Raw genomic sequence first — 50,538 nt, 5'->3', positions numbered from 1 at the left:
TGGTGATTTCTCCAATTGATTTTCCGGTGTAGCGGTTTCCGACGTCTCGGAAAACCAAGTAGTTCTCTCAAAGTTACCTCTATTAACGACACCAAATTCAGAAGCTTTAGAAAAAAGTTTAAAAAAATAACATTGCGAGATTTAGCTAATAAAATTGAAGAAAAGTAAGAAAAAGTGCTCAAGTTTCCACAAATCGAGCCGAGAGGGCTAAATTGTATAGAAAATCAGCAAAAGGAAACAATTAAAGGTAAGTTCGCAGACGATAGACGTGAAGATTAGAAAAGAAAAAGCCCCTTTTCCTTTGAGAGAACTGGGGCTAGGTTGGTCGCCAGAGCCTATGTGGAGATCAAGAGAAATGAACACATTTCCGGCATACCGAGTGCAACTTTACATTGAAAATGATTGGCAGGTGAGAGATGAGAGAGCCGCTCATTCTATTGTAAAGCTGCTTGCCAAAAGCCTGCATTCCCATCCACGTCTGAATGTATTGAGTACAGGCTAAGTAAACTACTGCAATAGTGACATTGCAGAGTTTGGCAACTGTTTCGCTTGAGCAAGAATCGATGTACCTGCTTGTTGCAAAATTTGTGCTTTGGTCATTTGCGTGGTTTCTTTCGCAAAATCTGTATCTTTAATTCGGCTGTTCGATGCGTCAACGTTTTCTTGGATGTTTGCCAAGTTGTTGATGCTGTGACTCAGACGGTTTTGCTTCGCACCTAAGTCTGCACGTTGCGAGTCTACGTATTTCAGTGCCGAATCCAGCACAGAAATCGCGTTTTGAGAACCTTGTACCGTGGTCATATCAATATCTTGTACTGACGTTCTGATAGGTTCATCACTCAGGCCAAGCTCAGATGCTAATCCACCAGAAATAGAAATCTCACCCTGAACGTTTGGATGCGCGACAAAAACTTGCAACTTGCCATCTTCACTTACAGACGCATTAATCATATCAGACTGACCATTAATGTAAGTGGCAAGCTCTTCGATGTCGTCGCCCGCTTTGGCATTAATGTTGATTTCTAGATCATCAACATTGCCGTCTTCGTCTTCACCCATACCTGGTAGCGTGATCTTCAAGTCAGATTTAGCTGGGTCAACGCTCCAGTTTTTATCTTTACCGTTCTCAGATAAGAAGGTCACACCGCCCATGCGAGTATCGTCCGCACGAATGCTGGTGAGTCCCATGATCATGGCTTCACCTGAGCTCGCACCAATCTGGAATGCTGCTTCACCGAATGAGCCGTTCAATAGACGACGACCACCAAATGAAGTGGTTTCTGCAATACGGTTTAGCTCGTCAATCAATGCCATTGACTCTTCGTTGATCGCCTGACGCTCAGCTGGAGAGTTAGTACCATTCGATGATTGAATCGCAAGGTCACGCATTCGTTGCATGACAGAGGTTGCCTCATTCATCGCACCTTCAGCGGTTTGTGCAATCGAGATACCATCGTTCGCGTTACGCATTGCGACATCTAGGCCACGAGACTGTGCAGTTAAGCGGTTAGAGATCTGTAGACCTGCCGCATCATCTTTTGCACTGTTAATCTTATGTCCTGAAGATAAGCGCTCCATCGACGTGTTTAATTCATCAGTCGCTTTGTTTAGGTAACGCTGCGCGGTCATCGCGGAGACGTTAGTACTAACTGTTACAGCCATTTTGCTCTCCTGTTGAGTTCGCAAGCTTTTGCGAAGCGGCCAGCTTTACTCTCATTTGGATAAGCACTGACCGTAAAAGTTACTTGCTAAATCTGCCTTAAACGCAGGGTTTAGAATCTCTAAATCTGTTCTGATATTTTCAATACAATTTGTGTGCCAACTTGAGTAAATTATTTAACTACTTTTAAAAGAATCAAATAAACAATAAGTTAGCTTTATCATTAAGCTATTTCCGGTTTGTCAGACTCATCTTAGCCCATGGGTATTGAACGCTGCCCTGTTGCCGCCCGACTTGCCTCCCGCATCATTGCCGCTTTGGGTAAAATCGTGCCGCATAACATCTCAGACTCTCAGGTTACGTCGACTTATCGCGCTTAAGGCTTTGCACATAAGGCATCAAAATCAGACAATGTGTATGAGTGTCATACTAGATGTAGTTAAACAACGTTAGATCTTTGGTCTTACCGAATGCTTGTTGCGATGCCTGTAACGCTCGCGAGTTTTCACTGAACTCGATCACGGCTTTAGAGTAATCCAAGTCCTCAAAGTTGCTCTTCGCTTTTGCCAGAGACAAATTAAAGTCTTCATGATTTTGCTCTTGGATATCCAGCGTACTCAATCGAGCACCGGCATCTGTACGCGCTTTATTCAAATGGATAAAAGCAGCGTGGAATTCTTCTGTCATTTGGTGCAATTTGGCGGTCGCCGACGTATCCGAAACCGATTTGTCTGACCATGCCATTGCATCCTTGAAGGTATCGAAAATGCTGAACTCTGCCCGCTTTTCGATCTCAATGCTGTCACCAGGCGTAATTTGGCCTTTTACGTGCACTTTCAGGCCTTTGTATTCAATCCCTTTCTCTGGTGAAAACTCATCGGCATCCACTACTTTGCCGTTACGCTCTAATTGGTAACCAAATTTGCCGTTATTCATATCGACAAATGTCACGCGATACGCCGCATCATCCTTAGCGTCAACGTTAGTAGCTTTGTTTAGCAACAGCTCAGAGCCGTTTTGTAGATCGTAATTCGGCTGATAGTCGCCAAATGGGTTTGGTATCTCCATAAACAGCTTGCTGCCGGGATCGTTCATTGGCATCTCAAGCATGCTGGAGACTTTCATTTTGCGCTGATAATCGTCCCCAGCGTATTGCACGCTACCATCTTTATCGCGATAAAATGGTTGGCTTTTTGGCTTAGTGCCAGCAAACACGTAGTTACCAGATTCATCTTGCGAGTTCACCAAGTTAAGGAAGTTGTTCGCAATCTCTTCTAGCTCACGCTTCTTTGCTTGTCGGTCTTCCGCAGAAAACGCACCGTTAATCATCTCCATCGTTAAGCGCTTCGACTCGTCGGCAAAATTCTCCGCATTGGCGATATTAACTTCGTGGTTTTCTAGACGATTACGCACCAACACTATCGAGCTAAGATATTGTTGTAGCTGTTCTTGTTGCTGACTAATGTTTTGGATGTAATGCGCAGCGAGGGGGTCGTCACTAGGTTTCAGTAACTTTTTCCCTGAAGCAAGTTGCTCTTGGTTGTGGTGAACCTTATTCTCTTGACGACGCAGATCATTTTGTACGGACTGATAGTTATGGAAACTAGAAATTCGGGTTAGCACTTATCTCTTCTCCTTACCTCAGTTGTAAAATGGTATTGAAGGTATCATTCGCCGCTTGCATCACACGTGATGAAGCCATGTACGCTTGTTGAAACTTCATCATGTTGGCCGCTTCTTCATCGAGGTTAACACCAGAAATAGAAGCAACGCGCTCTTGCGCCGCTTCATGCTCTAAACGAGCGACGGAGGCTAAACGGTTTGCTGTAGAAGACTTCAGTCCAACTTCGGTATTGAGGTTATGATAAACATCGATCAAGGTACTGGATTTTCCATCCATCATCTTGTCTGTTTGGATCTTCTGCATTTTTCTCAAGTTGCCGTTACCACCTTCAGAAGGCACCAAGTTTGCGGTGAATTTATCATTCATCAGTGCGCCTTCGCTCAACTCAAACACGGTTGCATCGCCGTTTTTATACAGCGGATGACTTTTCGGCACTGAGATTTCAATCATCGGGTTATCTTTATCTAACGGGTATGAGTATTTGTCCGATAGTAAATTACCCTTGTTATCCGTGATCTTTAACCACGGCTTATCATGCTTCTCGTCGGCTGGTTGTACGGTAACCTCAAACTCTTTAACATCCCCCGCCTCACGAATTTTAAACTTGGCGTTACCTTGTGCAAAAGTGGTTGAGGCTTCATAACTTTGTGCGGCAATAGCTTTTGCATCATTGGTTTCCATCTTTATGATGGCTGCACCAGTTCTCGTTGGGCGGAGCAATACGCGCTCACCGGCGGCAAGGCCTTCACCAATTTGCACTTTCATACCATCCAGAACAAACGACGAATCCGAACGGTCGATGTTCAACGACATTTGCTCACCTTTCGGTGTTGTCACGCTGTATTGGTCGCCATCATAACGCAGCGAATATTCACCACCTTTGATCGCGGAAATGTCCTCGATGTAAACCGCAACATCAGCTTGAGAGTCAGACGCAGCAAAAACTCGAGATTTTGCCACCAGCTCAGAGTTCACATCGGTAAATACGTCTTTACCTATCTTACCGTTGAGATCCAGACCTTGAGATTGCAGCTGATTAATTTTGTAGGAGAAACCCGTCGCTAAACGGCCCATTTCATCTTGCAGTTGTGGGATGTGTTTGTCGCGCATTTCAAGTAAAGCGCCGATTTTGCCATCCATATCATCAGACTTGATCGCTTTAATGCCATTCCCTTCCACCATTGCTAATCGTCTTTGATGAACATCCGGATAGCCATCGATCATTTTGAGCTGGCTTGCTTCCGTACCAGAAACAAGTGTGTGTCCATTGCCGATATGAACATTAAACCCTTCCGCATTTTTGCGTGGGGTTACAGTAACTTTGGTGTACTCTGACAGCTCAGTAACCAGCTTTTCATGCTGATCCATTAGGTCATTATGTGGGCCGGGGGTGCGCATCATCAGTCGATGAATATCGCGAATTTCCAACGCAAGTTGGTTAACGCGCTCAATGCCCATATCCAATTTTTTATTGGTGACATCAGATTGCAGTCGAACGGTTTCGTGGAAATCATTTAATGTATCAGAGAAGATTTTCGCCTTTTCCAATACCACTTTTCGTGCCCCTAAATCGTTCGGGGTATCTGCCATGGTTTTTACCGCATCGAACCACTCATTCAGGTTCTCGGGAATTTTCTTCGATGCTACGGAGCTCAACATGCTAGAGAGCATATCAAGATTGTCTTGGGTATCCGTTTTGTTGGCATTGTTGGTCGACGACAGGTTCAGTTCATTCACGGCAAACTGATCCCACGAGCGGCGAACATTTTCCACATGCACACCCATGCCGTAGGTAGAACCACCAAACATGCGCGGATCATTCGTGCCTTGGATAACAGACTGACGGCTATAACCCTCTGTATTAACATTAGAAATGTTATGACCAGTGGTGTTTAATTGTCTCTGAGCAGTAAGCACACTTTGAGTACCTACATTCAGAAGATCTGACGCCATACATGCCCCCGAAAACGAAATATAAATCGGCAAAACCGATCACCTAGACACATTAAAAGCAAAAGATGTGCCAAGTGATAGAAAGGCGTAAATGTTCAGATAAAGTGAAGGCTTGCACTATGGCAAGCCTTCGAGAACGTCATAAATTGTCGCAGAGACATTACATACTTTCGATTTTATCCTTCACCTGCAGGACTTTATCTGCGTAATTCGGATCGGTCGCGTAACCCGCACTGTGGATACCGCGAATAAACAACTCTGAATTCCCGCGTTTCTGCAATGCTGTATCGTAACGTGGGTTGTCATTCAAAAATCGTACAAAGTCATTAAAGCTGTCTTCGTAACTTGAGTAGGAGCGAAACGCTGCCGTCTCTTTCACTGGCGTGTTATCGTGGAACTCTAAAGTTTGAGTCGTCACTTTGTCACCCTGCCAGCTTCGATCTGCTTTGATATTAAATAGGTTGTTGCTGCTGCCACGCGCGTTCTTCACGACCTTTTGTCCCCACCCCGTTTCCAAAGCGGCTTGCGCAAGTAGCAAAGATGGCTCGACACCTAGGGCTTTCGCAGCTTTCTCCGCGTATGGCTTCATCGAGTTAACAAAGGATTCTGGTGAATCGAATCGAGTGGGTTCATTACTTGGTCGAGATAGTTGACCAGATTCAATCAAGCGCTGTTCAATCTCGCGCGCTTTTTTCGGGTCAACACGACGATATTCCGCAGCATTGTTTGCCGCATCACGCATAGCCGTTTCTTTTTTGTCGTTCCCTTGCCCAGCCGTTAATTGCTTAACAATCATATCGGCCAGTCCCATTGAACCAGACGAACTCAATTCACTCGCCATCTGTTCATCCAACATTTGTCGGTAGAACTTCTCGTTTTGGCTGTTCATCATGTTGGACTCAAAGCCCTCATTGGCTTCACGCATGGATTTCAACATCATGGAGGTGAAGATCGATTCGAACTGACGAGCAGCCGCATGCAATGCTTCTTGCTCGCCATCTTTTCCCTCTTTCACTGCTTTTTGACGCAGAGTATCCAGAGAACTGATGTCATGGATAAAACCAATGTCGTTAGGATTGTTCATTATACCTACCTCCTAACCATTAAATGATGATCAACTGGCCTTCAATGGCACCAGCTTGCTTCAATGCTTGTAAAATTGCCATCAAGTCCGAAGGCGCAGCCCCGACTTGGTTCACGGCACGGACCAAATCATCCAACGTTAAGCCTGGTTCGAACTTAAACATTTTGCCTTGCTCTTCGCTGACTTCGATATCCGAGTCTGGTACGACTACGGTTTGCCCACCAGAAAAGCCGTTAGGCTGGCTAACATTCAGGTTTTCTTTGATCGCAACCGTCATGCCGCCGTGCGTTACTGCTGCTGGTTTAAGACGCACATGCTTACCAACTACGATGGTGCCCGTGCGAGAGTTAACGATGATTTTGGCTGCACCATCTGCTGGGTCAAACTCTAGGTTTTCGATTGCCGATAAGAACGCAACACGCTGGCTGACGTCACGAGGAGCACGCACGCGCACTGATGTCGCGTCAACAGCGCTCGCCATTTGTGGGCCAAGGAAGTTGTTTACAGCATCCGCCATACGTTGAGCCGTTGTGAAGTCTGACTCAAGCAAGTTGAACGTGATGTAATCACCACGACCAAATGGGTTTGGAATTTCTCGCTCTACTGTCGCACCACTAGAGATAAGACCAACGGTTGGATTGTTACCTACGATTTTAGAACCGTCAGCGCCTTCAGCACTGAAGCCGCTCACTACTAAGTTACCTTGAGCAACCGCGTAAACTTGACCGTCGAGACCTTTGAGGAACGTTTGCAGCAAGGTGCCACCACGCAAACTTTTAGCACTTCCGATGGAAGAGACAGTCACGTCCACTTGCTGACCCGGTTTAGAGAAAGGCGGCAATTCTGCCGTAACCATGACTGCGGCAACGTTTTTAATTTTTGGCTTTGTGCCCGGCGGCATCTGAATGCCGAAGTTTTGCAGCATGGCGGCGAAACTTTGCTCTGTAAACGGGTTCGCTTCACCCGTACCAGGTAAGCCTGAAACCAAACCATAACCCACGAGTTGGTTGCTTCGTACACCTGCCACTTGCGCGACGTCTTTGATACGTGCGGCTTGGGCTACGGTAGAAAACAGAGCAACGCTCATCAGTACTAAAAGGAGTTTTTTCATGCTTACTTATCTCTTGCAGTCAAATTGCCGTCAGCAGGGCGTGTTATAGCGCTACATTAAAGAATCGTGCCAAGAAGCCTGGCTCTTGCATATCTTGTTGCAAACCAGTGCCAGAGTACTGAATTCTTGCGTTAGAAACGCGATTTGATGCAATGGTGTTGTCGAAATTAATATCATCCGGACGAATAGTGCCACTTAAACGTATGTACTCATCACCCGTATTTAGCGTCATCCACTTCTCACCGCGGATCACGAGGTTGCCGTTTGCCAGTACTTCGATCACCTCAACAGTGATGTAACCACTGATGCTGTTGCTCTGCTTTGCAGAAGAGTCACCTGCAAATGAGTTGGAGTTGTTTAGGTCATAAGAGAAATTATATTTTCCGCCAATTTGCAGCTCTTCTCCGCCCACTTGAAGCGGGTCCATTTGCGCTTCATTGGTTTTCGATAAATCGGCATTTGCGCTTTTCGTCGCACTGGTTGTCTCATCCAGTGTTACGGTAATAATGTCGCCAATACCACGTGGTTTAGAATCGTCGTAGAGATCGGTAATGTGCTCGGCGCTAAACAACGAACCTGTTGCAGCAGCATAATGCTCAGGTTTGTTTTTCGGATGAATTGGAGCCCAAGCAGGATCGCCAGCAACCGGATCGCTTCTACCACGTAAAGTATCTACAATACCGCTGCTCTCTTCTTTCGATTTATCGCCTTCTACTGCGTCGACCACAGTGGTTGCTTGTGTCACTTCATCCGTTTCAATCGGCTCCAACATGGCACAGCCCGACATCGTAGCAATCAAAGCGAGTAGGCAAATACGTTTCATCGTGAGCTCCTCAAATCTTGCTCTTAATCGTTACAATTGCTGGTTAACGAAGCTCATCATCTTATCGACTGACGAGATCACTTTTGAGTTCATTTCGTAAACGCGCTGGGCTTCGATCATGTTGACCAACTCTTCCGTTACATTCACATTGGACGCTTCCAGCATGGATTGACGAATTTCCCCCAAACCGTCCAAACCGGGAACACCCTCTTGTGGATCGCCACTGGCCCCCGTTGGTAAGTAAAGGTTCTGACCAATTGGCTCTAGGCCACCTGGGTTAACAAAGTCTGTAATGGTTAGCTGACCAACGACTTGGTTGTCTTGCTGACCACGGACGCGAACCGATACTTCACCATCCGTACCGACAGTGATAGAAATCGCATCTTCTGGAATCACAATTTCAGGTTCTACAGGGTAGCCAGAACCCGACGTGACTAACGTGCCTTCACCATTTAGCGTGAACTGACCGTTACGGGTATAACCGATGTTGCCGTCCGGCAATGTCACTTGGAAAAAACCGTCGCCTTCCACCATCATGTCCAGTGCGTTGGTCGTTGTCTGTGCATTGCCGTGCGTGTGCACTTTTTGCGTCGCAACCACTTTAGAACCCGCACCTAACATCAAGCCACTTGGCAGTTCCGTGTTCTGAGATGACTGGCCGCCAGGCTGGTTGATGTTCTGATAGAACAAATCTTCGAATACTGCACGGCTCTTTTTGTAGCCGACAGTAGAGGCGTTCGCCAAGTTGTTCGAAATCGTGGCAATGTTGGTTTGTTGGGCGTCTAGACCTGTTTTACTTACCCATAGTGCTGGATGCATAGTGAACCTCTAACTCTGTTAACTCATACGAAGCAGTGAATCTGAAGATTTATCCATTTCTTCAGCTGTGCTCATCATCTTGACTTGCATTTCAAACTGACGTTGTAAGTCAATCAATGCGGTCATTTCACCTACGGCATTCACGTTACTGCCTTCTATCGCTCCCGTCTGGAGACTAACAGTCGCGTCTGCTTCGTAAGGTTGGTTTGGAGTTTTATGGCGAAATAAGCCATTGGTGTCTTTAAACAAGCTTTGATCATTAGGCTTAACGAGCTTAATGCGATCAACCGCTTGGAATTCTTCTGCCGGGGCACCTTGAGGAAGTACAGAGATGGTGCCATCCCGACCGATTTCAATTTTGGAGAGAGGGATAGGCAAAGTAATCGGCGCATCGTTTTCACCCAGCACCAAATGACCACTTGCGTTGGTAAGCATGCCATTTTGATCGACTTTTAGGTTGCCGTTACGGGTCAACCCTTCTTTCCCTGTGTGATCGAGTACCGATATCCAGCCGCTGCCTTCAATCGTCACATCCAGATCACGCCCTGTTGTAATCACGCTACCTTGAGCAAAGTTATGCCCTGGACGCTCTGTCATGCTGAACACACGTGAAGGATGGCCTTCACCATAAGCCTGCATTGAGCGAGCCTGTGCTAAATCAGCCCGAAATCCGGTCGTGCTTACGTTAGCCAAGTTATTAGCGCGCAATTGTAGTGCCTGCATATTTTGCTTGGCACCACTCATTGCGAGAAACAGTGCGCGATCCATAAATTACTCCAAAAAATCTCTCTGTACACGGAGTAAAAGCAATAGTTATGCCAAAACAAAAATAGGCTTATCAATCAATACTTTGAATTAACAATCAACAATTAAAAGAGGTCAATAGGGGCAGAAAACTGTAACGAGAGGCAAGGTTTTGATCCATACGGCGGCAACAGCGGCAAATCGTAGATCAAAGCATGCTTAGCCTGAGTGAGGTGTATTCAGGCTAAGCATCAGATGAATGTCATGATGAAAGTGAACAAAGCGGTAATTACTAAGAAGCAACCACACGCCATTGCTTACTCAAGCAGAGTATCGAATGACCCAGCTAGTACTCTAGCGGATCTGTAAGATATTCTGTTGTAGTTGGTTGTGTACTTCTAGCGAACGTGAGTTTGCTTGGAAGTTACGCTGAGCAGAGATCAGGTCCACCAACTCCTGCGTCATATCAATGTTTGACTGTTCCAGCATACCGTTATTGATGGTGCCGAAAGAGCCTTTATTTGATTCACCCCAGATCTTGTCACCAGAGAACTGCGTTGAATCCCATTGAGTGCCGCCTTTCTTATCCAGACCTTGCTCGTTTGGAACACGTACGAGAGCAACACGACCCAATGTAACGTTTTCACCGTTTGAGTAAGTCCCCAATACGCTGCCGTTTTCATCGAAGTCAACTTTGGTTAGGAAGCCCGTTGTTGCACCGTCTTCGTCAAACTTAGTCAGTTCGAACGGAGCCGCAAACTGTGTTGCTGAGCCTAAGCCGAAGTTAAGCGTCTGCGCAGGATCGGCACCATTCATATCGACTGGTGTCGTGTTCGTCGCCGGATCGCCCAGAGCCACAGAAGTGATTGGCTGACCATTGTTCAAGCTCGCCAACGTACCATCGTTGTTGAACTTCATGGTATGCCCCACATGACCTGTTGGCGTTTGCGCATCACCAGCCGCAACATTTAAAGGCTTTTCACCTTCTTTATCTGTCACGGTGTAGTAAGTGTTCCATGTATTTGGCTGAGTCTGATCTTTCAAGTAATACGTCGTTAGCTTGTAAGACTGACCCATCGAGTCATAAATTGTCGAAGAGGTTGAACGGTTGTATGTATCTGGGTCTGAAAAATCAAACTGCGTTGGATCTTTCAAATCGCCGTTCGCTGGCAAGTTCACACCCACTTCAATGTTTGCTGTTTGTTTTGGCTTACCAAATTCAGCAGGAATATTGATGGGTTGTGGCTCGTATGAAGAAACCTCACCAGAGCTTGGGTCCACTTGGTAACCTAATAAGAACTCGTCGTTCGCGGTCACCATGTAGTTTTCTTTATTTAAGTGAAATGCACCATTACGTGTCAGTTCATTCTGTTGTGGAGTTAGACGCTCTTTCGCTACAGCGAAAAAACCTGTCCCCGAAACACGCAAATCCATTGGGTTGTTGGTGTAAATGCTAGAGCCTTCATGGAACTGCTGTGCCACTTGGCTTGCTTGCGCACCACCACCCGGTGTGGTTTTTGCGTTAGTAAATAAAGAGTTAGAGTAGACATCAGCAAACTCAGCACGGGACTCTTTAAAGCCGTAAGTGTTGGCGTTCGCAATGTTGTTACTGGTGGTGTTCAAATCCAGTTGGGCGGCGGACAAACCGCTTAAAGATACATATGACATTCCAAAATCTCCTAATCTAGCGAGCTATGACTACGCTTTGCCGACTTCCAATACTTCTGCAAGTCGAACTGGCGACTCAAAACCAGCCAGATTGAGTAATACGTTTCCGTCACCTTTGCCAAGCAATACGCTGTTTACGTTGGCATACGTCGATACTGGGAACTCTTGCGACTCCCCTTCAACTAAGCCAGACGCTTTCACTTTGTATTTGCCAGCTGGCAGTGGATTTCCGCTTTCATCTTTACCGTCCCAAAGCACACGCGTGTCGCCGGCTGGTTTCGCCCCTACCTCAAAGGTACGAACCAGTTGGCCAGCTTCATCCTCTACACGAACAAACAGATTATCGATAGATTGTGAAAGCTTAACCATTGCCGCCATTGGTGCGTCGTCCTGCTTCACACCTGCTGCTCCTGGGACCAATACGTCACGCCCTACCAAAGAGGAAGCTTGTAACGCTTGATTTGATGTCATTGACGAATTCAAACTCTCAAACTGAGTGTTCATCTTGCCAATGCCATCAACGGTCGCAAATGAAGCCATTTGCGCAATCATCTGGTCATTACTCACCGGCTTAAAAGGGTCTTGCTGAGACAGTTGCTTCGTGAGCAATGATAAGAAGTCTTCCTGTTTTAGATCCTGCTTACCCGTGCTCTCTTCCGCTTTCTTGTTACTCTCTTGTAGACTTTTAAGCTGGTCGATATAGGACAAGCCGCTTTGACCAACGTTGTTAATTCCGGCCATACGCTACCCCCTTATCCTTATTGACCCATCTGCAGCGTACGCAGCAGCATTTGTTTACTAGAATCAGCGACCTGTACATTAGTTTGGTATGCACGAGAAGCTGAAATCATGTTTGCCATTTCTTCCATTACATTGACGTTAGGCTTGTAAATGTAGCCTTCTTCGTTTGCAAGGGGATGATCTGGGTTGTACTCCGCACTCAGCGGTTTATCACTTTCTACAATACCCATCACTTTCACTGGCACCGTATCACCGCCACGCATGGCGTTACTTAACTCTGCACCAAACACTGCATGACGCGCTTTGTAAGTGTCTTTCGCAGAGCTGCTGACACTGTCGGCGTTCGCCAAGTTGCTTGAGGTAGTATTCAGACGAACGGATTCAGCGCTCATTGCGGAACCTGTCACATTGAAAACGTTAAATAAGCTCATCTAAATTATTCCCCTTTGATTGCTTTGGTTAAGTTCTTGAATTTGCTGCCTAGAAAGTCGAGTGATGCTTGGTGTCTGATTTGGTTTTGCATAAACAAGTTACGCTCTAAATCCAAGTCTACCGTGTTGCCATCTCCCGTATCTGGTTGCGTAGGAAGGCGATATAACTTGTCCCCAACCAACGTCGTAGTGGCAGGAATATGCCGACCATCTGTGCGACTAAGACCAATGCTTGCCCCAGATGTTGCCGCTTGCAATTCCTTCGCAAAGTCTAAACCTCTTGCTTTGTAACCAGGCGTGTTTGCTTGTGCGATATTGGTGGAAATCACCTCTGCATTGCGCTCACGTACGCCCACCGTGTGCTGGTGGATGCCTAGTGCATTGTCAAAAGATATAGCCATGTTTGCCTCTACAATTAAGAACTGACCGTGATTGATAACCAAAAAGCAATTAGCATGCCAAAACCTAAAGCATTACACCAACCTAGTGGTTACCGTGAATTGAAATAGCAATAAGTGAGCCAAAGTAACTGGAATGTCATGTCGTATCACTTTGTTCACTTAATAAAGATACACCGTGTTGAGGGCACAAGGCAAAAACGCGCTTCAACTAATTGAGTGATACATGAAACGCTCGGCGCAGAAAGGTAACAAACAAAAAAGCCTGACACGAAGTCAGGCTTTTCTATCAATGAAGAGATACCGCTATTTAAGCTTGTAAATGATGCCCGGATTACAGCGCACCATTTCAAATTTATCAGTCAGACCAGTTAGCGACTCTGATGCCCCTAACAGCAAGTAGCCACCAGGGTTTAAACTGCTCGCCATTTGGTTAAGCACTTTAGACTTCATTTCTGGAGAAAAGTAAATCAATACGTTACGACAGAAAATGATGTCGAACTTACCCATCAGTGCGTAACTGTCCATCAAGTTTTGTGGACGAAAGTTCACCAAACGCTTGACGTTATCTTTGACTTTCATGCGACCACCGTCCGCATTTTCAAAGAAGGTGCGACGACGTTCTGGTGAAAGCCCGCGACCCAAAGCCAAGTTGTCGTACACCCCTGCACGACACATCTCGAGCATACTTGCCGAAATATCTGTGGCTGTAATGGACACGTTTGGTAACAAGCCCGGCTTGCGCTGTTGCGTTTCCAGGATCGTCATTGCAATAGAATACGGTTCTTGGCCCGATGAACTGGCAGCAGACCAGATCTTAATTGGGCGCTTGCTTGCCGCTACTTCTGGCAATAATTTGTCAGCTAAAACCGTGAACGGATAAGTATCTCGAAACCACAAGGTTTCGTTAGTCGTCATCGCATCCACAGCGGCGACTCGTAATTCTCGATTACGCCCTGTAACAACATCACGTAGCAAATCTGATAACGATGCGAGCTTAAACTTCGTCACTAAAGGACTCAGTCGGCTACGCACGAGGTATTGCTTGCTATCACCTAACACGATGCCACATTGCGATTCTAGAAAACGGCTAAAGTCACGATACTCTTGATCACTGATTGTAATAGCAGTCATTAATGTCTCTTTTATTGTGTTAATGCAGATTTAACCGCGTTACCCAACTCATCTGGGTTAAATTTCGCAATGAAGGTGTTGGCACCTACACGCTCAACCATAGCTTGGTTGAATACACCACTTAATGAAGAATGGAGGATAACATAAAGGTCTTTCAAATCGGCATGTCTGCGAATTTCAGCCGTTAAGGTATAGCCGTCCATTTCTGGCATTTCAATATCGGAAATAACCAACGAAATTTGATCGTAGATATTGCCTTCTTGAGCCATTTCAATCAACTTATTGTACGCTTCTTTGCCGTCTTTGACAGATACGACCTCAAAACCGATGGATGTAATCGCACGCTCTACCTGTTTACGCGCGACCGTCGAGTCATCAGCAATCAGTATGCGGCGTACAATAGGCTTTTCTTGTTCTGCTTGTGCGATTTCTTCGCCAATAGCGGAATCCATCGTTTCATCAACTGGCGCAATTTCTGCCAGGATTTTTTCAACGTCAAGGATTTCAACCAGCTCATTGTCAATGTTTGTCACGGCAGTCAAGTAGTGCGCTTTACCTGCGCCGTCTGGCGGTGGCAAAATCGCTTCCCAATGCATATTGATAATACGCTCAACCGATGATACCAAAAATGCTTGGATCGTACGGTTAAATTCTGCAATAACAACAAAACATTTATCTAAATCAGTGGTTGGGCGGCCACCAATTGCCAGGCTCAAATCAATAACGGACACGGTATGGCCGCGGATATGAGCGATACCTTTAACCAGAGGGTGTAGATTTGGCATTGAAGTCAGCTTAGGGCACTGTAGTACTTCTTTCACTTTGAATACGTTAATGCCGTAGCGCTGTCGGCCCATCAGTCGAAAGGTCAATAATTCCAATCGGTTCTGACCGACGAGTTGCGTACGCTGATTCACCGAGTCAAGAATCCCCGTCATATGCTCATCTCCATCTCAAACTTTTTGTTTTTAAATGATACTCTACCACTGGCAAGCACGATACCAGGGAGACAGTATGGCGTATTTCACTTTCACTTCGACACCATTGACTATGACAATATGTAGAGCGCTAATTACAAAGTACGCTAAGTCTATCGGCATTTTGCTCAGTATGTTTAGCTTTTTTGTTCATTCAGCTTCAGATAATCAGATCGAGCAAATAAAAACAGCAGCAGAACAACATATTCTTGCTACGGTTGATCAGCCTGATGGTGGCGAGCTATCTGTTAATGCGGCAGAGATCGACTCGAGAATAAAAGCAACGGATTGCCCTGTTCCGTTAGATACATCTGCCTCTTCCACCAGCAGCACGAGAAGTAACATCAATGTGTTAGTGGAATGCCAACCGGATGACTGGAAAGTCTATGTCCCTGTGAGGATCTCGGTATCAGTACCAATGATCGTCGCTACACGAACACTAGGGAGAGGAGAAATCGTCAGCGCATCGGATGTTACCACTTCCATGATCGAGCTACAGCGCTTTCGTAAAGATGGATTTTCTAGCTACGATCAAGTGGTTGGGGCAAAGCTAAAGCGTAATGTTCGTTTAGGCGATGTCGTAGAGAGAAATGATGTTTGTGTGGTATGCCGAAATGAAAAGGTCATTATCAAAGCGGTGAATTCTGGCATGACGATCACAACGCAAGGCACAGCATTGCAGGATGGTTCAGCTGGCGATCAAGTAAGAGTGAAAAATGATAAGTCACAACGTATAATAGAAGGCATAGTGACTGACATTGCGGAAATCACTGTTAATTTTTAATACCCACTGGTAGCGTGTTTAAACTGATCAATAAAAATGCAAAAAATGACTAAAGTTATTTTTGCGCTGGTCGATAGTCTGGATACCAGTATTACGATACAAGGCAAAGGTTAAACATGGCAGGTATAGATAATATACGTTCAGGGCAAATGATGACGACAACAAGTCGCGCACCTGCACGTAACGATTCCAATGCTACCAGCACGACAGAATCAAAAAAGGCGCCAGCGCAACAAGACGCAGTATCACTCAGCCAGCAAAGTAAAGCCGTCAGTAAACTCCAGAAGGATATGGCAGCTTCTCCGGCATATGACAGCGCCAAAGTTGCAGCAATCAAAGAAGCTATCACAAACGGTTCATACAAAGTCGATCCTGAAAAATTGGCTGACAACATGATTAAGTTTGAAAACGAATTGCAAGGCAAAAGCTAACTGACTTAGGCCGAAGGTAAGTATTTTATGGCAGCATTAGTCGATCTCGTTAATTTCCAGCTAGAAAATGCTAAGGCACTTTCCGCTGTTTTACGCCAAGAAACACAAGCAATCACGGCGCGTGTCTCTACCGAGATTGAGAACATTGCCAAACAGAAGATGACGCTCATTGATCAGCTCAGAACAACTGATCAGCGAATCGCCTCTCACCCGCACGTCAATCAACTTACTGAAGATGAGCACCTAAGTCAGGTTGTTGCTCAAATCCAATCGATCGTCCTAGACTGTCAACAAGTTAACCAAGTAAATGGCGAATCGCTTAGTCGCGCACAGCTGAGCTTCAATAAACTCAACAACATGCTTCAGCGAACTCATGGCAAAGTTGGCATGACCTACAATGCGGGCGGAAAAACCCACACCATCTCGACGCTTGGCACCAATATAAAAGCTTAAACGTCACTCCTACCCTCAATTCCCGCGCTCACGTAGATATAAAAAAGCGACTCATTGTTACCAATAAGCCGCTCAAAAAGATTATCTGTCTAGTGAAATGGTTTAAAACAAGGTTTGCTGACGCTTCTCAGGCACCTGCTGAACTTCTCCATAATCACGTAGCTTATCCATCTTACGGATATCCAGACGCAGCTCAGTCACATAACTGTCTTCAACAAGATAACTACGCACAACTTCTGCACCACGAATTACACCATCGACGGCACCAGTGGTGCTCTCAATACCCAAACGCTGGTCTTGCAGCTCTGCACGTCCACTAACACGCATGCCATAAACTTGCTCTGCTAGCTCACGATAAGCATCAATTTTTGATGCGCGCATTGCTCGTACACGCTTTTCTTCAACTGTGCGACCTGTTTGCTCACTGACGCTGGCGTAACCCACCGCCACTAAGATTTCATCTTGACGCATCTGTTGTAATGGCTGACACCCCACCAATATCAGTGTGGCAACAATAAATAATAACTTCTTCATGCTTCTATCCTATGGACGGAGAATCACAGTGTACGGCTGACGAATGGTAGGGTCAGAACGAATCAACACACCATCTTGTGTGCGGATGCTATTTAACGTATCTAAGTCACGCCCAATACGGTCAGCCGGAAGGAAACCTTGCGCTGTCGCTACAACTACACGGCTTTGCATGCCAACCACGCGTGCATTGACAAGCACTCCGCCCTCTTGGCGCAGCATTGTTCCGGTCAGTACATACTGAATTTGCTGCTCTTGAGCTAAATCTTGCCAATCACGACTTAAAGCAAAATCGCCCTGCTGCGTCACTTGAATAGAGCCCGTAGTTTTGAAATCAACCACTTTAAACCCTCGGCGCTGAAACTGATGGATAAAACCTTCAGAGACCGAGTTACCTAACCAGTTTGTTGCATCCATATTTTGTAGATCAACAAACGAGGTAATCGCAATCGGTGTCCGCGCTGATACTGCCACATTAGAAACCATCAGGTCTTCTGTCATGCTCTCAATGAAAAAGTCCATCGTATGACGCGGACTATCCATCAGCATGAACTGGCTTCCCGAGTACGGTTCTTTACCATTGTAAATCGGTGAGTACGCGCACGATGTCAGAAGCGTCATCATCGATGCGGCGACAAGCCACTTTTTCATGGTTTGATTCTCCAGATAATCTTAGGTGATACCGTTCTTTATTAATTCCTTTCCAAGAAAGTGAATATTGGAACAGTCTTTGCTTTTCTTTGTTTGCCTAACGAAGAAAAACCCACCAAACTTCACTGAATTTGTTAAAGCAATATTTATACCCGAACGGTTGTAACCAATGAAAAAAATATTAAACAGTCTGTTTTCAATCACTTTAGTGATGCTTGTGCCTTTTAAGGTAATGGCATCTTGGTATGAAGTCACAGGCGTTGCCACCATCGTTTCTTCAGAAGAGACGGCAAGGCTCCATGCGTTGGAAGACGCGCTGTTCAAAGCCGTCAATTTTTCGGGCGCAGATATTGGCAGTATTAGCAACTTGATGCCGCTATTAGAAGAAAGCCGCAACGAATACCAGTTTACCAATCATGAAGTCCGTTACATTTTGGTCGAGTCTGAACGCAAACGTCGCGGTAAAGTCGAGGTAAAAATCCGCGTTGATATTTATCCATCGGCAACGGGTTGCCACACCGATCAATACAAAAAGACAATGCTGGTCGGCAATATTGAGGTCGCATCACCACAACAAGCAGTGATGGGACAAATTTATCAAGTTGGTGACGATTTTAGCCACGTAGTGAACCGTCAACTTGATCAAACCTCACGCAGCTTTGTGTCTGTTGGTACAACGGACTACTCAATAAGCAGCAACTATCCTGCTCGCACTCAAATGATCGCGCAAGACAATGGCGCACAATACATCATTGGAGGGGTCATCACCGATCTCACTGCAACGGTCGAATCTCAACTATTGCAAGATGACATCATCAATCGTCAGTTTGCGTTAGAAATGAAAGTATTTGATGGTAAAACTGGCCATGAAATCTTCAACAAAGCCTACCGTGAGGTCGCGCGTTGGCCATTTGCTAAAACGAGTCAAGTGGACACTCGTAGTGCACGTTTTTGGGCATCGACCTATGGCGAGATGATGCTTCGCGTTAGTCGCAATATTATGTTGGATCTGGAGTCGGAGCTATCTTGCAAAATTACATTGCCAGAGGTTGTGGCAGTCTTCGGTAATACCGTAACGATGGATCTCGGCCGTATGCACGGCGTAAAAGAGGGAGACAAATTGCAGCTTTGGCACACCGCGTCGTTTATCGACCAAAATGGATTGCCAAGAAACAAAGTCTCGCAAAGCGAAATTACATTAACGGTATCACGCATATACGAACACGAAGCGGAACTGACGATTGATCAGCCAAATTTAGCGTCTAGCGTTCAAATTGGCGACGTAATGAACAAGATCCTATAAAAGCAAACATTAAGTCTTGAGATATGCTCACTTTTGAATATCATAGGCAGCGCATCTTATTTGATTATGCCAATGACCGTAGCGAATCGTTCAACGTGATGCTGATACAGATCTGGTAGATTGCTAGATTTGAACTCAGTAAAACAGTGCAATGAACTGCAACTATTGGTATTACGCCCCCATGGCACAGCTGGATAGCGCAGTCCCCTCCTAAGGGACAGGTCGTAGGTTCGAATCCTACTGGGGGCGCCATATCATAGCCTTAGCTCCCACTTGAGCTAAGGCTTTTTTGTATCTTCAATTTCAAGCCTCGCACTGCTCCCCCTAGTACATCGTGTTAGGTAATCTTCCCAGTAATCAATATGATCGGATCAGGTGTTTCGGTTACGGGATAAAGTCTTCTACTGATCTGACTTCTTCCCCTTGAAATCATTTCAACAAGCCCTATTTACAGTTTTGTATTTTATTACTTTAATTATCTATGAGTTTTGCTTACCCTTTTAGCTATTAATAAAATTATTAGTTAGCACTATGTCTAAGAGCAATTTAATAACTAACACTGGACACCGCTTTATTTCTAAAGGCAAGACAGCCTTTAAGATACATATCCATACCCCCGAGGATACGGTACTACACCGCTCGGTAGGATTTGTTCGTATTGGAGAAAAGAAAGGCTTACAAAAAGCCATTAAGCTGAGAAACGAGTTAGGCCGGCAAATGTGGGGCAAATTCTGGCGACGTCTTTTGAAAGACCCTTACTTAATGACCAGGCTTCCACATAGCGTTGAGCCTAAAATCGTTCACAAGCCTAACCCTACTCTTGAAAACCCTGACAACCGAGATACGTGTTACATCGCCAAGTGGCGAGAGTTCAATGATGACGGTGAGTATAAATATAAAACGGTGGTTCGCTCTATTAGTAAGTACGGCAAACTTGCCGCCTACATGCAAACCAAAAAAGCGTTGTTAGAAGCACATAAAGATAACTTGGAGATCCTGACATTTATGGGGCGTTTAAACAGCATTGATCTTAAGTAATACCTAGCCACTTTGAACATTTCAGTCAGTTTTTAAAGAGAAATAAAAAGCCCCAAAGAGCGAACTCTTTGGGGCTTTCAGCTTCAGTCTTCTATACTACGGTCGAATAGGAGCTTATTGCTGAACTTGGTATTCAAATTCTGGAACAACGATTTCTACGCGACGGTTTTGTTGACGACCTTCACGAGTGTCGTTTGAAGCGATTGGGTTGTTTTCACCTTCGCCACGAGCTTGGATACGTGATGAATCAATACCTTTTTCAACGAGTGCGTTAGCAACAGACTCAGCACGTTTTTCAGAAACTTTTAGGTTGTAAGCTGCTGGACCAGACGTATCTGTGTAACCTACAACTTCAACGTTCGCTTGTGGGTGCTCGTTTAGGAAAGCAACTAGGTTATCAAGTTTTGCAGCGCTCTCTGGTTTTAGAGTTGTGCTGTTTAGATCGAAGCTACCTGTACCAATTGTTTGAGTTTCGAATGTTTTCGTAACTACAACTGGCTCTTCTACCACTTCTTCTACAACCACTTCTTCAACAACAACTGGCTCTTCTACGATTACTGGCTCATCGTTGCCGCCGAATTTGAAAGAAACACCTAGTGTTGCAGTGTTACCTGTCGCACGAGTTACATCGTTGCTGATGTCAGTCAGTGTTTGGTATTCCGCACGAGCTGTTACGTTTTGGCTTAGGTTGAATTCAAGACCAGCCGCGCCTAGGTAAGAGTAATCATCTTTGCCATCAAACATTACGTAAGCGCCACCCACTTTACCGTAAAGTGCGATGTCTTCAGTGATTGGTAGGCTAAATTTAGGAGCAAGAGTGATTGCTTCTACGTGGCCACCGAAAGAAGTTTGGTTAAAATCACCGATGTTGTCGAAACCCGCTTCTACTGCGAAGTATTTATTCATTTCGTAACCAACAAAAGCGCCAAGAGTAGAATCGTCTTTGTCACAAGCCTGGCCCGCTACACACGCGTCTTCCATCCATGACTTACCCATCTTACCACCAACGTATACTTCTGCTTGTGCTGCTGAAGCCATAAGTAGAGACGCTGAAATTACCGCTGCTAATTTTTTCATTATTGATTCCTCTAAAGAAGTTCTTTTGTTAGATGCCGAAATGCGCCGTCTGACTGACGTTGTATTTCAATTCTTTTTATTCATTCCTTGAGTGAGATACTTAGTCAGCTTCTTTTTATGCACATGCATTTTTTTTATGGAAGCAACTTACGTACATTTCCTGTTCAGTGATACATATCGCCATCTCGGTATCGCTGACGGGATGAACTATAACGCTAAGAAATCGCGAGAAAAATCCCAATTCTGTCAATTTATTGTCATCAAAAATCTCGACAACATGTGATCTTAAGCAAAAAAATCCCCACGCAATCACGACGCAAACGTTTGCTTTAATTTTTGGAACAACATAGCTAAAGCAAAGATTTTTCTTAAAAATGAGACAAACAAAATGGAACTTTAAGGAACATGGATAAAAATCAATCAGATATTTGATATATAATCGCTCGTTTTTTATTCATGCCAACGATGTTTGGATTAAAAAATCTTATCCATATTGAGGTAAATTACAGGTGAAACCATCTCTTCATTCACCAATATGAGAGAAAGTTTCTCGTTATCTAAATTGAAGATACAAAAAAGCCGCGGTTGCTCACCGCGGCTTTGTGACTATTTATTCAAAAGAACGTTCAGTTCAAAGCAATTATGCGTTTGCTTCACGCTCAGCAATGAACTCAAGCGCCATCTTAATGCGAGCAATACAACGCTCTTTTCCAACCAGCTCCATTACTGCATCGACAGAAGGAGACTGACCGCCGCCTGTTACAGCAACACGTAATGGCATACCGATTTTGCCCATGCCGATTTCCAACTCTTCACATACTGCTGCGATAACGCCATCTTTGATGTTCGCTGTCGTCCACTCAGTTAGTGCTTCCACTTTCGCTAATGCAAGTTCTAGAGGCTCTTTAGCCACGCCACGTAGGTGTTTCTTCGCTGCGCCCGCTTCAAACTCAGAGAAATCTTCATAGAAGTAACGGATTTGCTCAGCTAGCTCAACTAGTGTGTTGCAACGCTCACCCACTAGCTTGATCACGTCAGTGATAGCAGGACCATTCGTTACGTCTAGTTTTTGTTGATCTAGATGCCATTGTAGATGCTCAGCAACGTACGCAGGATCTGAGTTCTTGATGTAGTGGTTGTTCAACCATTGCAGTTTGTCAGTGTTAAAAGCAGACGCTGACTTAGATACTGCGTTTAGGCTAAATAGATTGATCATCTCTTCTTGAGAGAAGATTTCTTGGTCCCCATGAGACCAACCAAGGCGCACTAGGTAGTTGTTTAGTGCCGCAGGCAGGTAGCCCATATCGCGGTATTGCATGACTGATACAGCGCCGTGACGTTTAGACAGTTTCGCGCCGTCATCACCCAGGATCATTGCACAGTGTGCAAATGTAGGTACAGGCGCACCTAGTGCTTCGTAGATGTTGATTTGACGAGGCGTGTTGTTGATGTGGTCTTCGCCACGAACAACGTGAGTGATACCCATGTCCCAGTCATCCACTACTACACAGAAGTTGTAAGTAGGTGAACCGTCAGTACGACGAATGATTAGGTCATCCATTTGATCGTTGCGGATTTCAATGCGACCACGGATTTGATCATCAAATACTACGCTGCCTTCTTTCGGGTTACGGAAACGGATAACACATGGATCGCCATCTTTTGCCGCTTCGTTTGCTGCTTTGATTTTTGGATGGTTAGCATCGTAGCGAGGCATTTCTTTATTTGCTTCTTGCTCTGCACGGATTTCATCTAGCAGCTCTTTAGAGGCGTAACATTTGTAAGCTTTGTCTTCAGCAAGAAGCTTATCAACCATTTCGTTGTAACGGTCAAAACGTTGAGTTTGGTAGTAAGGACCTTCATCCCACTCCAAGCCTAGCCATTCCATGCCTTCAAGAATTGCATCAACCGCTTCCTGAGAGTTACGCTCAAGGTCTGTATCTTCGATACGTAGAACGAATTCACCACCTTGGTTTTTAGCGTATAGCCAAGAGTAAAGTGCAGTACGCGCACCACCAACGTGTAGATAGCCAGTTGGGCTAGGAGCAAAACGAGTTTTAACCGTCATTTGAGTTCCTTAGGGGTAATGAGCAACGAGAGATCTCTCGTTGTAATGTCAAGGATAAAAGTGGCGACATTTTACCACCGTAAGTCAATTCTACAATCGGTTTGACAACAGAAATAAAAACAGGGCAGAACCAAAAAGGCACAGCCCTGCTATTTACTGTTAAAGCACAAGGCGAAATTACTTCAGGTTACGCATTGCCCATTGCATAAATTCTTGCTGCTCTTCACGGCTCAATTCATTAAACGATGCTTTGATTGTTTTGGTTTCCGCTGGAGAAGACGCAATGCTTGCCTTAGTCGATTCTTTATTCATTGCGTTATTATAGTCGGCAACTTCTCGTTCGTAATCACGAAAACCTTGCAAACCACCTTTACGAAGTTGAACCATAGAGAATGCCACTTCTTTTCCGTTTTTGTCTTTCAATACCACTTTAGGATCGAGTTCGAAGGCTCTCGCCTCTTCAATAGTACGGAATGTTTGATAAGTCAGAGAAAGCTCGGTGTCTTTTTCTGCATCAAACTCTAATACCAGCGGCTGAGAATCGAATTTACGGCGCTTTCCATCTTCAAATACGATTTGTCCAACCGTTACCGCCAATTGGTTTTCCCCATCCTTTAACTCGATGCTGTTGTTCTTGGATATCCACTCAGGGTAGACGAACTCGCCGTTGAGAACGCGAGGAACTAATTCAGATTGCAGAGTGAGTTGAGCAGCAAAAGCTGGCGCCGAAAGCATTGCGCAAAGTCCGAGAAGTGTCGTTGTTTTTTTCATCATGGTTTCTCACTTTATACCAATTTAGATAAGCCTCTAAAATTTACAGGCCAGTCATTTCAAAGGCTTATTTGAATAAGTATCAAGATAAAAAGGGCGTTTCCGCCCTTTTAGCTGCTTCTTTAATTAGAAGTAGTATTCAACACCTACAGAGAACTCGTCGTAGTCAGCAGACTTCCAACGTGCTTCTGTTGGTTTATCTAATTGAGACGCACCGTCGCCAAAGTCTAGAGTACGAGCACGTACGTACAGCACTGCCGATGGGTCTACGAAATACATAACTTGTGCTGATAACACATCGTCCGCTGTATCGTTAATTTTCTTACCATCACGCTCGAGATCAAAGTTAGCGGCGTAAGCCAGTTTGTATTGCCAATCACCCGTGGTGTACATGATAGCGGCAGACATTGCATCTTGCTTTTCACTCACACCATTGCTTGCGTCCGCTTCCATGTATTTGTATTGCGCAAAGAAAGAGATCCCGTTATCAAACCAGCCTTGTGCCCCTACCAAGTACGTGTTGTTTTCCCACGTTTGGCTTTCCATCTTGATATTACGGTTACCTTCATATGCCGCATCTAACTGGATAGGACCAATTTTGTAGTGTGCTGCAATACCACCCCAATAGTCATCCCCTTCACCTAGACCTGCTTTATCACCTGCACCAGCTGCGATATCTAGGGAGAATTTGTCAGCAAACATTGGAGAGTCCCAGCGGATAGTGTTTGATTGACGGTCTTGGTACTTGGCGCCACCAATAGCACCACCCCAGTCGTATACATCGCCCAGGCCAGGGTTAGATGCTGGCCAGTCAACCAATTCGTACATAGGTGTCAAAACGCGACCCAGGCGAATTTGCCCCCAAGATGCACTTTCAAAACCGACGAATGTGTCACGTTCACCAAGACCTGCGCCCTCGCCACCAAAGCTAGGGTCTACATAACCGCCTTCGATTTGCCAAATAAAAGTAGGGTCGAAGTTAGCAAATTGTTTTTTACCACGGAAACCGATACGAGATTCGTTGTTTAGCTGCATGCCACCCAAGTCATCGTCCGTTGCTTTGCTGCCAGAATCGTAATCGCGGTACGCGGCCTGCATCGCGATGATTCCGTAAACTTCATAAGAAAATGAATCTTTGGTTAGAAACTCTTTTGCTGCGTCACTGTTTGCACCATCAGCAAATGCAGCACCACTGAACATCATGCCGGTAATTGCCGTGGCAAGTAGGCTTTTCTTTAGGTAAGACATTATAAACCCCTATATTTTTAGTTTTTTCCATTTTCAAATTCACTAACTAGGACATGGCAGGAACTTGAAACAGTGTTTGGACGGGGCAAATATGACAAACTTTTTTCGCACTAAAAAACTTTCCCTACAGCAATCTGAGCGACTTCAAAATGAGAAGATCAAAAATAAAATAAATCAATAAAAAACAATTATTTAACATCAACTATAAAAAATAAAAAACGTTAAAAGTACGTTTTGACACTGAACTGACATTGAGAGCATCTAAAAAACGTGAGCGACTTCATTCATCTTTTAGGTGTTTTAACGGAACTTTATATTCAAAGAGAAAAAACCTTGAGATCACTCGCAAGTAAAATGACCGTGCACTTGTGGGATTCGAGAGATTTTGACGAAATTGTTGTGAGTAGCAAATGGGTATTGACCTTACCCTTGCAGGAAGGTTTAAGCTCATAGCATCACTACTATTGAGGTGCAGATTATGTATCAGTTAGTTATACCTTTATCAGGGCTCAACTGCATGGGCTGTGCGAGAAAAGTTGAGAAGGCTTTACATGCAAATCACGATGTGGAGATCCTCAATTTGTCCCCGACGCAAGTAGAGGTCAAAACCGAGTCTTCTCTTAAAGAGCTCGTCTCGTCGATTGAATCTCTTGGTTACCAAGCAGGAAATCACTACGAACTAAACCTTTCAGGCTTAAGCTGTGGCGGTTGCGTCAAAAAACTTTCATCTTTATTAGAATCTAATCAAGACGTTATTTCTTTTGAGGCTTCAACAACGCACTTAGAGATTCGTACCCTCCTCTCCGAGCAACAAGTGATCGACTTAATAGCAACACTCGGCTATACCGCCAACCTTGATTCTGTTGAAGTAGAGAACGAAAGCTCACCAGAGACCGAACAGGTAGAACAGCAAAGCAATATTAAAGATACGCAGGTGCCACCAGCGAGTATTCAATTGCAAATGCTGATTCAAGGCATGACGTGTGCGAGTTGCGTATCTTCAGTAGAGAAAGCACTTACTAACGTAGAAGGCGTTGAGAAAGCACAGGTCAACCTTGCAGAACAAAGCGCACTAGTATTCGCAAGCCAAGACTCTGATGACCTCCTTAACGCAATTGTTGAATCGGTAAAACAAGCCGGTTACCAAGCAGAGATCCTACAAGACGCCGCAACCCAACAAGAAAAACAAGCGCAGCAACAACGTCAGCAACAAAAACGCTTTAAACTGGATGCTATTGCTGGCCTTGTCGTCGGTGCCCCTTTAATGATTTGGGGCGTTGCTGGCGGCAATATGATGATTCGCAACACCAACGACCAATTAGCTTGGGGCGCGATCGGTATCGTATGTTTACTCCTTCTTGCCACAGCAGGTAAACACTTCTTCAGTAACGCTTGGTTAGCAGCTACTCACAAGCGCGCCACCATGGACACGTTAGTCGCGCTCGGTACTGGCGCAGCGTGGTTCTATTCGATGCTTGTGGTGATTTTCCCAGACTGGTTCCCTCTTGCTTCACGCCACGTGTACTTTGAAGCGAGTGCAATGATCATCGGCTTAATTTCTCTTGGTCACTATATAGAGGCAAAAGCCAAAGCAAACACAACACGCTCATTGCAAGCTCTGATTAACCTGCAACCTCAGCAAGCTACGGTAATTGCGGAACAAGGCGATCAACAAATCGCGGTTGAGCAAATCACGCTAGGCATGAAACTGCGTATCAAACCAGGCGAGAAAGTGCCTGTTGATGGTGTTGTGATTCAAGGTGAATCATACATTGATGAGTCGATGCTTACTGGTGAACCAGTACCAGTGTTAAAAGCGCAAGAGGCTCAAGTGTCTGCTGGGACATTAAATACCGATGGTGGATTAGTCATTGAGGCAACGGGCATTGGCGCAAATACCATGCTGGCTCGTATCATCCGCATGGTGCGCACAGCGCAAAGCAGTAAGCCAGCCATCGCGAAACTGGCAGACCAGATTTCATCGGTGTTTGTCCCTGTCGTTGTTGGCATAGCAATACTGGCCGCGCTCGTTTGGTTTGCCGTTGGCCCAGAGCCAAAAGCGAGTTATATGCTGGTGGTCACCACAACCGTCCTGATCATCGCCTGCCCTTGCGCTCTAGGCTTAGCAACCCCGCTTTCTGTCACGGTGGGAGTGGGTAAAGCCGCAGAGCTCGGCATTCTGATCAAAGACGCCGACGCCCTGCAATTGGCAAGCAAAGTCGACACGGTTGTGTTCGACAAAACTGGCACGCTTACCCAAGGTAAACCTAGCGTTCAGCAAGTGTTTACTCACGCCACCAGCCAAGAAGATCTATTGGCTTTAGCGTATGCGGCAGAGCGTCAGTCTGAGCACCCACTGGCAAAAGCGGTATGTGATTACGCCAAACGACACGACGCAAAGGATGTCTCATTAGACAAGTTTGAGAACGTTCGCGGGCGCGGCATTTGGGCGACGTATCAAGATAAACCGCTACTCATTGGTTCGCTTCAATTTATGCAAGCAGAGAACGTCGAGACCAGCGCACTAAAACCTGCCATCGATGAATGCGCAAAAAATGCGTGGACTCCGGTAGCTGTGGCATTGAACGGCGAACTGATCGGTCTGATCGCCATTGCCGACCCGATCAAATCAGATGCGAAGCAAGCGCTCTCTGCATTAAAATCGCAAGGCATCAAAACGGTAATGCTGACGGGCGATAACCAACACGTTGCCAATGCTATCGGCCAAGAACTTGGTATTGATGAAGTGATTGCCCAAGTAATGCCAGGTGAGAAAGCTCAGCACATTGAGCAACTTCAATCTCAAGGACATGTCGTGGCAATGGTGGGGGATGGCATTAACGACGCCCCTGCTCTCGCGTTATCCAACCTAGGTATTGCCATGGGTAGCGGCAGTGATGTCGCCATTGAAAGTTCGCAAATGACCATCCTGAACACGTCACCAATGGCGGTAGTACATGCGATTGAACTCTCTCGCGCTACACTTAAAAACATGAAGCAAAACCTATTTGGTGCCTTTGTTTACAACTCGTTGGGTATTCCAGTTGCCGCTGGCGTGCTTTACCCAGCGTTTGGATTTTTGCTCAGTCCTGTTGTCGCAGGAGCGGCAATGGCACTGTCTTCAATTACTGTCGTTAGTAATGCAAATCGACTACGACTGTTTTCAGTAAAGTAACCACTTCTTTTTGAGGGTATTATGAAGTTGAAACTATTGACCTTTGCAATGCTTGCGACCGTGTCCGCCAACGTATTGGCAGCCGATGTCATTAACCATAAATCGCCATACTGTGGCTGTTGTGGAGAATGGACAAAACACATGGAAGAGAACGGCTTTACGGTCGAAGAAAAATTGCACGATGACATGAACGCCATCAAACGCGATCTAGGCATCAAGAATGAACAGCTTTACTCTTGCCACACGGCAGAGATCAACGGCTATCTGTTTGAAGGTCACATTCCAGCCGAAGACATTAAAGCGTTTTTGAAAAATCCACCACGTAACGCAAAAGGCCTATCAGTACCGGGCATGCCAATGGGCTCCCCTGGTATGGAATATGGCGACAAAAAAGACAGCTACACCGTTTACGCCTTTAACGAAAAAGGCCAAGTGTTCGAATATAGCCACCACGAAGGCAACGGCAAATAAAAACAAAGCCCAGCGAGACAAACCGCTGGGCTTTTTCTTAATGGACAGTTAAGACAAATATAAAATTAGAAGCCGTAAGAGGCACCAAATACAAAAGCGTTATTCACTAGGCTGTCACCACTCGCGTTTTCTGCACCGTGTGCTTGACTACGGAACTCAAAGTAAGGTTGAACACCTTTACGAGTCCACGTTGCACGAAGCTCGTGGTCCATGGTTTCCGCTTCAATCATGTAGACGTTGTTGTAGCTTAGCGTCACATCCTCATTCATCACGTAACCGATGCGGTTGTCCATGCGGTAATCTGTATCCGCATCTGCGTCTGTCGCATCAATGTGCGCACGAGTACGGTTACTTAAGGAGATGCCGTTATCGAAGTTGTAACCAATCTTAACCAATGGACGGTACTGTACATTCTCGCCAGCAGAGAACAGGTGTTGGTAACCAGCGGCAACCCATAAATGATCGGTAATATTAAATGACTGCTCACCACCCACAGTGATTGCTGGTGTTGTGTTACCTGCGCCACCGTTTTCTGTTTCCAGTTTACCCAACTGAATACCATCAAATTCGGTGTAAACCGTAAAGCCGCCGAATTGGTTATCAAAAGTATGACCAGCTTCCAGTGTAGACGTAACGTCCGAACCATGAATTCGACCATCATCGTGGAATTGAACATTACCTGTTACGTAAGAAGAACCAGCAAAAGCGCTAGAAGCGAAAGCGAGAGAAAGAGCACTCAGTGCAAAAATGTTTTTCATAATTACTGCCTTTATTTATTCACGTTATGCGATAGTTTTAGAGGGCATCTCTTCCCTTTTATCGCAAACTTTGGAATGTGCCTCCTTGGCGTTCGCAATATTGTTTCAATTAATTCGCGATGGAAAATAAAACATTTTAAAAAGTGATCTTGTTCAAACCGAAGCTCAACAACCCTGATAAAAACATGTAAAATACAGGCACTTATCGTATCTTTATAAAATTATTCAAAAAATAGAAGTGTGATCGTAAACAGATAATTTATTGATATTTAGCACATTAAGTCGATCCAGTTCACAATAACCTTGACTATTACAACCCAAGACTTATTTATCAATGAAAAATAATTAGACATCGATCACGCTTAATTTCCTCAAAAAATAAAGAAAGCCCCAACATGATGTGAGGCTTTGCCAAAAAATTAACTTACAAGAATTGAGTTATTTCACGCTGGTCACTCGACTTGCTTTCTCACCGGTTGCTGACACGGAACGGATAAACACTTCACCTTTCACATTTGGACGAGCATTATCTGCGTAAGTTAGCCAGTTCTTGCCGTCTAGAGAGTATTGAAGCTTCACCCCTGGGAACTGAACGTTCATTGCTAGCTTGCCATCTTCTACTTTCGCACCTGGTACAGGCAGGCGGTAGTCGATACCTGATTTTTCTAGCTTAGCCAGTTCACGTTGGCCAAGTACGTTCGCAAAGCGGTTGTAGTCTTGGTTTAGCGCGGCTTTGTCTACTAGGTTAGAGTTTTGCGAGTATTCAACCCCCACTTTGTAGTCGTTTTCCCAATCAGCACGGTGCCATGCACGCTCAGCGGCTGCGAGTACGCGAGGGAATACCATGTACTCGTATTGCTCATCGTTACGTACTGTCTCAGACCAAAGCTGTGCTGATAGACCATAGAAAGGTTTCGCTTCGATTTCACCTTTACCAGTGAAGCCATTGCCATCACGGTCTACAGAGGTTTCTGCGTTCTGAGGCATGTTCTCTGGTGCAAAACCAAACATCTTACGCGTATCGGTTGCACGCGTCGCCCAGTAATAACCACGCTCTTTAGGGTCCACTTCGTATGGCATGTCCATGTACACGTAGTCTGGGTTAGAAACGATAACGTCGTAACCTTTCTTAGACCATTCGTACACTGATGATGTGCCACCCCAGTAAAGAACGTCCCAGAAGTTAACACGCGTGTTTTCTGTTGCGAACGCTTTCTCACCTTCGCTGTACTTAAGGCCATCTTGCCAAGCTTGGAAGTTTGGAATGCCCTTCTCTGCCACCATCTTCGACACTTCTTCTGCAAAGTGGCTTGGTAGATGAGCAAAATCGCTTACCGTACCGTCTGCAATTAGCGTCTGACATTGTGGTGACTGTGCGAATGGCTTGTCTTGCTTAGACAAATCAATGTTACCCTTCCAGCTTACTTTGTCTTCTGCGTTGATGTCTTGCAGACCAGCGCCTAGCTTGATGTTCTTCGCTTCGTCACCACCAAAGTGCCATGTTGTTAGCGGCGTGCCCGCTTCTTGGTGCATTGCTGCTACTTCTGAAATCACTTTATCAACAAAGCGAGTTGAAGATTCCATACATGGATTGATGAAGCTTTGCTTGTTGTAGAACTGAACCGTCGTTACGTTCGATGTATCTTGAGGATCCATCAGGCGGAACTCGTTCGCTTCTGCTTCTTTACCTTCTTCCATTAGGCGGTCGTAACGTGCTTCCATTGATACCACTGCTGCACGAGCGTGCGCTGGCATATCGATTTCAGGAATCACTTCGATGTTACGCGCTTTCGCGTACTTCAAGATGTCCACGTAGTCTGCTTTGCTGAAGAAGCCAGAACCAAAGTTGTCTGTCGTTGCACCTGAGCCAAGCTGAGGCAGTAAACAGCTTTTCTCTTCCAAATCGAAACAACGGTTAGCACCCACTTCAGTCAGCTCAGGCAGACCCGGGATTTCTAAACGCCAGCCTTCATCATCCGTTAGGTGAAGGTGTAGTTTGTTCATCTTGTACGCTGCCATTTGGTCAAGCGTTGCAAGGATTGCGTCTTTAGAGTGGAAGTTACGAGCCACGTCCACCATCACACCACGGTAATCAAAACGCGGCGCATCTTTAATAGACAGTTGTGGTAGAGAATCAGCATTTTGGCTATCTACCAGGCCAAAGATAGATTGTACTGCGTAGAAAGCACCTGCTTGGTCAAACGCTTTAATCGCAATACCGTCGCCTTTGATGCTCATTTCGTAAGCACCAGATTTTGCCAATTCACCGGTGAAGTCTGCAGGAACAACAGTGATGCTTACAGGAAGATCACCACGAACATCCACACCTACCACTTCTGCACGATCTTGAATTGCTGCGAATTGAGTCGCATCGAATGCGTCTTTAGGCAGCGCAATACCGGCCGCGATATCTACCGTACCGTTACCTGCTTCAACAGACAGTGGCGTTGGTAGTAACGTGGTTGATACGTCTTGTTTTGCTAGGTCTTCGTTCTTCTCGAAACGAGACACAGCGTTTGCAAATACGTTGTTGTCATCAGGCGTACGTTTTAGGTTGTTACCCTCAAGGCCAGTCACGAAAGATGCAACGTCTTCTGTGTTAAGAGAAGCAATCATCTTAGGCTCTGCATTTGGTGCAGCAACGAAAGCGCCTGGCATGAAATCAGTTTCAAATAGCTGCCAGTATTCAGCAACAAGAGGAAGCACAACCTCTTCACCCGCAGCAAAACCATCAAACTTATCTGTTGGTTCTAGTTTGTGTAGATCACCCGTTACGCGAGAGATTTTGAACTGTTCGTTTTCAACATCCAGAATCAGACGAATGCTGTGGAAGTAAATAGCCCAATCTTTTGAGTCAACCGCTTCACCTTGGTTAACCAGCGTCATGTTTACCTTGTTACAAGACGCCCACTCAGCCCCTAAGTCCTGACAAACAAGACCTTCGTTTGCACCGTGGTTAGTCAACACTTGGTATTGAATATCAAGATTATTAGCCAACGAATTTACAACTTGTTGTTCAGAGCTTTGCAGCGCAGAGCAACCTGCTAATGTAGTGATAACAGAAACAGCAATCAGACTAGGTTTAAACATCTTACTTCCCCAAAAAAGTCAGTGGTTCAAAACGACAATGATAAAAATCTCGGCCCCTCAAATGCGAGGTACCTAACCGTTACATTCAACATACAACCTGTTATTTCTAAGCGTAAAATAAATAGAAATAGGAAGTGATCCAGCTCAAAAAATGACACTCAGCAAAAACAATAAAAACCTAATTTTCATGGAGTTACAATACACGTCAAAATCGAACAACTTGTTTTGACGAGTTTGCTGCGATCTAGGTCACTTATATTCATGAGTTACGACTGATTTTGTAAGATTTGGATCACGCCTAATTATTTTGTGAACCATTAGTAAGCGAATTACCTATTTACCTTTCGTGAAGTGACTCTCATTTATTCGTCGTCAAAACTCGTCAATATTTTTAGAAATGACGATTTTGTCGAATACCCCACTGGAGAAATTGCACTTAACCTCACGCTATTTTGCGTATAAAGTTTAAAGGTATCTTATCTGAGGACCATTCTATGTTTCGTCTCTTGACGCTCATATCATCTCTACTTGTTACTTTGACTCCTTTTTCCTCTTATGCAGAGCCACAGCATTGGTTAGCGAAAAAAGGGGAAACCGAACTTATGATTATTGGCTCGGTACATGTGGGGGATAAAACGATGTACCCACTCCCTAGAACGGTCACCCAGCATTTAAGCCAAAGCGCAGGGTTGATTATTGAAGCAGACGTCAGGAATTCTGAAGGCTTGGTTTACCCACAAACAACCATTCTTTCTAAAGATGTTTTAGACAGAGCTCAACGTCGCCACTTAATTGAAATTGCCCAAGATTTAGGTTTGCCAGAAACTCAACTCCTAAATTCCCCACCTTGGATGGCGGCATTCACCATCCAACTCGCTTTAGTCAACAAACTGGGGTATGTCTCTGATAAAGGGGTAGACATGCACTTAATAGGACTCGCTGATAAAAAGCAAATCCCGGTCATTCCACTGGAGTCCGTGCAATTCCAAATCGATTTAATCGCAGGTCAATCAGAAGGCGGTAAAGAGATACTTCTCTCATCAATTGAAGAATATGATGGCGGAGAAGAGTTGGTTCAATGCTTGATAGAGAGTTGGAAGAGTGGTGATGGTAACATGTTGGTCGAAGCCTCTTTGACCGATCATACAACAGAAGAGTTTAACCAAGCCTTTTTATACGAGCGTAATCGAGATTGGGCTAAAAAACTCGACACTGGCAGTGTTCTACCTCAACAATCGGGTCGCTACACCGTTGTTGTTGGTGGCTTGCATTTAGTAGGTAAAGATAACCTGATTGAACTGCTTAAAAATCGGGGATTTAACATCAAACCACTGGGTAAGACGCGCCAAGCAAATTGTGATATCTAGTGATTGTTTGAAAAATGCCATTTAAATACAATTATTTAAATACAACCATTTAAAATTCATTCAAACTTTCTTATTAAAACGCCGTTAAGCTAAGTGGATACAAAACAACTCATATGAAATTTAAATATTTATTCCTATACACGATGGGAATTATGCTCACTTCTTCGTTGTCTTATGCTAAACCGCCATGCAACGTAGAATCTTTTCAAGCTATTGATATAACTCCGGAAGTAAAAGGCGGTGTTTTAGATAAAGAGAGTGGTCAATTTCTTATTACCGAAAAACCAATGATGCGTTGCGCGAACATCACGTTTTCAACAGCCCACACTCGAAATCGCGTTGCACATATGATGAACCAAGGCTTTGAAGCGGTTTACTATGATGGAAATACAAGCAAATCTCACTCAGTAACGTTTGATGAAGACGATTTAAAAGCGGGTTACGTCAAGATTGGTCCAAATCACCCAAAGACCGCTTATGTCTGTTTCACTACTTCTGAAACTCCTATCAATACTATCTCGTGTGACATCAAGTAATAAATTTACTCGCTCTAAAAAATGAAAAGGCCCTACATTTCTGTAGAGCCTTCCTCTCAATACGTATCGGTGAAGTGCCATATTCGAACGTCAGGCGAACCCCAATTTGATTCGATACTATTGAAGTCTAAAATTACTAGCGCCAAAAACGACGAAAGCCTGCTCATTGAGCAGGCTTTCTAAAAGTGATCGGTGAAGTAGGGATTCGACGCGACTAGGCTTCCAGAGGACTGGCATTCCAGACCCCGATCCTCTGGTTCCAAATAAATATCACCAAATACGAAAAAGGCTCTACATTTCTGTAGAGCCTTTTTCTCAATATGGTCGGTGAAGAGGGATTCGAACCCCCGACCCTCTGGTCCCAAACCAGATGCGCTACCAAGCTGCGCTATTCACCGAGATGTTTAGCTGAGGAATTGTCCCCGTCAACGAATGCGTATATTACGGATTCTGAACTGTGGCGCAAGTGCTTTTTACAAAAAAACCTTAGGTCTTAATTCGTTTGATGAATAACTGAACACTAGCACGTAAAATGTGACTGATAACTCACAACAAAATACAGTTTATTAACCTTAGCAACATAATTGATCCAGATCAGTGTGCAACAAGACACCGCCATTTAGTTTATTCCTGTCGGGAGCATCTTGGAGGAAACGTATGGACTTTTGGCTTGATCTCCTATTTGGTAATGCAGTGGGTCTATCGTCAATGATAGTAATTTTTGGGGCAATTGGTCTGATGTTATTTTACGGCGGTTTCTTCATATACAAGATCATGAACGACAAATCTCCTCACTAGATCTCGCTTAGCTCTAGAAACGCTTTGCACCGGAGTCGGTTACTTGCCTACTCCGGTTTTTTATTTGATCTCAATGCACCACTCATTGATATAATCCTATTATTCTTCCCTGTTCTTAATGAGATTACTGCTATGTCTCACGACGACGATTTTGATCTATTTCAACAGATGATGGGCGATGTAAAGCCAATCACTCAAGACACCACCGAACACAAAAAAGTACACCAAGTAACAGAAGCACAGCTCGCAAAACGCGAAGCAGCAATCTGGTTAACGGAAGATGACCCAGAATACCTATCACTTGATCACGCTGAAATGCTCAAGCCAGAGGACTTTGTTGAGTTCAAACGTGATGGTGTACAGGACGGGGTTTACCGCAAACTTCGCCTTGGTAAGTATCCAATCCAAGCTCGCTTGGATTTGCACCGTAAAACATTGAAAGAAGCACGTGATGAAGTCGTGACGTTTTTAAAGCAATGCCTATCAATGGACATTAGAACGGTCGTTATCGTCCATGGTCGAGGAGAACGCTCAAATCCACCTGCAATGATGAAAAGCTTTGTTAGCAGTTGGCTACGACAAATAAAGGAAGTCCAATGCGTCCATAGTGCGCAACGCTTTCACGGTGGAACTGGAGCCGTTTACGTCCTACTTAGAAAAAGTGCGGAAAAGAAATTAGAAACCCGCGAACGTCACCAAAAACGGTTAGGCTAAATTTCACCCTAATGCTAGAATGCCCGCCCTTATTCTTCCTTCCCCTTAAAGGAAGGGAGCTTCATTCGCCGTTGTGAAACGTTAGGAGACAAAAATGTCACAAGACAACGCTAAACGATTAAATAAATTCATCAGTGAAACGGGGTTTTGCTCACGCCGTGAAGCAGACAGACTGATTGAGCAAGGCCGTGTCACCATTAATGGCAACAAACCTGAAATGGGGACAAAAGTGCTACCTGGTGATGATGTTTGTGTGGATGGTAAGCCAGTGGCAGCAAAAGAGAAGCCGATTTATATCGCTCTCAATAAACCAACAGGCATCACCTGTACAACTGAGAGAGACGTCCCTGGAAACATCGTTGATTTCATCGGCCACCAAAAACGTATCTTTCCGATCGGCCGCTTAGACAAACCCTCTGATGGTCTGATCTTTTTGACCAACGATGGCGACATCGTGAACAAAATCCTTCGCGCAGGCAACAGCCACGAAAAAGAGTACGTCGTACGCGTGGACAAGCCAATTACAGGCGAGTTTCTCAAACAGATGTCGAGTGGCGTTAAGATTCTCGACACAGTCACCCTACCTTGTAAGGTAACGAAAGAAACTAAATTCTCTTTCCGTATTGTGCTCACTCAAGGACTTAACCGTCAGATCCGTCGCATGTGTGAAGCGCTGGGCTATGAAGTATTCAAGCTGCGTCGCGTACGCATCATGAATATCTCTCTTGATGGTATTCCCAATGGGAAATGGCGTTATCTAAGTGACGAAGAAGTGGCAGAGATCCTAGCAATGTGTGAAGGCTCGGTAGGTACAGAAGAAGCATCAAAAACAGACTCTAGAGGTCGCAACATTCGTAAAGCGACCGACGCGAAGCTGTTTGATAGCCGTGAAGAAAACCAAGATTCTACTGCTCGTCGTAACCAGAAGACACGAACTTTCCGCGGTAACAATGCTGATGAATTCCGTCATGCACCAAACTCGAAAAAAGGTCAACAAAAGCGTCGTCAGCGTGATGATGAAGGCGGACGTCCAGCTAAAGAACATTACAAAGCGAAATCACAAGGTGAACGCAGCAGACCGCAAGGCGAGCATGGTAAATCGCACCGTAAACCAGATGCATCGAGCAATACGCATTCAGCAAACAAGCCTCAATCACTGAGTAAGCCTAAGCAGCATTACATGAACCCAAATGCCGCGAAACCAAGCAAACCAGCTAAACGCACTGGTGGTACATTGAGTCTGAAGAAGTAACGCTTCACTGACAGGCAAGATCAAAAAAGGACGCTCATGAGCGTCCTTTTTATTTGTCATGAGTTTACAAACAAAGAGGTGCAAACTGACCACGAGTTAAGCTCAGCAAATCTCTCGGGGCTAACTCAATTTCTAAACCACGTTTACCAGCACTCACACAGATTTTGTCTTGCTCTGCTGCGCTTTCGTGCAAAAAAGTAGGTAAGGCTTTCTTCTGCCCTAGTGGGCTAATTCCACCAACGACATAACCTGTGGTCTTTTGGGCGATTTCCGGATCAGCCATATCGGCCTTTTTGCCCTTCGCTGCTTTCGCCGCCAGTTTTAGGTTCAGCTTTTGATCAACAGGGATAATCGCAACCGCAAGGTTCTTTGGCTCCCCGTTCAAGCAGAACAGCAAGGTTTTAAATACTGTTTTCGGATCCTGCCCCAGTACTTCAGCAGCCTCCAAGCCATAACTATCGGCTCTAGGGTCATGCTCATACTGATGAATCGTGTGTGGAATTTTTTTCTTTTTCGCAAGATTAATGGCCGGAGTCATCAAGATTCTCCTCATAAAAACAAAAAGCGCAGATTGAATTGGATCTGCGCTTTTAGTTAATGATATCAGCGAGTTTGAGTCAATCGCTTTTTCTCTGTTGGGTTACTGATCAATCGCCGTATCAACTAAATACGTGATTTCACCTGAAGGGGCATACTCATTAACATCAATAGGGCTATGTGTTTCTAAATAATCCTTCAAAACCTCAGCATCGGTAAAACCTGTATTTACATACCCTGGATGATCGTCGATTTTAGGGTAACCATCTCCACCAGCAGCATTATAGCTTGGTACGGTAAAGCGGTAATTACCATCTAAGCGAAGTTGCTTATTACCAATGAACACATTGGTTACCTCACCATTATTGATACTCATCGCAATGCCGGCAAACTGCGCGTAAGCTCCAGAGTCGACAGGTTTAGTTGCAACGACATTTAGGTAATCCAATACTTCTTTGCCCGTCATATCAACGTAAGAGACCATATTGCCAAATGGCTGAACAGTCAGCACATCTTTGTAGGTAATCTCACCTGCTGCAATCGAGTCGCGAACGCCGCCAGAATTCATTACGGCGAAATCTGCTTTCGCACGTTCCATGTGAGCCGTTGCAATTAATCGACCTAAGTTTGTTTGCTGGTAACGAACCACATTGCGGTCACCCTCAAGCTTACCGTTAGATTCTGCAATCTTCACGTTTAGTTTGCCCTGACCTTTTTCTTGATAAGGACGAAGAAACTCAAGCATCATTTCGTCTTGTTTAATCTCATCTTGGATCAAGACTCGTTGCGACTGACCATCAACTTTAACTTTCTTTTTCAAGTTTACAGGGATTAGATCGTAGCTCACCATCGAGAGTTCGCCATTACGAAACTCGTAATCGGCGCGTCCCACATATTTCCCCCACTCATGTGCCTGAACAATAAAGGTACCATTTTGTTTATCGGGCTGACATTCATCACCTGGTTTAAAGTTCTTTTTGATAACGTTTGGACCTTCCATGCACACAGGTTCTTGTGAGTGTCCTCCAACGATCATGTCGAGATCGCCGTCATTCAAATAACGAGCTAACGCCACATCGCCAGGAGCATTGATGCCTCTATTACCATTTTCATAGTGTCCCATATGCGTGACAGCAAAAATCAGATCTGGATACTCTGTTTCTTTCAGTTCTGCAATCAGCTTCTTGGCTTCTTCTTTTGGGTCACGGAAGTCAATTTGTTCAATGAATTCAGGGTTGCCAAGTTTCGCTGTGTCTTCGGTTGTAAGGCCAATGACCGCAATTTTAATGCCCTGCTTTTTAAACATCGCGTATGGTTGGAATAAACGCTTGCCAGTATTTTTATCGTAAATATTGGCAGACAACATCGGAAAGTTTGCCCACTCTTGCTGCTTGAATAGCACGTCCAATGGATTATCAAACTCATGATTACCTAGAGCCATCGCATCGTAACCAATTTTGCTCATGCCTTTGAAATCCGGCTCGGCATCCTGTAAATCAGACTCAGGTACTCCTGTGTTGATGTCACCACCAGAAAGCAGTAACACGCTGCCCCCCTCAGCCTGTATTTCCTCGCGCAAATCATCGATTAACGTTTTACGCGCCGCCATGCCATATTCACCGTATCGATTTTGCCAAAAGCGACCATGATGATCGTTAGTGTGCAACACGGTCAATTTATAGGTTGTATCGGCATTCCATTCTGGTGCAGGTTGCGTAGCACACCCAGCTAACGAGGCCAAGATAGCGGCACTCAAAACAGTTTTGATCATCAGACGCTGATTCATTTATTTACCTTTTTCTTATTGGGATTACTGACGCACATTTTAAGCATTCGATCTATTTGAAAACCACGTGCACCCTAACATATTGATTTAATAATTATGATGCATTGTTTAGCAATAACAAATTCATCAGTAACAAGTTTGAGAATTTACAGTTTTTCAGATAAAAAAATAGCCAACACTCGGTTGGCTATAGTATTTGTTACCACCAGTCATCTGGCGTTTACTTGATATCGATATCTGCAAAGCTCTTGATTAGATCATCAAGCGATTTCATTTGTGCTAAGAATGGCTCTAACTTGTCTAGAGGCAGTGCAGATGGGCCATCACAACGCGCTTGGTCTGGGTTTGGGTGCGCTTCGATAAATAGACCTGCGATGCCTGTCGCTAGACCCGCTTTTGCAAGCTCAACTGTCTGCTCACGACGGCCGCCAGATGCTGCGCCTGATGGGTCACGCATTTGTAGTGAGTGCGTTACGTCAAAGATGATTGGGCTACCTTTTGAAGCATTTTTCATCACACCAAAACCAAGCATATCTACAACTAGGTTATCGTAACCGTGGCAAGAACCGCGCTCACATAGGATGATCTTGTCGTTACCGCATTCTGCGAACTTCTCAACGATGTTACCCACTTGACCAGGGCTCATAAATTGAGGTTTCTTCACGTTGATAACCGCACCTGTTTTAGCCATAGCTTCAACAAGGTCAGTTTGACGAGCTAGGAATGCAGGAAGCTGAATAACGTCTACCACGTCAGCGACAGGTTGAGCTTGCGCTTCAGTGTGAACGTCCGTGATGATCTTTACACCAAAAGTGTCTTTCAGCTCCTGAAAGATTTTCATACCTTCTTCCAGACCTGGACCACGGTATGAATGAACAGAACTGCGGTTTGCTTTGTCAAACGACGCCTTAAATACGTAAGGAATACCAAGTTTTTCCGTTACTTTTACGTAGTGCTCACAGATCTGCATCGCAAGATCACGAGACTCAAGAACGTTCATACCTGCAAATAGGGTGAATGGCTTGTCGTTAGCAACCTGAATGTCGCCGATATTAACGATTTTCTGTTCCATTTTGATTCTCTTTTTCTGTCCACGATACGCCACAGTTCGGCACATCGATAAAATTAGTGAAGTGTGACGTGCGTTTCACTCATCACATTAACTTGTGATTTTAGTAGCTCGGAAGCCGGATCGTCAGGGCATTGGTCAATAAAGTACTGAAAATCTGATACCGCTACTTGAGGGCACTCTAGCTGTTGGAAAATAAAACCACGGTCACGAATTTCGTATGGATCATCTGGCACAAACGTTAGAGCAAGATTCGTACAACGTAATGCCAGCGTATAATGCTCTTCGCGCAACATCGCACTTTTAATCAACGCCAACCAGCGACCAATAATTGTTGGGTTGTCAGCTTCCTCAAAATGTTCAGGCTTTAGCTGAGCTAGCGGTCCTTCTTGGCCAATAAGCCAAGCTTGAAGAATCCTTTCACCTACATACTCACCATTAAATGGGTTGATGTAGTCTGGCTTCTTATGCATCCAGTCGACTTTTAACAGGAACTGAGTAGGGAAAGTAACTCCCTTCAACGGGAACCCCAGCTTTTTGCCTAGGTATAACAAAATCGAACCTAAGCTCACAGGAATACCTTTTCTGCGCTCCAACACTTTATCGATGAAGCTGTTGTCCGAAATAAAGTATTCCTGCTCGTCGCCTTTGAATCCCCACTCATGGAAAAACAGTCGTAGGAATGCATCAAATCGTTGCTCTTCATCGGTTTCATGAACAAGCGTGGCTTCTGCATCTTTGTAAAGACGCTCTAACTCTTGTTTCGCCCAATGTACTTTGGTTTCTGGGTTAATCGCTTTGTTTAGCTCAAGCGCACCTTCCACCAACGGTATATTGTCAAAATCTTCGTCAAAAAACTCTAACATGACGTCTATCCAAATAACGTAGGGCTCTTAGACACAGCAATGTTTGCAGCCATGACCAACCAACCTAATGCGCCGAAAAAGCCAAATATCTTCAGTAGGTTGTTTTTCGCAAGTTTCAATGAGAAGAATCCAAGCGCAATGTACGCCAGTACGCAGGTGATTTTGTTTGTTAACCACGGTGCGGCATCGGTAAACGGGATGAAACCCGTAATGAAAATAAGCGCGATACCTGACACTAGCAATGCAGTATCAACGATGTGGGGAAACACTTTCAAAAAGCGATTATTTCGCTTCGGTGAGTTCATCATCATTAACACGAATCGGATCGATAATAGTGTCGCGCTGAGCGCAATCGTCACTAAGTGTATGTGTTTTAGAGCTACGTACATTTTTCTTCTCTTTTTAGTTAGTGTTTGCTGACTTCCATGATTAACTGGCCAGACAACCAAGCGTTACTCGATCGTTACCGCCATAATCTTTTTCCGTAGCGACCTGTTGGTAACCTAAGCCACGCATTATCTCACGCACCGCCTCACCTTGATCATAACCATGTTCAAATGCCAGCCAACCGCCCACTTCAAGATACTGACGAGCAAGATCCGAGATATGACGAATATCAGCTAAGCCATTCTCTTTAGCAACTAATGCAGATTTTGGCTCAAAGCGCACATCACCTTGGGATAAATGTGGATCTTTTTCATCAATATATGGCGGGTTGGAGACAATTAAAGCAAACTTCGTACCTTCTGTAATAGGCTCAAACCAACTGCCTTGAGCAAAGGTCACATTTTTGATGTTTAGCTGCTCAGCATTGTACTCTGCAAGTGCTTTCGCTTCTTGCTTAAGGTCTACGCCCATCACTTGACGTTTTGGCATTTCAGATGCGAGTGCGATAGCAATTGCCCCCGTCCCCGTTCCAAGATCTAAAATAGGTCCTGTTTGCTCATAGGTCTTATCGAGTGCAACCTCGACCAAACGTTCTGTATCCGGTCTTGGGATCAAGGTAGAGGGAGAAACTTTGAACGGTAGAGACCAAAACTCTCGCTCACCAATAATATAAGCGACGGGTTCACCAGTTAAACGTCGTTCAAGTAGAGCGTCAAACTGAGATTTTTGCTCTGCTTCTAATGCTTTTTCTGGCCAGGTCAGCAGGTAAGTTCGTGGTTTGCCAAGGACATGGCAAAGGAGTACAGCTGCATCGAGAGAAGGCGACTCTTTGCCGCCTTCTGCCAGTTTCGCCGTCGCACTTTTCAGTGCTTGCTCAATCGATTGAACTTGGCTCATCGATTAGCCGTTCTCTGCGAGCGCCGCAAGTTGGTCTGCTTGGTGCTCTTGAATCACAGGATCAATCAAGCTCTGCAGGTCACCTTCCATCACTTCGTTCAAACGATAGATGGTCAGGTTGATACGGTGATCAGACACACGACCTTGTGGGTAGTTGTAGGTACGAATACGGTCACTACGGTCACCAGAACCTAGAAGGTTACGACGTGTATCAGACACTTCTGCGGCACGACGCTCTTCTTCCGCTTGAACGATACGAGCAGCAAGAACCGCCATTGCTTTCGCTTTGTTCTTGTGCTGTGAACGCTCATCCTGACACTCTACTACCGTACCCGTTGGTAAGTGGGTAATACGGATTGCAGAATCCGTGGTGTTAACGTGCTGACCACCCGCGCCAGATGCACGGAACGTATCGATTTTCAGGTCTGCTGCTTTGATTTCTGGCAGATCCGCTTCAGGGATTTCCGCCATTACTGCTACTGTACAAGCAGAAGTATGCACACGACCTTGAGACTCTGTTGCTGGAACACGCTGTACACGGTGACCGCCTGACTCAAACTTCAACACGCCGTATGCACCGTCGCCGCTTACTTTCGCGATCATCTCTTTGTAACCGCCGTGTTCTGCTTCGTTAGAAGACATCACTTCGATACGCCAACCACGCTTTTCTGCGTACTTGCTGTACATACGGAATAGATCACCCGCGAAGATACCCGCTTCGTCGCCACCTGCACCTGCACGAATTTCTAGGAAACAGTTACGATCATCGTTCGGATCTTTTGGCAGAAGAAGAATCTGTAACTCATCAGTAAGACGCTCAATCGTCGCTTTCGCTTCTTTGATTTCTTCTTGCGCCATTTCACGCATTTCTTCGTCGTCTTCGTTTGCCATCTCTTCAGCGGCGACAAGATCTTCTTGTGCTTGTTGATAAGCTTGGAAGCACTTGGTTACTTCTTCTAGCTGAGAGTACTCTCTTGATAGAGCACGGAATTTGTCCTGATTTCCAATTACATCAGGATCACCAAGAAGATGTTGAACTTCTTCGTAACGTTCTACTAGCGTTTCTAGCTTAGTCAGAATAGAGGCTTTCATAGTGTCGTTTTCTTAATAAAAAGCGTGAGTTATAGATCATCCAAGCCAAGTGTTTGGCGGATAATCGTTAATTTTGCTGGTTCGCCTTGCTCTGCTGCACTTTGCAATGCGCGAGTTGGAGCGTGAATCAGTTTGTTGGTGAGTTTATTACTCAGCTCGCGCAGCACTTTCTCCGGATCTGCGCCTGCCGCTAAAGATTGCAAACTTTTGCTCAGTAACTCTTCACGAATTTCGTTGGCTGATTTGCGATAGTCGCGAATACTATCGACGGCTTGCAGTGAACGCAACCATGTCATAAATGCAGCGCTTTCTTCACTAACAATCGCTTCAGCTTGAATCGCTTCGACTTTACGCTGCTCAATGTTGCTGTCGATGATAGATTGCAAGTCATCAACAGAATACAGATATGCGTCGTTCAGTTCACCGACTTCCGACTCTACATCTCGCGGCACCGCAATATCGACCAACAAGATAGGTTGATGCCGGCGCTGCTTTAGAGCCGTTTCGACCATACCTTTGCCAATAATAGGCAATGGGCTCGCCGTTGAGCTAATCACAATATCCGCTTTCGCCAAATGTTCAGGAATTTCGTTCAAACTGATCACTTCTGCGCCAAATTGGTCCGCTAAGCCTTGCGCGCGCTCTTTAGTGCGGTTCGCGACAATCATTTTTGTGCAACCGTTGGACGCTAAATGCTTCGCGACCAATTCAATCGTCTCACCCGCACCAACCAAAAGCACGGTTGAATCTGATAACGACTCAAAAATATGTTTTGCCAGTGTACATGCCGCATAAGCCACGGACACGGCATTACCACCAATATCTGTCTCTGTTCTTACCCGTTTGGCGACTGAGAACGTCTTTTGAAACAGTTTATCAATCGAGGCATCGACGGCTTGATGATCTCGCGAGTCAGAAAATGCTTGCTTTACCTGCCCCAAAATTTGAGGCTCACCCAACACCAGAGAGTCAAGACCGCACGATACGCGCATCAAATGCTTTATTGCTGCTTGCTCTTCATGAACATACAAACTCGGCATTAAATCTTCGCGGCTCACTTGATGAAATTGAGCAAGCCAATCGATCAACTTGTTTCGCGCTCCTTGCTTAACATCGCAGTACAACTCAGTTCGGTTACAGGTTGAAACAATCACACTGCCGTTAACCGCTTCGTGCTCTCTAAGTTGCTCGAGTGCAGGGCCGAGTTTATCCGGACCAAACGCCACCTTCTCTCGCAAGTCGACAGACGCTGTATTGTGATTAATTCCAATAGCAAGCAAGGACATCTAACGTGGTATCTCTGGGATAGGTTATAAAATAGGTCCAGAATTTTACTGTAAGCACGCATTTATTGAAAGGGTAAGCCGGATTTGTTTTCCTAAGTGCGACTTTTCAATGCTATAGTTGTGAGCGATTCCCGATGAAACTGATTAATAAGCCATCAAACATGACGTTACGCTCCTTTATTCTTTTTTTCTTGTCGAGCTTACTGCTCGCTGGTTGTTCGTCCGTTCCTGAAAGTGTTACCAGCGTTGAATGGCAAGCTCATGAGCAGCGACTCGAAACCATCCAAGATTTTCAAGCAACGGGGAAACTTGGTTATATTGGCCCAGACCAAAGACAAAATTTAAACTTCTACTGGAAACATTCTTCAGCACTAAGCCAGTTGCGTTTAACAACGATTCTCGGACAAACGGCATTAAAGCTCACCATCACCCCACAAGGCGCCACAGTAGAAACTTACGATGATCAGGTCCTTTCTTCTCGCAGTGCTAATCAGCTGATTTACCGTCTTACAGGGTTGATGATGCCCGTCGATCACATGCCTGACTGGCTATTAGGTCTACCGACCGATGCCGACAAATTCCAACTGTCTCCAACCAATACACTGCAAGCGTTAAGCAAACAAATTGGTTTAAATGATTGGAGTATTGCTTATCAACGATATGGCGACGTTCAATGGCATGAACAGTCTCTCCCTCTGCCAAATAAGCTGAAACTCACCACAGCTGATGTCAAAATAAATCTAGTGATCACAAAATGGAACATCACCCAATGATTGAACTTTCAACACGCTGGCCATCACCAGCGAAATTGAATCTCTTTCTATATATCAACGGCCGTACAGAGAATGGCTACCACGAGTTACAAACCTTATTCCAATTCGTCGATCACGGCGATGAGCTCACCATTCAAGCGAACCATTCTGGTGATATTACGATTTCTCCAGACATAGAAGGTGTGCCCCTTCAAGACAATTTAATTTGGAAAGCAGCAACCGCGCTTCAAACTTACTCAAACTGCCCTTTTGGCGCGCATATTGAGCTACAGAAAGTGCTGCCTATGGGTGGAGGCATTGGTGGGGGCTCATCGAATGCAGCTACAGCATTAGTGGCACTGAATTACTTATGGCAACTGAATCTAACTGACGACGAACTGGCTGAAATAGGTTTAAAACTAGGCGCAGACGTGCCCGTATTTGTGCGCGGATTTGCAGCTTTTGCTGAAGGTGTTGGTGAAAAACTCTCTCCTGCTTATCCCGAAGAAAAGTGGTATTTAGTCGTCAGACCGAATGTATCTATTGCAACCGTCGACGTTTTTTGTCATCCAGATCTGACGCGAAACACCCCAAAACGAGATCTAGAAACACTTTTAAATACGCCAAGCGTAAACGATTGCGAAAAAATTGTACGAATGCTCTACCCAGAGGTTGATAAGCAACTTTCTTGGCTGCTACAATACGCGCCGTCAAGATTGACGGGGACAGGATCTTGCGTTTTTGCTGAATTTTCGAGCAAATCTGAAGCAGAAACTATCCTTGCACAACTCTCTGATAAAGTCTCGGCATTTATCGCTCAAGGGCGCAATATTTCGCCATTAAAAGAGACTTTGGCTGAATACCAATCAGCCTCACACCGACCTATTTAAACTGGACGCAAACCCGAGGTTTCCACCGTGCCTGATATGAAGCTATTTGCTGGTAACGCAACACCTGAACTAGCCCAACGTATTGCTGATCGTCTTTACATCTCTCTTGGTGATGCATCTGTTTCTCGCTTTTCTGATGGCGAAGTTGCAGTTCAAATCAATGAGAATGTTCGTGGTAGCGATGTTTTCATCATTCAATCCACTTGTGCACCGACTAACGACAACCTAATGGAATTGGTTGTTATGATTGATGCAATGCGCCGTGCTTCAGCAGGCCGTATCACTGCAGTTATCCCTTACTTCGGCTACGCTCGCCAAGACCGTCGTGTACGTTCTGCGCGTGTGCCAATTACTGCAAAAGTTGTTGCTGATTTCCTATCTAACGTTGGTGTTGACCGCGTTCTAACTATCGACCTACACGCAGAGCAAATTCAAGGCTTCTTCGATGTACCTGTAGACAACATCTTCGGCACGCCAGTGCTACTTGAAGATATGCAGGCTCGCGGTCTAGATAACCCTGTAGTGGTATCTCCTGACCTAGGTGGCGTTGTTCGTGCTCGTGCAACAGCAAAAGCACTAGGCGACATCGACATCGCAATCGTAGATAAGCGTCGTCCACGTGCAAACGTTTCTGAAGTAATGAACCTAATCGGTGATGTTGAAGGTCGTGACTGTGTGATCGTTGATGACATGATCGACACAGGTGGCACACTATGTAAAGCAGCTGAAGCACTAAAAGAGCGCGGTGCTAAGCGTGTATTCGCTTACGCTACTCACGCAGTATTCTCAGGCAACGCTGCGGATAACATCAAGAACTCAGTTCTTGACCAAGTTATCGTGACTGACTCTATCTCTCTGTCTAAAGAGATGGCTGCAACAGGTAAAGTGACAACACTAAGCCTATCTCGCATGCTAGCTGAAGCGATTCGTCGTATCAGCAACGAAGAGTCAATCTCTGCAATGTTCAACTAATACGAACATTTCAGTTAAACTGATTTCAAAAGCACCCCTCTTTGGGGTGTTTTTTTATTTGTACTGATAACTAGAAAATCCCTTGGTCGCCCACCGCGAGTTTTCTGTGCTATCATACTGCGCTTTTTGAGATTCCAGAGAGATCCTAACCTTGAGTCAACCAATCAAACTTCTTGTTGGTCTTGCTAATCCAGGACCAGAATACGCCAGAACTCGTCACAATGCGGGCGCTTGGGTTGTAGAAGAATTAGCACGCGTTCACAACGTTACACTGAAGAACGAACCAAAGTTTTTTGGTCTAACAGGGCGCATTATGGTCAATGGCCAGGATCTCCGTTTGCTTATCCCAACCACCTTCATGAATCTATCAGGTAAATCGATCGCAGCGCTTGCGAAATTTTATCAAATTAAACCTGAAGAGATCATGGTTGCTCATGACGAGCTAGACTTACCGCCAGGTGTCGCTAAGTTTAAAAAAGGTGGGGGGCACGGTGGACACAACGGTCTGCGTGACACCATTAGCAAACTGGGCAATAACAAAGATTTTTATCGTCTTCGTATTGGCATTGGTCATCCGGGACACAAAGATAAAGTGGCGGGTTTTGTATTAGGTAAAGCGCCAGCTAAAGAGCAAGAGCTTTTAGATGCAGCAGCTGATGAGGCTGTTCGTTGTCTAGATATCCTGATTAAGGATGGCCTATCTAAAGCACAAAATCGCCTCCACACGTTCAAAGCTGAATAAGGTTACTATCATGGGTTTTAAATGTGGCATCGTTGGTCTACCTAACGTAGGTAAATCAACTCTGTTCAACGCACTAACTAAAGCGGGTATCGAAGCAGCAAACTTCCCGTTCTGTACCATTGAACCAAACACTGGTGTGGTTCCTGTGCCAGATCTACGTCTAGACGCACTAGCTAAGATCGTTAACCCACAGAGAGTTCTTCCAACGACGATGGAGTTCGTGGACATCGCTGGTCTTGTTGCTGGTGCATCACGTGGTGAAGGTTTAGGTAACAAATTCCTAGCTAACATCCGTGAAACAGACGCGATTGGCCACGTTGTACGTTGTTTTGAAAACGAAAACATTGTTCATGTTTCAGGTAAAGTTTCACCTATCGAAGATATCGAAGTGATCAACCTCGAACTTGCAATGGCTGACCTAGATTCTTGTGAGCGAGCGATTCAACGTAACGCGAAGAAGGCAAAAGGCGGCGATAAAGACGCAAAATTTGAACTAACCGTACTAGAAAAACTGTTACCAGTACTAACTGAAGGCGGCATGGCACGCACAGTTGAGCTATCTAAAGAAGAGTTAGCAGCAATCGGCTATCTAAACTTCCTAACACTGAAGCCAACTATGTACATTGCAAACGTAAACGAAGATGGCTTCGAAAATAATCCATATCTAGATGCGGTTCGTGAGTTCGCAGAAAAAGAAAACAATGTCGTTGTACCTGTATGTGCAGCTATCGAATCTGAACTATCTGAACTAGAAGATGAAGATCGCGAAGAATTCCTAGCAGATATGGGGATCGAAGAGCCGGGTCTGAACCGTGTAATTCGCTCTGGTTACGAACTACTGACTCTACACACCTACTTCACAGCAGGTGTTAAAGAAGTACGTGCTTGGACAATCCCTGTTGGTGCAACTGCGCCTCAGGCGGCAGGTAAGATCCACACTGACTTCGAGAAAGGCTTTATTCGTGCAGAAGTAGTCGGTTACGACGATTTCATCCAATTCAATGGTGAAAATGGCGCAAAAGACGCAGGTAAATGGCGTCTAGAAGGTAAAGACTACATCGTAAAAGATGGTGATGTTGTACACTTCCGCTTCAATGTTTAATTAAATGAATGAATTCTAAACACTTCATTTACACTAAAAGCCAGCTGTTAAGCTGGCTTTTTTAATACCTTAAGTAAATGAACAAAAATAAATTACGCAACTGCAAGCTAATTTATTTCCAGTTTTAGATCATAAACACGCCTCTTTGTTTAAAAAGGAAGCGAACGAGGTTTTTTCCGAAATTTATTAAAAAAAACTGTTGACGGATCTCACTCAACTTCGCATAATGCGCGCCGTTCCCAACGACAAGGCAACAAAGCGTTGAGAAAAAAAATATGGTTTTGGCTACGTAGCTCAGCTGGTTAGAGCACATCACTCATAATGATGGGGTCACAGGTTCGAATCCCGTCGTAGCCACCATGAACAACGTTATTTAGGTTTTTACCAATTACCTTGATAACTACAGAATAAGTTGCGGAAGTGGCGGAATTGGTAGACGCACCAGATTTAGGTTCTGGCGCCGCAAGGTGTGAGAGT

General features: G+C 45.0%; 47 protein-coding genes and 3 tRNA genes. 19 read left to right on the top strand and 31 right to left on the bottom strand.

Going from position 1 to position 50,538, the window contains the following annotated elements:
* Positions 1 to 507 precede the first annotated feature (507 nt).
* From R7O03_RS20455 to R7O03_RS20390, 14 genes are all read right to left on the bottom strand, one after another.
* On the bottom strand, positions 508 to 1,662 hold the full coding sequence (locus tag R7O03_RS20455; RefSeq protein ID WP_005382038.1) for a flagellin: 1,155 nt from the start codon (positions 1,660 to 1,662) through the stop codon (positions 508 to 510).
* A gap of 427 nt (positions 1,663 to 2,089) precedes the next feature.
* Positions 2,090 to 3,283: a flagellar hook-associated protein FlgL gene (gene flgL, locus R7O03_RS20450; protein ID WP_005382037.1), complete on the bottom strand. Its 1,194-nt coding sequence runs from the start codon at positions 3,281 to 3,283 to the stop codon at positions 2,090 to 2,092.
* Between the two features lie 13 nt (positions 3,284 to 3,296).
* Positions 3,297 to 5,237, bottom strand: coding sequence for a flagellar hook-associated protein FlgK (flgK, locus tag R7O03_RS20445; RefSeq protein ID WP_318131980.1), 1,941 nt, complete (start codon positions 5,235 to 5,237; stop codon positions 3,297 to 3,299).
* Positions 5,238 to 5,397: 160 nt separating this feature from the next.
* Positions 5,398 to 6,324 carry a flagellar assembly peptidoglycan hydrolase FlgJ gene (gene flgJ / locus R7O03_RS20440; protein ID WP_253657049.1) on the bottom strand — a complete coding sequence of 309 codons (927 nt, stop codon included), beginning with the start codon at positions 6,322 to 6,324 and terminating at the stop codon, positions 5,398 to 5,400.
* A 16-nt stretch (positions 6,325 to 6,340) separates the two neighbouring features.
* Positions 6,341 to 7,432 carry a flagellar basal body P-ring protein FlgI gene (locus R7O03_RS20435; RefSeq protein WP_005393118.1) on the bottom strand — a complete coding sequence of 364 codons (1,092 nt, stop codon included), beginning with the start codon at positions 7,430 to 7,432 and terminating at the stop codon, positions 6,341 to 6,343.
* A 43-nt stretch (positions 7,433 to 7,475) separates the two neighbouring features.
* Positions 7,476 to 8,255, bottom strand: a complete 780-nt coding sequence (flgH, locus tag R7O03_RS20430) for a flagellar basal body L-ring protein FlgH (protein WP_005382033.1) — start codon at positions 8,253 to 8,255, stop codon at positions 7,476 to 7,478.
* Between the two features lie 30 nt (positions 8,256 to 8,285).
* Positions 8,286 to 9,074, bottom strand: coding sequence for a flagellar basal-body rod protein FlgG (flgG, locus tag R7O03_RS20425; protein WP_005382032.1), 789 nt, complete (start codon positions 9,072 to 9,074; stop codon positions 8,286 to 8,288).
* 18 nt (positions 9,075 to 9,092) lie between these two features.
* On the bottom strand, positions 9,093 to 9,842 hold the full coding sequence (flgF, locus tag R7O03_RS20420) for a flagellar basal-body rod protein FlgF (protein WP_005382031.1): 750 nt from the start codon (positions 9,840 to 9,842) through the stop codon (positions 9,093 to 9,095).
* 330 nt (positions 9,843 to 10,172) lie between these two features.
* Positions 10,173 to 11,486, bottom strand: coding sequence for a flagellar hook protein FlgE (gene flgE / locus R7O03_RS20415; RefSeq protein WP_005382030.1), 1,314 nt, complete (start codon positions 11,484 to 11,486; stop codon positions 10,173 to 10,175).
* A 30-nt stretch (positions 11,487 to 11,516) separates the two neighbouring features.
* A complete protein-coding gene (gene flgD, locus R7O03_RS20410; RefSeq protein ID WP_005382029.1) occupies positions 11,517 to 12,227 on the bottom strand; it encodes a flagellar hook assembly protein FlgD in 711 nt (236 codons plus the stop codon).
* 17 nt (positions 12,228 to 12,244) lie between these two features.
* Complete coding sequence (gene flgC / locus R7O03_RS20405; RefSeq protein ID WP_005393132.1) at positions 12,245 to 12,658, bottom strand: flagellar basal body rod protein FlgC; 414 nt, start codon at positions 12,656 to 12,658, stop codon at positions 12,245 to 12,247.
* Positions 12,659 to 12,663: 5 nt separating this feature from the next.
* A complete protein-coding gene (gene flgB, locus R7O03_RS20400) occupies positions 12,664 to 13,059 on the bottom strand; it encodes a flagellar basal body rod protein FlgB (protein ID WP_005382026.1) in 396 nt (131 codons plus the stop codon).
* Between the two features lie 303 nt (positions 13,060 to 13,362).
* On the bottom strand, positions 13,363 to 14,190 hold the full coding sequence (locus tag R7O03_RS20395; RefSeq protein ID WP_005382024.1) for a CheR family methyltransferase: 828 nt from the start codon (positions 14,188 to 14,190) through the stop codon (positions 13,363 to 13,365).
* An 11-nt stretch (positions 14,191 to 14,201) separates the two neighbouring features.
* A complete protein-coding gene (locus tag R7O03_RS20390; RefSeq protein ID WP_005382022.1) occupies positions 14,202 to 15,128 on the bottom strand; it encodes a chemotaxis protein CheV in 927 nt (308 codons plus the stop codon).
* 76 nt (positions 15,129 to 15,204) lie between these two features.
* Between R7O03_RS20390 and flgA the strand changes: the two genes are divergently transcribed.
* The 3 genes from flgA to R7O03_RS20375 all read left to right on the top strand — a co-directional run bounded on the left by flgA (position 15,205) and on the right by R7O03_RS20375 (position 16,835).
* A complete protein-coding gene (gene flgA, locus R7O03_RS20385) occupies positions 15,205 to 15,951 on the top strand; it encodes a flagellar basal body P-ring formation chaperone FlgA (protein WP_005382020.1) in 747 nt (248 codons plus the stop codon).
* A gap of 116 nt (positions 15,952 to 16,067) precedes the next feature.
* Complete coding sequence (gene flgM, locus R7O03_RS20380; RefSeq protein WP_005382018.1) at positions 16,068 to 16,382, top strand: flagellar biosynthesis anti-sigma factor FlgM; 315 nt, start codon at positions 16,068 to 16,070, stop codon at positions 16,380 to 16,382.
* 27 nt (positions 16,383 to 16,409) lie between these two features.
* Positions 16,410 to 16,835 carry a flagella synthesis protein FlgN gene (locus tag R7O03_RS20375; protein WP_005382015.1) on the top strand — a complete coding sequence of 142 codons (426 nt, stop codon included), beginning with the start codon at positions 16,410 to 16,412 and terminating at the stop codon, positions 16,833 to 16,835.
* Positions 16,836 to 16,937: 102 nt separating this feature from the next.
* Here R7O03_RS20375 and flgP read toward each other — a convergent pair whose 3' ends face one another.
* Both flgP and R7O03_RS20365 read right to left on the bottom strand, forming a co-directional pair.
* A complete protein-coding gene (gene flgP, locus R7O03_RS20370) occupies positions 16,938 to 17,369 on the bottom strand; it encodes a flagellar assembly lipoprotein FlgP (protein ID WP_005382014.1) in 432 nt (143 codons plus the stop codon).
* Positions 17,370 to 17,378: 9 nt separating this feature from the next.
* Positions 17,379 to 18,017, bottom strand: coding sequence for a FlgO family outer membrane protein (locus R7O03_RS20365; protein WP_005382013.1), 639 nt, complete (start codon positions 18,015 to 18,017; stop codon positions 17,379 to 17,381).
* 169 nt (positions 18,018 to 18,186) lie between these two features.
* Between R7O03_RS20365 and R7O03_RS20360 the strand changes: the two genes are divergently transcribed.
* From R7O03_RS20360 to R7O03_RS20350, 3 genes are all read left to right on the top strand, one after another.
* Positions 18,187 to 19,320 (top strand): flagellar assembly protein FlgT, encoded by a 1,134-nt coding sequence (locus R7O03_RS20360; protein WP_005382012.1) that lies wholly within the window; start codon positions 18,187 to 18,189, stop codon positions 19,318 to 19,320.
* Between the two features lie 175 nt (positions 19,321 to 19,495).
* A tRNA-Arg gene (locus tag R7O03_RS20355) sits at positions 19,496 to 19,572 on the top strand.
* A 279-nt stretch (positions 19,573 to 19,851) separates the two neighbouring features.
* A complete protein-coding gene (locus R7O03_RS20350; protein WP_005382011.1) occupies positions 19,852 to 20,358 on the top strand; it encodes a hypothetical protein in 507 nt (168 codons plus the stop codon).
* Between the two features lie 114 nt (positions 20,359 to 20,472).
* Here the strand turns inward: R7O03_RS20350 and R7O03_RS20345 are convergent, their stop codons facing one another.
* The 4 genes from R7O03_RS20345 to chiP all read right to left on the bottom strand — a co-directional run bounded on the left by R7O03_RS20345 (position 20,473) and on the right by chiP (position 25,522).
* Positions 20,473 to 21,435, bottom strand: coding sequence for an OmpA family protein (locus R7O03_RS20345; RefSeq protein WP_006743033.1), 963 nt, complete (start codon positions 21,433 to 21,435; stop codon positions 20,473 to 20,475).
* Positions 21,436 to 22,075: 640 nt separating this feature from the next.
* Positions 22,076 to 23,503, bottom strand: a complete 1,428-nt coding sequence (gene gltX / locus R7O03_RS20340) for a glutamate--tRNA ligase (RefSeq protein ID WP_005384075.1) — start codon at positions 23,501 to 23,503, stop codon at positions 22,076 to 22,078.
* Between the two features lie 177 nt (positions 23,504 to 23,680).
* Positions 23,681 to 24,277 (bottom strand): DUF2057 domain-containing protein, encoded by a 597-nt coding sequence (locus R7O03_RS20335; protein WP_005382008.1) that lies wholly within the window; start codon positions 24,275 to 24,277, stop codon positions 23,681 to 23,683.
* A gap of 123 nt (positions 24,278 to 24,400) precedes the next feature.
* Positions 24,401 to 25,522, bottom strand: coding sequence for a chitoporin (gene chiP, locus R7O03_RS20330; RefSeq protein WP_005382007.1), 1,122 nt, complete (start codon positions 25,520 to 25,522; stop codon positions 24,401 to 24,403).
* 478 nt (positions 25,523 to 26,000) lie between these two features.
* Between chiP and R7O03_RS20325 the strand changes: the two genes are divergently transcribed.
* Complete coding sequence (locus R7O03_RS20325; RefSeq protein ID WP_318131979.1) at positions 26,001 to 28,697, top strand: copper-translocating P-type ATPase; 2,697 nt, start codon at positions 26,001 to 26,003, stop codon at positions 28,695 to 28,697.
* Positions 28,698 to 28,718: 21 nt separating this feature from the next.
* Positions 28,719 to 29,168 carry a DUF411 domain-containing protein gene (locus R7O03_RS20320; RefSeq protein WP_151514570.1) on the top strand — a complete coding sequence of 150 codons (450 nt, stop codon included), beginning with the start codon at positions 28,719 to 28,721 and terminating at the stop codon, positions 29,166 to 29,168.
* A 65-nt stretch (positions 29,169 to 29,233) separates the two neighbouring features.
* Here the strand turns inward: R7O03_RS20320 and R7O03_RS20315 are convergent, their stop codons facing one another.
* The gene (locus tag R7O03_RS20315; RefSeq protein ID WP_005382004.1) at positions 29,234 to 29,926 is read right to left on the bottom strand and encodes an oligogalacturonate-specific porin KdgM family protein; all 693 of its coding nucleotides are present in this window, start codon (positions 29,924 to 29,926) and stop codon (positions 29,234 to 29,236) included.
* Between the two features lie 438 nt (positions 29,927 to 30,364).
* A complete protein-coding gene (locus R7O03_RS20310; protein ID WP_318131978.1) occupies positions 30,365 to 33,016 on the bottom strand; it encodes a beta-N-acetylhexosaminidase in 2,652 nt (883 codons plus the stop codon).
* Between the two features lie 494 nt (positions 33,017 to 33,510).
* Between R7O03_RS20310 and R7O03_RS20305 the strand changes: the two genes are divergently transcribed.
* Both R7O03_RS20305 and R7O03_RS20300 read left to right on the top strand, forming a co-directional pair.
* Positions 33,511 to 34,383, top strand: a complete 873-nt coding sequence (locus R7O03_RS20305; protein ID WP_318131977.1) for a TraB/GumN family protein — start codon at positions 33,511 to 33,513, stop codon at positions 34,381 to 34,383.
* Between the two features lie 152 nt (positions 34,384 to 34,535).
* Positions 34,536 to 34,919, top strand: a complete 384-nt coding sequence (locus R7O03_RS20300) for a hypothetical protein (RefSeq protein WP_372009610.1) — start codon at positions 34,536 to 34,538, stop codon at positions 34,917 to 34,919.
* Positions 34,920 to 35,240: 321 nt separating this feature from the next.
* Here the strand turns inward: R7O03_RS20300 and R7O03_RS20295 are convergent.
* Positions 35,241 to 35,317, bottom strand: a tRNA-Pro gene (locus tag R7O03_RS20295).
* A gap of 259 nt (positions 35,318 to 35,576) precedes the next feature.
* Here R7O03_RS20295 and R7O03_RS20290 point away from each other — a divergent pair.
* The 3 genes from R7O03_RS20290 (at position 35,577) to rluF (ending at position 37,683) form a co-directional block, all read left to right on the top strand.
* The gene (locus R7O03_RS20290; protein ID WP_005382236.1) at positions 35,577 to 35,717 is read left to right on the top strand and encodes a DUF3149 domain-containing protein; all 141 of its coding nucleotides are present in this window, start codon (positions 35,577 to 35,579) and stop codon (positions 35,715 to 35,717) included.
* A 132-nt stretch (positions 35,718 to 35,849) separates the two neighbouring features.
* Complete coding sequence (gene smrA / locus R7O03_RS20285) at positions 35,850 to 36,431, top strand: DNA endonuclease SmrA (RefSeq protein ID WP_005382233.1); 582 nt, start codon at positions 35,850 to 35,852, stop codon at positions 36,429 to 36,431.
* 94 nt (positions 36,432 to 36,525) lie between these two features.
* A complete protein-coding gene (rluF, locus tag R7O03_RS20280; protein WP_017634839.1) occupies positions 36,526 to 37,683 on the top strand; it encodes a 23S rRNA pseudouridine(2604) synthase RluF in 1,158 nt (385 codons plus the stop codon).
* Positions 37,684 to 37,747: 64 nt separating this feature from the next.
* Here the strand turns inward: rluF and ybaK are convergent, their stop codons facing one another.
* From ybaK to hemA, 8 genes are all read right to left on the bottom strand, one after another.
* On the bottom strand, positions 37,748 to 38,221 hold the full coding sequence (gene ybaK, locus R7O03_RS20275; RefSeq protein WP_005384092.1) for a Cys-tRNA(Pro) deacylase: 474 nt from the start codon (positions 38,219 to 38,221) through the stop codon (positions 37,748 to 37,750).
* A 102-nt stretch (positions 38,222 to 38,323) separates the two neighbouring features.
* Entirely contained in the window at positions 38,324 to 40,006 is a 1,683-nt protein-coding gene (gene ushA, locus R7O03_RS20270; RefSeq protein WP_005382230.1) for a bifunctional UDP-sugar hydrolase/5'-nucleotidase UshA, read from the bottom strand.
* 220 nt (positions 40,007 to 40,226) lie between these two features.
* On the bottom strand, positions 40,227 to 41,078 hold the full coding sequence (gene kdsA, locus R7O03_RS20265) for a 3-deoxy-8-phosphooctulonate synthase (protein ID WP_005384095.1): 852 nt from the start codon (positions 41,076 to 41,078) through the stop codon (positions 40,227 to 40,229).
* A 53-nt stretch (positions 41,079 to 41,131) separates the two neighbouring features.
* Complete coding sequence (locus tag R7O03_RS20260; protein WP_005384098.1) at positions 41,132 to 41,941, bottom strand: SirB1 family protein; 810 nt, start codon at positions 41,939 to 41,941, stop codon at positions 41,132 to 41,134.
* A gap of 5 nt (positions 41,942 to 41,946) precedes the next feature.
* Positions 41,947 to 42,330 (bottom strand): SirB2 family protein, encoded by a 384-nt coding sequence (locus R7O03_RS20255; RefSeq protein ID WP_005382225.1) that lies wholly within the window; start codon positions 42,328 to 42,330, stop codon positions 41,947 to 41,949.
* Positions 42,331 to 42,370: 40 nt separating this feature from the next.
* Complete coding sequence (gene prmC, locus R7O03_RS20250; protein WP_151514568.1) at positions 42,371 to 43,225, bottom strand: peptide chain release factor N(5)-glutamine methyltransferase; 855 nt, start codon at positions 43,223 to 43,225, stop codon at positions 42,371 to 42,373.
* 3 nt (positions 43,226 to 43,228) lie between these two features.
* The gene (prfA, locus tag R7O03_RS20245) at positions 43,229 to 44,317 is read right to left on the bottom strand and encodes a peptide chain release factor 1 (RefSeq protein ID WP_005382222.1); all 1,089 of its coding nucleotides are present in this window, start codon (positions 44,315 to 44,317) and stop codon (positions 43,229 to 43,231) included.
* Positions 44,318 to 44,346: 29 nt separating this feature from the next.
* Positions 44,347 to 45,603, bottom strand: coding sequence for a glutamyl-tRNA reductase (gene hemA, locus R7O03_RS20240; RefSeq protein ID WP_005384104.1), 1,257 nt, complete (start codon positions 45,601 to 45,603; stop codon positions 44,347 to 44,349).
* Between the two features lie 134 nt (positions 45,604 to 45,737).
* On the opposite strand from hemA, the gene lolB reads away from it, so the two are divergent.
* The 6 genes from lolB to R7O03_RS20210 all read left to right on the top strand — a co-directional run bounded on the left by lolB (position 45,738) and on the right by R7O03_RS20210 (position 50,421).
* Positions 45,738 to 46,376, top strand: a complete 639-nt coding sequence (gene lolB, locus R7O03_RS20235; protein WP_151514567.1) for a lipoprotein insertase outer membrane protein LolB — start codon at positions 45,738 to 45,740, stop codon at positions 46,374 to 46,376.
* Positions 46,373 to 47,245: a 4-(cytidine 5'-diphospho)-2-C-methyl-D-erythritol kinase gene (gene ispE, locus R7O03_RS20230; protein ID WP_064369040.1), complete on the top strand. Its 873-nt coding sequence runs from the start codon at positions 46,373 to 46,375 to the stop codon at positions 47,243 to 47,245. Before lolB ends, ispE begins: the two co-directional genes overlap by 4 nt.
* 27 nt (positions 47,246 to 47,272) lie before the next feature.
* Positions 47,273 to 48,217 (top strand): ribose-phosphate pyrophosphokinase, encoded by a 945-nt coding sequence (locus tag R7O03_RS20225; RefSeq protein WP_005393176.1) that lies wholly within the window; start codon positions 47,273 to 47,275, stop codon positions 48,215 to 48,217.
* A gap of 151 nt (positions 48,218 to 48,368) precedes the next feature.
* Positions 48,369 to 48,959: an aminoacyl-tRNA hydrolase gene (pth, locus tag R7O03_RS20220; RefSeq protein WP_086046564.1), complete on the top strand. Its 591-nt coding sequence runs from the start codon at positions 48,369 to 48,371 to the stop codon at positions 48,957 to 48,959.
* 10 nt (positions 48,960 to 48,969) lie between these two features.
* Complete coding sequence (gene ychF / locus R7O03_RS20215; protein WP_005393178.1) at positions 48,970 to 50,061, top strand: redox-regulated ATPase YchF; 1,092 nt, start codon at positions 48,970 to 48,972, stop codon at positions 50,059 to 50,061.
* A gap of 283 nt (positions 50,062 to 50,344) precedes the next feature.
* Positions 50,345 to 50,421: transfer RNA gene (locus tag R7O03_RS20210), tRNA-Met, on the top strand.
* Positions 50,422 to 50,538: the final 117 nt, after the last annotated feature.

Source organism: Vibrio sp. Vb2960 (assembly GCF_033337665.1).
GTDB classification, from domain to species: Bacteria; Pseudomonadota; Gammaproteobacteria; order Enterobacterales; family Vibrionaceae; genus Vibrio; species Vibrio alginolyticus.
Note: the sequence above shows the minus strand (reverse complement) of the source record. Positions and strands in the feature narration are given on the sequence as shown.

What these genes read in the sequence shown, in the direction of transcription:
- R7O03_RS20455 (WP_005382038.1), bottom strand. Translation starts at nt 1,662, where the DNA reads ATGGCTGTAACAGTTAGTACTAACGTCTCCGCGATGACCGCGCAGCGT.
- flgK (WP_318131980.1), bottom strand. Translation starts at nt 5,237, where the DNA reads ATGGCGTCAGATCTTCTGAATGTAGGTACTCAAAGTGTGCTTACTGCT.
- R7O03_RS20435 (WP_005393118.1), bottom strand. Translation starts at nt 7,432, where the DNA reads ATGAAAAAACTCCTTTTAGTACTGATGAGCGTTGCTCTGTTTTCTACC.
- flgH (WP_005382033.1), bottom strand. Translation starts at nt 8,255, where the DNA reads ATGAAACGTATTTGCCTACTCGCTTTGATTGCTACGATGTCGGGCTGT.
- flgG (WP_005382032.1), bottom strand. Translation starts at nt 9,074, where the DNA reads ATGCATCCAGCACTATGGGTAAGTAAAACAGGTCTAGACGCCCAACAA.
- flgF (WP_005382031.1), bottom strand. Translation starts at nt 9,842, where the DNA reads ATGGATCGCGCACTGTTTCTCGCAATGAGTGGTGCCAAGCAAAATATG.
- flgE (WP_005382030.1), bottom strand. Translation starts at nt 11,486, where the DNA reads ATGTCATATGTATCTTTAAGCGGTTTGTCCGCCGCCCAACTGGATTTG.
- flgD (WP_005382029.1), bottom strand. Translation starts at nt 12,227, where the DNA reads ATGGCCGGAATTAACAACGTTGGTCAAAGCGGCTTGTCCTATATCGAC.
- flgC (WP_005393132.1), bottom strand. Translation starts at nt 12,658, where the DNA reads ATGAGCTTATTTAACGTTTTCAATGTGACAGGTTCCGCAATGAGCGCT.
- flgB (WP_005382026.1), bottom strand. Translation starts at nt 13,059, where the DNA reads ATGGCTATATCTTTTGACAATGCACTAGGCATCCACCAGCACACGGTG.
- R7O03_RS20395 (WP_005382024.1), bottom strand. Translation starts at nt 14,190, where the DNA reads ATGACTGCTATTACAATCAGTGATCAAGAGTATCGTGACTTTAGCCGT.
- R7O03_RS20390 (WP_005382022.1), bottom strand. Translation starts at nt 15,128, where the DNA reads ATGACGGGGATTCTTGACTCGGTGAATCAGCGTACGCAACTCGTCGGT.
- flgA (WP_005382020.1), top strand. Translation starts at nt 15,205, where the DNA reads ATGGCGTATTTCACTTTCACTTCGACACCATTGACTATGACAATATGT.
- flgM (WP_005382018.1), top strand. Translation starts at nt 16,068, where the DNA reads ATGGCAGGTATAGATAATATACGTTCAGGGCAAATGATGACGACAACA.
- R7O03_RS20375 (WP_005382015.1), top strand. Translation starts at nt 16,410, where the DNA reads ATGGCAGCATTAGTCGATCTCGTTAATTTCCAGCTAGAAAATGCTAAG.
- flgP (WP_005382014.1), bottom strand. Translation starts at nt 17,369, where the DNA reads ATGAAGAAGTTATTATTTATTGTTGCCACACTGATATTGGTGGGGTGT.
- R7O03_RS20365 (WP_005382013.1), bottom strand. Translation starts at nt 18,017, where the DNA reads ATGAAAAAGTGGCTTGTCGCCGCATCGATGATGACGCTTCTGACATCG.
- R7O03_RS20360 (WP_005382012.1), top strand. Translation starts at nt 18,187, where the DNA reads ATGAAAAAAATATTAAACAGTCTGTTTTCAATCACTTTAGTGATGCTT.
- R7O03_RS20350 (WP_005382011.1), top strand. Translation starts at nt 19,852, where the DNA reads ATGTCTAAGAGCAATTTAATAACTAACACTGGACACCGCTTTATTTCT.
- R7O03_RS20345 (WP_006743033.1), bottom strand. Translation starts at nt 21,435, where the DNA reads ATGAAAAAATTAGCAGCGGTAATTTCAGCGTCTCTACTTATGGCTTCA.
- gltX (WP_005384075.1), bottom strand. Translation starts at nt 23,503, where the DNA reads ATGACGGTTAAAACTCGTTTTGCTCCTAGCCCAACTGGCTATCTACAC.
- R7O03_RS20335 (WP_005382008.1), bottom strand. Translation starts at nt 24,277, where the DNA reads ATGATGAAAAAAACAACGACACTTCTCGGACTTTGCGCAATGCTTTCG.
- chiP (WP_005382007.1), bottom strand. Translation starts at nt 25,522, where the DNA reads ATGTCTTACCTAAAGAAAAGCCTACTTGCCACGGCAATTACCGGCATG.
- R7O03_RS20325 (WP_318131979.1), top strand. Translation starts at nt 26,001, where the DNA reads ATGTATCAGTTAGTTATACCTTTATCAGGGCTCAACTGCATGGGCTGT.
- R7O03_RS20320 (WP_151514570.1), top strand. Translation starts at nt 28,719, where the DNA reads ATGAAGTTGAAACTATTGACCTTTGCAATGCTTGCGACCGTGTCCGCC.
- R7O03_RS20315 (WP_005382004.1), bottom strand. Translation starts at nt 29,926, where the DNA reads ATGAAAAACATTTTTGCACTGAGTGCTCTTTCTCTCGCTTTCGCTTCT.
- R7O03_RS20310 (WP_318131978.1), bottom strand. Translation starts at nt 33,016, where the DNA reads ATGTTTAAACCTAGTCTGATTGCTGTTTCTGTTATCACTACATTAGCA.
- R7O03_RS20305 (WP_318131977.1), top strand. Translation starts at nt 33,511, where the DNA reads ATGTTTCGTCTCTTGACGCTCATATCATCTCTACTTGTTACTTTGACT.
- R7O03_RS20300 (WP_372009610.1), top strand. Translation starts at nt 34,536, where the DNA reads ATGCTCACTTCTTCGTTGTCTTATGCTAAACCGCCATGCAACGTAGAA.
- R7O03_RS20290 (WP_005382236.1), top strand. Translation starts at nt 35,577, where the DNA reads ATGGACTTTTGGCTTGATCTCCTATTTGGTAATGCAGTGGGTCTATCG.
- smrA (WP_005382233.1), top strand. Translation starts at nt 35,850, where the DNA reads ATGTCTCACGACGACGATTTTGATCTATTTCAACAGATGATGGGCGAT.
- rluF (WP_017634839.1), top strand. Translation starts at nt 36,526, where the DNA reads ATGTCACAAGACAACGCTAAACGATTAAATAAATTCATCAGTGAAACG.
- ybaK (WP_005384092.1), bottom strand. Translation starts at nt 38,221, where the DNA reads ATGACTCCGGCCATTAATCTTGCGAAAAAGAAAAAAATTCCACACACG.
- ushA (WP_005382230.1), bottom strand. Translation starts at nt 40,006, where the DNA reads ATGAATCAGCGTCTGATGATCAAAACTGTTTTGAGTGCCGCTATCTTG.
- kdsA (WP_005384095.1), bottom strand. Translation starts at nt 41,078, where the DNA reads ATGGAACAGAAAATCGTTAATATCGGCGACATTCAGGTTGCTAACGAC.
- R7O03_RS20260 (WP_005384098.1), bottom strand. Translation starts at nt 41,941, where the DNA reads ATGTTAGAGTTTTTTGACGAAGATTTTGACAATATACCGTTGGTGGAA.
- R7O03_RS20255 (WP_005382225.1), bottom strand. Translation starts at nt 42,330, where the DNA reads ATGTACGTAGCTCTAAAACACATACACTTAGTGACGATTGCGCTCAGC.
- prmC (WP_151514568.1), bottom strand. Translation starts at nt 43,225, where the DNA reads ATGAGCCAAGTTCAATCGATTGAGCAAGCACTGAAAAGTGCGACGGCG.
- prfA (WP_005382222.1), bottom strand. Translation starts at nt 44,317, where the DNA reads ATGAAAGCCTCTATTCTGACTAAGCTAGAAACGCTAGTAGAACGTTAC.
- hemA (WP_005384104.1), bottom strand. Translation starts at nt 45,603, where the DNA reads ATGTCCTTGCTTGCTATTGGAATTAATCACAATACAGCGTCTGTCGAC.
- lolB (WP_151514567.1), top strand. Translation starts at nt 45,738, where the DNA reads ATGAAACTGATTAATAAGCCATCAAACATGACGTTACGCTCCTTTATT.
- ispE (WP_064369040.1), top strand. Translation starts at nt 46,373, where the DNA reads ATGATTGAACTTTCAACACGCTGGCCATCACCAGCGAAATTGAATCTC.
- ychF (WP_005393178.1), top strand. Translation starts at nt 48,970, where the DNA reads ATGGGTTTTAAATGTGGCATCGTTGGTCTACCTAACGTAGGTAAATCA.